The organism is Massilia sp. LC238 (assembly GCF_000735635.1).
GTDB classification, from domain to species: Bacteria; Pseudomonadota; Gammaproteobacteria; order Burkholderiales; family Burkholderiaceae_D; genus Telluria; species Telluria varians.
In genome coordinates this window covers 1-55,946 of the sequence record NZ_JNNN01000008.1, presented here as the reverse complement: position 1 = coordinate 55,946, position 55,946 = coordinate 1, and the positions used below count along the sequence as shown (strand labels likewise).

The window sequence follows — 55,946 nt, the reverse complement described above, 5'->3', positions numbered from 1 at the left end:
GCGCAGGCGAGCAGCCAGAAGATCGTCGCCAGCATCAGGAACAGACGCAGGCCTGCCGATTTGATGTAGTCCATCCAGATGTCACGGATGCCGACCCAGGCGTGGTAGAACAGGCCCAGGAAGGTCACCAGCGCGAATAGCTTGAACCACTGGCGGGCGAACAGGCCGGCCCAGCCTTCATACGTGAAATTCTGGCCGGTCAGGAAGGAGACCAGCAGGACGACCGTGAACACGGCCATGACGATGGCGGTGACGCGCTGCGCCAGCCAGTCCTTGACGCCGTAGTGGGCGCCGACAACGAGGCGGCGCGGTCCGATATTATTCTTGTTTGCCATGATTAAAACACTCCGAACAGTTTCAGGGCGACCAGCGCGGTCAGCACCAGGCTGATGATCAGCACCCAGCGCGCGGTCTTCTGTGCAGCATCCTTGTCCAGGGCCAGGTGGTTATCCATGAACAGGTGGCGCACGCCGGCGACGAAGTGGTGCAGGTAAGCCCAGGACAGGCCCAGAATGATGATTTTCGCGAACGGATTGCTCACGACGCCACGGAAGTGCTCGAACGAGATTTCCGACATCAGGCTTTCCTGCAGCAGGTACAGCAGGAACGGCAGGAACAGGAACAGACCGGCGCCGCTGACGCGGTGCAGGATCGACACGATGGCCGATGGCGGCATGCGATATTTACCTGTGATATCACCAATGCCAACGTTGCGGAACTCCGGCCGCCCTTTTTTTGCAGCTTCTCTCACGGCTTCGGACATGAAACACCTCCCTCTATGACGACAGTTTTTTAATGAACCCTTCATTTTCGCCGATTTTGTGACGGGGCACCAAGCATCCAGGGGTGGATAACCGGGGCATCCCTGCGGCGAACCGGGCACTGTTCGTCGCGTACGCAAAACCAACTTATTTTAATCGCTAGAAGCGATCGCTGCAGAGGGCCGCTTGGTCCGCCACAGTTGGCGCCGATTCTTAGGCGCCCCCACGGTCATCTCTTATGACAACTCGTTCTGGTAATGGTGGCGGGCCGTGGAATAAATTCCGCGCCGCAACTCCACCGGCTTGTCTCCGTAACTGAACGACACCCGGTCCGCGCACAGCAGCGGCGTGCCTTCCGGCACTTTCAGGTGCTCCGCGGCGGCCGCATCCGCCGCCACCGCGCGGATCTTCTCGGTCGCCCGGATCATGCGAGTGCCGAATTCGGACTCGAACAGTCCGTACATCGGCCCCTTGTACTCCATCAGGCGCTCCGCCGTCAGGCCCTTGAACAGCTGGCCCGGCAACCACAGCTCTTCCAGGATGGTCGGCACCCCGTCGAAGGACTGCACGCGCTTGATGTAGACCACGGCGTCGCCCGACTTCAGCTCGAGCAGGCGCGCGACCTCGGCCGTGGCGCGGATGCGCAGCACGGCGATGAAGCGGCTCTCGGGATGGTGGGGAACGCCCTCGTCGGGCATCAGGCGCAGGAAGCGGAAGTGGGCGCGCTCCTCGGCATGGGTGGCGACAAAGGTGCCCTTGCCCTGGCGGCGCACCACCAGGTTCTCGGCCGCCAGCTCGTCGATGGCCTTGCGCACCGTGCCCTGGCTGACCTTGAAGCGCCCCGCCAGCTCGACTTCGCTCGGCATCAACTCGCCCGGCTTCCACTCGCCCGACTGCAAACTTTGCGTGATCAGGGCCTTGATCTGCTGGTACAGCGGGCGGAACGACGGCGATGCGTCACTGCCTGGCGCATCGCTGCTGTTGGACTGGAGGGGATTCATAGACCACGATTTCACCACAAAACACCCCCCTACGTCCAGTATATGACTCGCAAGACATGTGTCTTATATAAGACATATGATATGAATTGACAGATAGAACAGTCGAGGCATAAACTCGTGGCCGGCCTGGACCTCCGCGCCTGCCTTCGACCATGCGCGCGATATCCTATTGACACGGTGCGCTTTTGGTATCATTGCAGTTTCCCCAAATTCGCACCCTCGGCTCGACCGTTTTCATTCCCTTTTTGGAGATTCATCATGGCTAAAACCCCAATGCGCGTCGCCGTTACCGGCGCGGCCGGCCAGATCGGCTATTCCCTGCTGTTCCGCATCGCCAACGGCGACATGCTGGGCAAGGACCAGCCGGTCATCCTGCAGCTGCTCGAGATCGACAACGAGAAGGCACAGAAGGCGCTCAAGGGCGTCATGATGGAAATCGACGACTGCGCATTCCCGCTGCTGGCCGGCATGACCGCCCACGCCGATCCGATGACCGCCTTCAAGGACGCCGACGTGGCCCTGCTGGTCGGCGCCCGCCCGCGCGGCCCGGGCATGGAGCGCAAGGACCTGCTGGAAGCCAACGCCCAGATCTTCACCGTGCAGGGCAAGGCCCTGGACGCCGTCGCTTCGCGCGACGTGAAAGTGCTGGTGGTCGGCAACCCGGCCAACACCAACGCCTACATCGCCATGAAGTCGGCCCCGAACCTGCCGGCCAAGAACTTCACCGCCATGCTGCGCCTGGACCACAACCGCGCCCTGTCGCAGGTTGCCGCCAAGCTGAACAAGCCGGTCGGCTCGATCGAGAAGATGGTCGTGTGGGGCAACCACTCGCCGACCATGTACGCCGACTACCGTTTCGCCACCGCTGACGGCGCATCGGTCAAGGAAGCGATCAACGACGACGTCTGGAACCGCGACACCTTCCTGCCGACCGTCGGCAAGCGCGGCGCCGCCATCATCGACGCCCGCGGCGCATCGTCAGCTGCTTCGGCCGCCAACGCAGCGATCGACCACGTGCGCGACTGGGTGCTGGGCACCAACGGCAAGTGGACCACCATGGGCATCCCGTCGGACGGTTCGTACGGCATCCCGGAAGGCACCATGTTCGGCTTCCCGGTTACCACCGAAAACGGCGAATACACCATCGTCCAGGGCCTGGACATCGACGCCTTCTCGCAGGAACGCATCAACCTGACGCTGAAAGAGCTCGAAGAAGAGAAAGCCGGCGTCGCTCACCTGCTCGCCTAAGCAAGAAAAACGGCGTGGCCATCCGGCCGCGCCAACCGTGCCATGCCGGCCCGCCGGCATGGCCGAATCGTTTCAAGACATACCATGCATCCTTCCGAGGTTTTATTCCAGGGCAAACGCCAGCCGCTCCTCCTCCCCGCCTGCGATCACTACGCCGGCTCGGAGAAGCTGATGCGCAAATCGATGGCCCTGCAACAAGAGCTTGGGCCGGTCTTCGACATCACCTTCGACTGCGAAGATGGCGCCGTCGCGGGTAGCGAAGCGGCGCACGCCACGCTGGTGGCGAGCCTCGTCAACAGCAGCGACAACCGTTTCAACCGCATCGGCGTGCGCCTGCACGACACCGGCAGCGCACACTTCGCCAACGACGTCGCCACCATCGTCGGCAGCGCGGCCGAGCGCCTCGCCTACGTGGTGCTGCCCAAGGTCGAAAGCGCCGACGAGGTGATCCGCGCCATCGACCTGATCAACGAACATGCCGTCAAGGCCGGCCGCAACGATCTTCCCGTGCACGTGCTGATCGAGACCCATTGCGCCCTGCGCGAAGCCTACGACATCGCCGCCCTGCCCCAGGTCGAGTGCCTGTCCTTCGGCATCATGGATTTCGTCTCGGCCCACTACGGCGCAGTGCCGGCCAGCGCCATGCGCACGCCCGGCCAGTTCACGCACCCGCTGGTGGTGCGCGCCAAGCTGGAAATGGTGGCGGCCTGCCATGCGCACGGCAAGGTGGCCTCGCACAATGTCACCACCGATATCAAGGACAGCGCGGTGGTCGCCAACGACGCCCAGCGCGCCGGCGCCGAATTCGGCTTCACCCGGATGTGGAGCATCCATCCGGACCAGATCAAGCCGATCCTGAAGGCTTTCACCCCGCGCCTGTCGGAAGTGAACGAAGCCACCAATATCTTGACCGAGGCCATGGCGGCGCAATGGGGGCCGATCGCGCAACACGGCCGCTTGCACGACCGCGCGAGCTACCGATATTATTGGACCGTGTTGCAGCGCGCAAAACTGGCTGGCCTGGCGTTGCCGGAAGCCGCTGCGGCAATCGTCAACCTCACGGATTCCAACTAATGGCCACCCTCCTCTCCCGCATCCTTGCCGCCGGCGCATTCGCGTTCGCGGCCGCCGGCATCTGCACCAGCGCAGCCGCCGCCCCCGAAAAACACCCGAAGGCCGAAAAGGTCCTGAAGGCCAAGGCGAAGGCCAAGCCGGCGTCGAAGGCTAAAAAAGCCGCCGTCGCCGCTGGAGCAGCCGGCGCTGCTGCCGCTGCCGCCGCCCCGGTCTATGGCGCCGATGTCATCGACGAACCGGACATCACCGACACGGTCGTTACCGACTATGCTTGCGAGCTCGGCAACAAGATCACGATCTACACGAACGCGACGGACAATGCGCACATCGCCCTGCGCTGGAAGAAGCGCCTGCACCGCCTGAGCCGCGTGGGCACCACCACCGGCGCGCAGCGCTTCGAGAACCCGCACTGGGGCCTGATCTGGATCGGCATCCCGGCCAAGGGCATGCTGCTGGACTCGAAGCTGAACCGCCAGCTGGCCAACGAATGCAAGAACGCCGAGCAGGCGGCCCCGGTGGTCGCGGCGCTGCCTGCCGAAAAGAATGGCTGATCCGCGGCTGAACCCCGTCGGATCACCTGTATAGCAGTACCGGAATAACAACATATCCCCACTGAAGGAGAGATTATGTCTCGCAACACCCTGAACACGCTGAAGGAATTCCCGGTCGGCGCCGGCCAGAACGGCCAGTACTACTCGCTGCCGGCACTGGGCGAAGCCCTCGGTGTGAACCTGTCGCGCCTGCCGGTGTCGATCCGTATCGTCCTCGAGTCCGTCCTGCGTAACTGCGACGGCAAGAAGGTCACCGAAGAGCACATCAAGCAGCTGGCCAACTGGGGCCCGACCGCCGAGCGCACCGAAGAGATCCCCTTCGTCGTGGCCCGCGTCGTGCTGCAGGACTTCACCGGCGTGCCGCTGCTGGCCGACCTGGCCGCGATGCGCAACGTCGCCGCCAAGACCGGCGCCGATCCGAAGAAGATCGAGCCGCTGGTGCCGGTCGACCTGGTGGTCGACCACTCGGTCACCATCGACCACTTCCGTGAGCCGGGCGCGCTGGACCTGAACATGAAGCTGGAATTCCAGCGCAACAACGAGCGCTACCAGTTCATGAAGTGGGGCATGCAGGCCTTCGACACCTTCGGCGTCGTGCCGCCGGGCTTCGGCATCGTCCACCAGGTCAACCTGGAATACCTGGCGCGCGGCGTCATGAAGCAAGGCGACGTGTTCTACCCGGACACCCTGGTGGGCACCGACTCGCACACCACCATGATCAACGGCGTCGGCGTGGTCGGCTGGGGCGTGGGCGGCATCGAAGCCGAGGCAGGCATGCTGGGCCAGCCGGTCTACTTCCTGACCCCGGACGTCATCGGCGTCAACCTGACCGGCAAGCTGCGCGAAGGCTGCACCGCGACCGACCTGGTGCTGACCATCACCGAACTGCTGCGTAAAGAAAAAGTCGTCGGCAAGTTCGTCGAGTTCTTCGGCGCCGGCACCCGCTCGCTGTCGACCACCGACCGCGCCACCATCGCCAACATGGCCCCGGAATACGGCGCGACCATGGGCTTCTTCCCGGTGGACGAAGCGACTGTCGACTACTTCCGCGGCACCGGCCGTACCGAAGAAGAACTGGCTGCATTCGAAGGCTACTTCAAGGCCCAGGGCATGTTCGGCATCCCGCAAGCCGGCGAGATCGACTACACCCGCGTGCTGGAACTCGACCTGTCGACCGTCACCCCGTCGCTGGCCGGCCCGAAGCGCCCGCAAGACCGTATCGAACTGGGTCACGTGAAAAACACCTTCACCGAACTGTTCAGCAAGCCGACCACCCAGAACGGCTTCAACAAGTCGCCGGACGAGCTGCACAAGGTCTACGAGACCACCAACGGCGTGCGCGTGAAGAACGGCGACGTCCTGATCGCCGCGATCACCTCGTGCACCAACACCTCGAACCCGAGCGTGCTGCTGGCTGCCGGCCTGCTGGCCAAGAAGGCGGTCGAGCGCGGCCTGACCGTGGCGCCGCACATCAAGTCCTCGCTGGCTCCTGGCTCGCGCGTGGTCACCGAGTACCTGACCGCCGCCGGCCTGCTGCCTTACCTGGACAAGCTGGGCTTCGGCGTGACCGCCTACGGCTGCACCACCTGCATCGGTAACGCCGGCGACCTGACCCCGGAACTGAACGCCGCGATCGTCGAGAACGACATCGTCGCCTCGGCCGTCCTGTCGGGCAACCGCAACTTCGAAGCACGTATCCACCCGAACATCCGTTCGAACTTCCTGGCCTCGCCGCCGCTGGTCGTCGCCTACGCGATCGCCGGCAACATGACCCGCGACCTGATGAGCGAGCCGCTGGGCAAGGACCAGAACGGCGTCGACGTCTACCTGGGCGACGTGTGGCCGACTTCGCAGGAAGTGGGCGAACTGATGCGCTTCGCGATGAACTCGGACGTCTTCCGCAAGAACTACGCCGACGTGAAGGGCAACCCGGGCGAACTGTGGCAGCGCGTGTCGTCGACCGAAGGCCAGGTCTACAACTGGCCTGAGTCGACTTACATCGCCGAGCCGCCGTTCTTCAGCGACTTCGAGATGACCCCGAAGGCAGCCGCCACCGGCATCCAGGGCGCGCGCGCACTGGGCGTGTTCGGCGACTCGATCACCACCGACCACATCTCCCCGGCCGGTTCGATCAAGGAAGACGGCCCGGCAGGCAAGTGGCTGAAGGACCATGGCGTCCTGAAGGCCGACTTCAACTCCTACGGCTCGCGCCGCGGCAACCACGAGATCATGATGCGCGGCACCTTCGCCAACGTGCGTATCAAGAACAAGATGATCCCGCCGAAGGCGGACGGTTCGGCGGTCGAAGGCGGCATCACCATCCACCAGCCGTCGGGCGAACAGCTGTCGATCTACGACGCAGCGATGAAGTACATCGCCGAAGGCACCCCGACCATGATCTTCGGCGGCGAAGAGTACGGCACCGGCTCGTCGCGCGACTGGGCAGCCAAGGGCACCCAGCTGCTGGGCGTGAAGGCCGTGATCTGCCGTTCGTTCGAGCGTATCCACCGCTCGAACCTGGTGGGCATGGGCGTGCTGCCGCTGCAGTTCATCGGCAACGACAGCGTCGAGTCGCTGGGCATCACCGGCAAGGAAACCTACGACCTGAAGGGCCTGGAAGGCGAGATCAAGCCGCAACAACTGGCGACCCTGGTGATCCACCGCGAAGGCGGCGAATCGCAGGAAGTCCAAGTGCTGCTGCGTATCGACACCCCGATCGAAGTCGACTACTACAAGCATGGCGGCATCCTGCCGTTCGTGCTGCGCCAGCTGCTGGCTGCGTAATTGACGGGCCCGCGCCAGCGGGCTGCTGACAAAAAAAGGCCGGAGCCCGCACGGGTTCCGGCCTTTTGTCCGTCAAAAGCGGTTCACGTTTACAATGCTGAACCGATTTTTTTTGCAGTCAATATGCCGAACCCCATCGTTTTTCATTCGAGCAAGGCTTTCCCCGGCAAGATCGCCACTGTCGCCCTCTTCGTCTTGTGCTTCCTGTGTGCGAGCGCGCGCGCGCAGCCGCAGCCGGTGCGCGTCGGCCTCGATGCCGAATTCGGACTGGACAACAGCACCTCGGCCCAGGCCGTCGAGCTGGGCATGCGCACCGCCATCGCCGAGATCAACCGGGCCGGCGGCGTATTGAAAGGCAGGCCGATCGAGCTGGTCACCAAGGATCACCGCTCGATCCCGGCGCGCGGCATCCGCAATATCGAGGAATTCGCCCGCATGCCGGACCTGGTCGCCGTGTTCGGCGGCCGCTTCAGTCCCGTCATCATCGAAGAACTGCCGACCCTGAAAGCGACCAAGACCCTGTTCATGGCGACATGGTCCTCGGCCGACGGGATCATCGACAACGGCATGAAGCCGAATTACGTCTACCGCCTGTCGCTGCGCGACAGCCTGGCCATGCCCAAGCTGCTGCAGACAGCCCACAAGCGCGGCTTGCGCAAGGTCGGGCTGCTGCTGACCAACACCTCCTGGGGACGGAGCAACCTGGCTGCCGCCGAAAAGTTTGCCGAAGCAAACAAGGACATCAAGATCGTGCAGACCGCCTGGTACAACTGGCGCGACCAGACCCTGGTGGCCAAGTACAACGCCCTGCGCAGCGCCGGCGCCCAGGTGGTGGTGCTGGTCGCCAACGACGACGAGGCGGCCGTGCTGGTGCGCGAAGTGGCCGCGCTGCCCAAGGCCGAACGCGTGCCGATCCTGAGCCACTGGGGCGTCACCGGGGGCGAGTTCGTGCGGCAGGCGGGACCTGCCCTGAACCACGTCGACTTTTCCGTTATCCAGACCTTCTCCTTCTTCAAGGCCGACCCGAAGCAGCTCGAGCGCTTCATGCGCAACGCCGCCACCGTCTCGAAGGTGCGCAGGATCGAGGACATCCAGGGGCCGGTGGGCGTGGCCCACGCCTACGACCTGATGCACATCCTGGCCAAGGCGATCGACCAGGCCGGCAGTACCGACAGGAAGGCCGTGCGCGACGCCCTGGAAAAGCTGCGCCCCTATCGCGGCCTGGTGAAGAACTATGCCCCGCCGTTCACCCCGACCCGCCATGAGGCGCTGAGCGCGCGCGAACTCCTCATCGCACGCTACCGTGCGGACGGCGTGATCGTGCCGACCGACGACTGATGATGGCGCTGTGGTCGACGTCCCGCACTGCGAGCCTGACGCAGCGTTTTGCCTTCGCCTCCGCGATTCTGGCCGGCGTGGCCGTGCTGATGGTGGCGGCGGCCTCGTTCTGGCTGGTCAATCGCCAGCATGATGCCGCGGTCGCGCTGCTGCAACAGCGCGAAGCGGCGTTCAACGCAAGAAGCGTCGGCAATACCCTCAGGACCCTGGTCACCCGCATGGGCGAAGTGGCGGACAGCCCCATCCTGGCGACCGGCCTGGTCGACAGCGCGGGCAAGGAAACCTACCTGGCGCCCTTCCTCGGCGGCCTGCGCCAGATCGCGGGCATACCGATCCAGGTCATGTTCACCGATTTCGAAGGCAAGATGGTGGCCGGCAATGGCCTCGAGCGCTTCGACCAGGAGCAGCTGGCCTGGCTGCGCGACCGCATCGACCGCGGCATCGACCAGGCGGCCATTTTCGTGCAGCCGCAAGGCGCGGAGCTGGTCGGCGTCAGCCTGCTGCGCTATTCGCGCACCAATACCCCCGAGGGCGCCCTGGTCTACAAGGTCCGGATGCAGGACCTGCACCCGAACCCTTCGTCGACCTTGACCTGGAAGGGCCAGGCCGCGGCGGCGCCGACGGAGCACATCCTGGAGGTGCCGGTGACGGTGCCGGCCCAGCTTGCTCACCTGGGCCTGAAGCTGCGCGTGGACGCCTCCGGGCTCGACGACATTCTGGAGGAGTCCTCGTCCCAGTACGGCCTGATCGGCTCAATCGCCGCGCTGATCGCCCTCGGGGTGTTCCTGCTGGGCTCGCGCCTGTCCCTCGGCCTGACCCAGGACCTGCGCAAGCTCGAGCGCTTTGCCGGCAGGTTCGGCGAAGAAGGCATTACCGAGCACCGCGCCGAACTGGCGGGCAGCAGCGAAACGGTCACCCTGGCGCGCTCGATCAACCAGATGCTCGACCGCCTCCATGAACAGCAGGAGCACCTGCAACAGGAGCATCGGCGCAAGGACGAGTTCCTGGCCATGCTGGCGCACGAACTGCGCAATCCGCTCGCGCCGATCAGCAGCGCCGCCCAGCTCCTGCGCATGCTGTTCGCGGGCGAACCCCGGGTCAGGCAGGCGAGCGAAGTCATCTCCCGCCAGGTGACCCACATGACCCACCTGGTCGACGACCTGCTGGACGTGTCGCGCGTCACGCGTGGCCTGGCCACGATCGACCAGACCGTGGTGGAGCTCGGCGACGTGCTGCGCGAAGCGGTCGAGCAGGTCACACCGGTGATCAACGCCCGCGGGCACCGCCTGACGCTGGACGGTTCACCCGACCCGCTGCTGGTCTGCGGCGACCGCACCCGCCTGATCCAGGTCGCGGCCAACCTGCTCAGCAACGCCGCCAAATACACGCCCGAGGGTGGCCAGTTGCGCGTCTCGCTGCGCCGGCACGAGGGGAGCGCGGTCCTCGAGGTGCAGGACAACGGGATCGGCATCGGGCCGGAGCTGCTGCCGGTCGTGTTCGACCTGTTCACCCAGGGCCAGCGCACGCCCGACCGTGCGCAGGGCGGGCTCGGCCTCGGCCTGGCGCTGGTGAAGAAGCTGGTCGAGCTGCACGGCGGCGCGGTCGAGGCCCGCAGCGGCGGCGCCGACCAGGGCAGCACCTTCATCGTTCGCCTGCCGCTGCTGCCGGCCGCTCAAGGCACCGCCAGCGCGACCGCCACCGCGATTGCGGCAGGCTCGGCCACCGGGCAGTCGCGCCGCATCCTGGTGGTGGACGACAACGTCGACGCCGCCAACACCCTCGCCCTGCTGCTCCAGAGCGCCGGGCACGTGGTCACGGCCGAGCATTCGGCGCGGGCGGGACTGGCGGCGGCCGGGAACGAGGACTTTGACGTCATCCTGCTCGATATCGGCTTGCCGGACATGAGCGGGCACGAGTTGGCCCAGGCACTGCGGCGGCAAGCGCGCAGCGCCGGCGCCCTGCTTGTCGCCGTCAGCGGCTACGGCCAGGAGCAGGATCGCCGCATGTCGCTGCAGGCCGGCTTCGCTGCCCACCTGGTCAAGCCCGTCGTTGCGGAAGAACTGCTCGCGACCATCGCCGGCGCCAGGGGGAGGCCGACGGCGCACCCATCGTCGAAGTAAAAGGTATCGCCCCATCGCCCCGTAAGGACTGCCAGGCAAAGCCTGAGCGGTGCGCGAGGCAATGGCAAGGGAATCGTACTAGCCTGTCGCCGTCATGAACCACCGGGAGAGTCCCATGAACGAGCGAAAGCTGATTGGCGTGAGCTTCTGCATCACGTATGTCGTGTTGACCGCCGCCTGCTTTGCCCTTGTGCGGTTTGGCGTCGTCACGAACTGCTACGCGCAGGCGTATGTCCTCGAGCTTCCGATCTGGATCCAGCTCGCCATCGCGAAAGCGATCGGCCTGTACCCTGTGCTGCAAGAGCTGAGCGCACTGACGCATTGGGGCGTCCCCTACGCGATCGTGTATGTCGGCTCGCTCTACCCCCTGTATCGGCTCGGCTGCTGGGTCGCGCGCATCGACGAAGAAGCACTGGCAAGCGAAGAAGCCTCACGTCCGCGCCCCCATCCAGAGCTTGAGAAGAACTGCGAGCGGCGCGCTGAAGAAATTTATTGAAACAAGCGTTCTGTACGTCCACGCACCGAGGGAATGGGCGAGCAGGAGGATGATGGCTTATCGGGAAAGCAGACAGCACGCAGGTCTGCCCCCTCATTCCAAGCGGAGGCCAACATGCTCTATACCATTGCAATCATCCTTCTCGTTCTGTGGGTGCTCGGCATGGTTACTTCGGTAGCCGGCGGACTGGTTCACCTTCTTCTCGTCGCCGCCGCCGTCATCATCCTGATTCGCCTGTTCACCGGCAGAAAAGTGCTCTGACGGGTGACATCGTAAGATGACTAAGCGCCTAACAAAACCCCGAGGGCAAGGCGCATCGTCGAAGGCAGTACGCTAGTACGGCGAGACGATGCAACGCAGCCATCGGGGGAATTGTTAGGCGCGCTAAGCCGGAATCCGCTGGGGTTCCGGCCATCCCTACATCTCCGCCCACATCCTGAGCAGGTTGTGATAGTGCCCCGTGATGCCGACGACGGCCTCGGTCTCGCCATGCGCCGCCCGCAGCTTCTGGATGTTGGTGTCCAGCTCGAACAGCATGGCCCGCTTCGCATCGTCGCGCACCATGCTCTGGGTCCAGAGGAAGGACGCCACCCGCTCCCCGCGCGTCACCGGCAGCACCTGGTGCACGCTCCCTGACGGATACACGATGGCGTCGCCCGCCGGCAGCTTCACTTCGTGCGTGCCGTAGGCATCGACCACCACCAGCTCGCCGCCCTCGTAATCGTCCGGGTCGCTCAGGAACACCGTGGTCGACACGTCCGCGCGCAGCGGCGGCAAGCCGCCGCGCTGGGGCCGGATCGCCCCGTCCACGTGCAGGCCGTAGTGCTCTCCCCCGCCGTAGGCGTTGAAGTAAGGCGCCAGGATCCGCAAGGGCAGCACGCTTGAAAAGAACAGCGGATTGTTCATGAGCGCCTGGCTCACCGCCTGCCCCAGCTCCACCGCCAAGGGCGAGCCTTCCTTGAGCTGGCGGTTGCGCTTGACCTGGGCGCCTTGCGGGCCAACGCTTTCCCGTCCGTCCACCCATTCCGGCGCCCCGTGCAAGCGGGCGCGGATGGCGGCGACCTGTTCGCGCTGGAGCACGCCCGGGATGTGGAGCATCATGGTTCGAATCCTCGTTGAAAGAAAAAAGCCCTCCCGATCATATCAGGAGGGCGAAGTCCGGTTGCCCGGCGGGGGTGGTACTCGGTATCAGAACTTGAGGTTGGCCGTCAGGGTGGCCGAGCGGCCCGGGCCCACGCCGGCGTAGTGCGGCGACGAGACGCGGTCGAAGTACAGCTTGTCCGTCAGGTTCTGGATGTTCAGCTGGAAGGATACGTTCGGGTTCAGCACGTAGGTCGCCATCGCGTCGAAGCGGGTATAGCTCGGCGAATACTTGGTGTTGTTGACGTTGGCGAACTGGCGGTCCACGAAGTTGGCGCCGCCGCCGATCGTCAGGACGCGGCTCACCGCATAGGTGGTCCACAGCGAGGCGCTGTGCTTCGGCGTGGTCGGGAAGGCGTTGCCGTTGAACGGCGACGGGGTCCAGACCGGGTTCGCGGTCGTGCCGGTGTTGGCGAAGCCGTTGTCGGCAACGATGCCGTCCAGGTAGGTGTAGCCGCCGAACACGGTCCAGGCGTTGGTGATGCGGCCCGACAGGCCGAACTCGACGCCCTTCATCTCCTTGCGGCCCACGTTCTGGCTGGTGCCGTCCGGTGCGGTGACGCGGGCATTGTCCATGTCGTTCTTGAACACCGCGGCGCTCACCGACAGGCGGCCGCCCGGCAGCACTTCCCACTTGGTGCCCAGCTCGATGCTGCGGCTGGTCTGCGGCTGCAGGTTCTGGACCGCCACGCTCAGGGCATCGAGGCCGTCGCCGCCGTCATTGCCCGGCGGGGTGGCCGAGGTCGCCCACGACAGGTAGATGCTGCCGTTCGCCTTCGGCTTGTATACCAGGCCGGCCTGGTAGGTATCGAAGCTCGATTCGACGCGGGCACGGGTGGCCGCGCCGCCGGCGGCAGCGGGCGAGGTATGGAGGGAGCTCGAGAAGTCGTCCCAGCGCGCGCCCAGGTTCAGCAGCCACTGCGGGCTGAACTCGATGGTGTCGAAGCCGTACACGGCGCGGGTGCGGGTCACGACGTCGGTCCTGGCCGGCGACACGCTGCGGGTGGTCAGCCACGGGTCGTACGGGTTTGGGTTGACCAGGGTGGTGCAGTTGTACAGGGTGGCGGCGCCTGCGGTCGGGCAGTTGAAGTTGCCAGTGAGCGGGTTGTTGGTGCCCGGGGTGAACACGTAAGTGCCGCGGTCGGTGTTCTCGCGCGAGAACTCGACGCCAACGTTGAAGCTGTGCTTGATACCGGCGGTGGCGAAGTTGCCTGTCAGGCTGGTCGCGTTGGCCAGGGTGCGGGTGTCGACCAGGCGGGTGTTGGCGCGGCGCCAGACGGTGCCGTAGCGGACGGTGTTGCCCTTCGAGTCGTCCGGCTGGGTGTAGACGTAGTCCTGGCCGGTCTTGCCCCAGCGGGTGACGTTGCGGATCGCGAGGTTCGGGCTGAACTCGTGGCGCAGGTCGACGGTGGCGACGTCGGTCTCGGTGTCGCGGAAGTCGCGGTTCTTCAGGCCGTAGAAGGCTTCGCGATCGACCGTGAACGGAGTGCCGCCGCCGTTCCTGGCGACGTCCGGGCCGCTGGTGACCGGGTTGTTGAACGGGATGCCGGTATCCGGAATCTCGCTGCTCTGCATGTGGTAGTAGCTCAGGATCGCGCGGGTCGGGCCGTTCAGGCCGAAGGTGACGGTGGGCGCAATGCCCCAGCGCTCGCCTCCCACGACGTCGCGGCCGGCGACGTCGTTATTGTGGACCATGGCGTTCAGGCGAAAGCCCGTGTTCTCGCCGATGACGCGGTTGATGTCGGCGGTGGCGCGGCCGTACTTGTCGCTGCCCAGGCCCACGGTGGCGTTGCTGAAGTTGCTGTCCTTGGCGGTCTTGGTGACGATGTTGATGCCGCCGCCGGCCGAGGAACGGCCGCCGAGCGCCGAGTTCGGGCCCTTGACCACTTCGACCTGCTCGATCGCGAAGATCTCGCGCGACTGCGAGCCGGAATCGCGCACGCCGTCGATATAGGTGTCGGTCTGGGCGTTGTAGCCGCGGATGAACAGGTTGTCGCCCACCGGGTTGCCGCCTTCGGAGGCGCCGATGGTGATGCCCGGGACGGTGCGCAGCGCGTCGGTGAGCGACACGGCGCCGGTCTGCGAAATGGTTTCCGAGGTCACGACGGTGACCGACTTCGGGGTGTCGAGCAGCGGCGCGGTGAACTTGTCCGAGCTCGATTTTGCCGGGCCCTGCACGGCGCGGTCGTGGCCGCCGGTCACCAGGACCTTCGGCAGGGTGGCGTCCGCCGCCAGTTCCGGCGCAGCCTCAGGGCTGGCGTGCACGGCCAGCGGCATGGCCAGCGTGGCGAGCACGGCCAGGGCCGGAGCCGACATGGCGGGAGCGGAAGGACGGGATTGTTTCTTGCTCTTGATGAAGGTGTTGCTTGCCTGCGAAGTGATCGTGGTCATGTTATTTTTTGGTCAAGGAAGGCACCAGGCCTTAAAGCAAACGTTAATGAGAACGATTCGCATTATCCTTTCCATTTGAGATTTTTGCAAGCAGCGCGTTTCCTTTCCCGAACCGGCCTTGTGTTCATGGCATGTGGCCGAATCAACTACAATACCGGAGATATGGGTTTATCATGACCTTGACCATTATTTGAAAAGAGAGACCCCTAGCGCCATGCGTCGTCCTTCCAAAGATTCAACCCCTAAACTCTCCGCCGAAAGCCAGCGTCTCGTCAGCATTGCGCAAGCCATCATGCAGGCCGCCAGCCGCGTTGAAGAACGGACCTGGGAGCACCAACTGGACACGCAACTGCAGAAGCTGCTCAAGACCAACCACCAGGACAGCATCGATGCCGCGCTGAACGCCCTGTTCAAGGACGATCTCGCCTCCTACGACGTGCTGATGGATGCGGTCGAGGCCGTGAGCGAATCGGCCAGCATGGTCGAGCAGCAGGACGGCGGCGACGTCACCTGGCAGGCCCTGCTGGTGGCCGCGCCGGTGCTCGCCTGGACCCGCTTCAACATCGCCTCGGGCAACATCCCGGCCGAGATGCTGAGCACGCTGCAGGCGCACTTCTCGGCCCACCTGCTGGCCGAAGGCACCCGCATCGCGATGGCGCCCACGCTGTACTCGATCGACCAGCTGCCGCGCACCCATGCCGAGACCTATGCGCTGACGCACAAGCTGGCCGCCGCCGCGCACAAGGGCGGCACGGTCAAGCCGGCCGCGCGCGTGGAAGAAACCGCGCCCTTCCTGGCCGACACCCGCTACCTGCTGGTGGCGATCGTCGCACCGCAGGGCGCGCCGATGTTCCGCTGGCAGGAGCCGCAGCACCATATCGGTTTCGCCGAGGAGCGCAACCGCGCGCTGGAACAATGGCGCACCCAGGGCACGGCCAACATCGCGCGCCTGCTGCCGGGCTGCGGCGTCGAGCTGCTGCTGCCGGAAGCCTATTACGTGGCCTGCCGCGAAGCCGACAAGCTGATCCGTCCGATCTCGATCCGCGCCGCTGTCCACTACCTGACCCACACGCTGGGCGTGGAGCCTTCGGACCTGCGCGCCGTGGTCGCCGGCTTCGGCGAGGAGTCGGCCGACATCCAGATCGACGAATACCGCGTCTCCTTCACCATGCGCCAGGACAGCGACGTCATGTACGGCATCGTCTGGCCGCTGTACGGCCAGGAAGACGAGAATGGCACGCCGATGGAAGGCCCGTTCGCCACCGGCCCTGCCCCGCTGACCCCGATCAACGAGATCGTGGCCCACCTGAACGAGGCCGGCATCGCCCACATCAAGCGCATCAACGAGCGCTACCCCGCCGAATACTGCGACGACTGCGGCGGCCCGCTGTTCGCCGACCCGACGGGCGAGCTGGTGCATGCCGAGATGCCGGAAGATACGCCGCCGGGGAGCGAGCACTTCCACTGAGTAGGCTTGATCAGTAACCGTAGGGTGGGCGGGTTTTCCCGCCCACGCGGTGATAGTTAGCGGCAAGATCATCCGGCGCGAAAGCGGGGCCGACAACGATCACCGCGTGGGCGAGGAACTCGCCCACGCTACGAACAATAACCATACGGAGACTTCCTCGATGCCGCGCCCCGCCGTCCGCCTCGCCCTCGCCGCCCTCGCCCTCTGCACCGCCAGCCTTGCCCTCGCCGCCCCGGCAAAATCCCTGCAGCAAGCGCGCAGCACCAGCATCAAGTCCAAGTTCAACTACCTGAGCTTCCTGCCGAAGTCGTATTCGAGCAAGGGCGACAAGGTCCCCCTGATCGTCTTCCTGCACGGTTCCGGCGAGCGCGGCACCGACCTGAACAAGGTAAAGGCCTGGGGCCCGCCGGCCATCGTCGAGAAGGACCCGGACTTTCCCTTCATGGTCGTCTCGCCGCAGGTGGCGGAGGGCGAATGGTGGGATTCCTACCGTCTGAAGTCGATGCTCGACGACGTTCTCAAGCGCTACAACGTCGACCCCAAGCGGGTCTACCTGACCGGCATCAGCATGGGCGGCTACGGCGCCTGGGATTTTGCCTCGCGCTATCCGGACTACTTCGCCGCTGTGGCCCCGATCTGCGGCGGCGGCATCCCGCGCCTGGCCGGGCGGCTGAAGGACATTCCGGTCTGGGCCTTCCACGGCCTGAAGGACGACGCGGTGCCGGAGCAGGAATCGGCGCGCATGGTAGAGGCGCTCGAGGCCCAGGGCGGCAAGGTGAAGTACACGGTGCTGCCGGAAGCCGGCCACATCGAGGCATGGGTGCATGCCTACGGCGAGGCCGGGCTGTTCGAGTGGTTCGCGCAGCAGCGCCGGCCGTGATGGCGGCAACCCTGGCCGGGCTGCGGGCGCAGCCCGGCGAAGGGATCAGCGCGGCAGGCTGGCGATGACCTTGCTGGCGAAGTCGGCCGGGTTGCCGGCATGCCAGCGCCACACGATCACCAGGTCGTGGTCGGGCGACACGACGATGGTATTGCTGCCCGCGCCCAGTGCGGCATAGGCATTCGCCGGCAGGCCCGGCAGGTTCTTGCCCTTGGTATTCAGCCACCACAGGTAGCCGTAGTCCGGACCATGCGCGCTTGGCGTCAGGGCTTCCTTCACGTAGGACGCCGGCAGCACCTGCTTGCCCTGCCACTCGCCGCCGCGCAGCCACAGGTAGCCGAAGCGCGCCATGTCCCAGGAATTGATCCACATGCCGCCGCCCCAGCGCGTACCGCCGCTGACAGAAGCTACCTGCTTGCCGTTCAGTTCGACATAGCTGTTATGGTAGGGCACCCACTTCCAGCTGTTGGAGGCGCCGATCGGGTCCATCACCCCCTGCTTGAACACCTGCGGCACCGACTGGTCGAACACGCGCAGCAGCGACAAGGCGAAGCGGTTGATGCGCACGTCGTTGTACTCGTAGAAGCTGCCCGGGGCCTGCAGGGCGCGCGGCTTGCGCTCGCCGGCGCCGAAGGCGTCCTTGCCGACGAAGTCGGCGTTCTTGCCCCACAGGCTGCCCTCCCACTCGCTTTCCTGCTGCAGGTGCTGCTTCCAGGTGACTTGCGCATTGCGGCCCAATGCATAACCGCCGTCGGTTACACGCTTGCCCACCGGTTCGTCGAGCGCGATGCGTCCGTCGCGCACGGCGACGCCGGCAACCGTTGCCAGCATGCTCTTGGCCACCGAATAGGTCGGGTCCACAAACTGCGTGTCGCCGAATTCGGCGACCACATAGCCCTTGTAGATCACCAGCCCGTTGGTGCGGGCGCGCTCGGTCGGCATCGAGCCGAGGCGGGTCCCGAAAGTGGCGTCCTGGTCCGAGAAATCCACTGCGCGGGTGGTCTCGCGCGATTGCGCGAACTGCACGGCGGCGGCCAGGGCCTTGGCGTCGATGCCGAGTTCGGCGGGCGACTTGCGGGACCACTCGCCGGCGGGCGGGAAATAGCTTGCGCTTGCAGAGTTTGTTGCTGTTGCGGCGCAACCGGCGAGCGCCGGCAGCAGCGCGGCGAGGCCCAAGACGAGCACGCCGCGACGTGAAACACGAATCATGGATGAGTCCACTGTGAATATGGAAAACGGATCAGGCTGGAGTTGTAGTAGCGCTTGTCGCCGCTGACCTCCTGGCCGATCCAGTCGGGCCTGTCGAACACCGTGTCCTCGGAGGGCAGCTCGATCTCGGCCACCACCAGGCCGGCGTTCTCGCCCAGGAATTCGTCGATTTCCCAGGTGAAGCCGGCGTGCTCGATGCGGCGCCGGTATTTTTCGACGAGCGGGCGCTCGCACAGGGTGTCGAGCAGCTCCTGCGCCTCAGGCAGGGGAATCGGATATTCCCACTCGCCGCGGCGCACGCCGCTGCCCTTGCTCTTGATGGTGAGCGCTCCTGTCTCGCCCTCGATGCGCACGCGCACCGTGCGCTCCGGGTCGGAGCACAGGTAGCCCTGGCGCAGCAGCACGGGCTCCCCGAGCTGGCGCCAGCCATCGCCGCTGGGCAGGAACTTGCGTTCGATCTCGACGCCCATGGCCTGCCTTCAGTCCAGCGTCTGCAGGATCGGCGTCAGGATCGCCGCGCCCAGCGCCGCACTGCGCGCGCCGTTCCAGCCGGTGTGCGGGTCGGGCAGGTTGGCGTTGTCCTTGAAAGGCATTTCCAGGGTCAGCGACAGGCACTTGAAGGTGTGGCCGATGTACTTCGAGGCCAGGGTCAGCAGTTCTTCGTTGTACTTGCTGGCCGCGTAGCCGTAGACGTTCTGGAAGTCCGGGCTGGCCGCCATGTAGCGCTGGATGAAGGCGTTCTGCTCGTCCAGGCGCTCCGGAGTGAAGTCGGCCAGCATCTCGCTGCCCGCCACGAAGTTGTACGGCAACGCCTCGTCGCCGTGGATGTCGAAGAACATGTCGACGCCCGTTTCGTGGATCTTGTTCTTCACGCACAGCACTTCCGGGCTGCGCTCGGGCGAAGGCGTCATCCATTCGCGGTTGAGGTTGGCGCCGGCCGCATTGGTGCGCAGGTTGCCGCGTACCGAGCCGTCCGGGTTCATGTTCGGCACGATGTAGAACACGGCGCGCTGCAGCAGTTTGCGCGACACCGGGTTGGCATTGTCCAGCAGCGCATCCATCATGCCTTCCACGAACCATTCGGCCATGGTCTCGCCCGGGTGCTGGCGCGCGATCACCCAGATCTTCTTTTCCGCCTGCGGATTGCCGATCACGACCAGGTTCATGTCGCGGCCGTCGATCGTGGTGCCGATGTCGTGCACGCGCGCGATCGGGTTCTCCGCCACTTCGCCCAGCAGGCGCAGGTGGCGCTCCCAGGTGTAGGGCTCGAAGTAGGCGTAGTAGATGCTGTCGAGTTCCGGCGTGTGGTTGATCGTCATCACCTGGCCGTCGAAACTGGTCGGCACGCGGAACCAGTTCTCGGTGTCGTAGCTGGCGGCGACCTGGTAGTCCTCGAAGCCCTTCGGGTAGGTGGCCTGGCCGGCGTTCAGGAAGCGGATCGCGCAGGCCTGGCCGCGCGCGCCCTGCAGGCGGAAGTGGAACCACTGGTGGATGTCGGCGTGCGAATCCGCGCGCAGGTTCAGGTCGATTGCCTTGGGGCCGTCGGCGCGCACGACCTCGATGGCGCCGGAGTCGAAGGCCTGGCTGATTTTGATGGGCATGGCGAATCCTCTTTGTCCGTTCAAAGAAGCGCATCATACTGCAGGGATGCGTGCAGCGATGCGCCACGTGAGGCGAGCGGACGAGGCCCGGCGCTGCCGTGCCCTGCCCGGCTGCGCCGGTGGTCTACCGTAGCGCGATTACTGCGCGTCGAGGTCGATCAGGTCCTTGCTGTACATCAGCATGATCTGACGCATCAGTTCGACGTTGCTGCGGTCCAGCACCACGGTCAGGTCTTCCTTGGCGTTCGACGCAAAGTTCATGCGCAGCGTGCCGGGCAATTCCTTGCACTGCACGAACTCGGCGCGCGGGGTGTAGGGATGATCCCAGTCCTGCTGGCTCACCGGCGCGCAAGGGGGAGGCGGTACCAGGTTCGGGTCACGATTGACCGGCAGGTGCTTGAGCAGCCAGAACACGATGGTTGCCGGCACATAGAGCTGGACGTCGCTGGCGCCCTTGCAGGCAAACTTGACCAGCAACAGGTTGCCGACGCGATCGCAGGACATGGCCATGCTCTTGACTTGACGAATTACCGCAGGTTTCACGACGATATTCCTAGGGAAAAGGTTGAAAAAGGCGCAGCGATTCTACCGCATCCCATTGCCGTGTCACAAACAAAACGGGGAGCTCGCGCTCCCCGTATCCGTTCTGCCACTGGCTCCCGCCTTGCGGGAGCCGTGACATCACTCTTTCGACCCGCGGCCGCCGCCCTGCGAGTTGCGGCCGCCTTTTGCGGAGGCTGCACGCGACGGGCCACCCGAGCCGGCATTGGCCGACTGACGGTTGCCGTGGCTCATGCTACCGGCACGGCGGGCTTCTTCCGAGGTGAACTCGTGGGCCGTACCCTTGGCGTGGGCGGCCTTGCCGCCCTGGCTGGCGATTTCGCGCTGGCGGGCCGGATCCATCGAAGCGAAACCGCGGTTGCGGGTGCCGCTGCTCTGGCTGTTGCCGCCCTGATTGCTGCCTTGCTTGTTACCTTGATTGCTTGAGGCCATGATGATCTTCTCCCTTGTACGCTTTATGAACCGCCGCGTCCTGCGGCAGGCTGTTGCCGGGCAAACTCGAAGCCCGATGAGTGACCGGCGAAATCATCTTAGGTAGCACTGATGAATGCTGGTATAGGACGCTTTCAGATGACTTTGTAGGAATTCACGCGACAGAAAATGCATTAATGAAAATGTACTTCCAGTAGTCAACAAGCCCTTCAGTATCCGTCCTACACAGCCCCCCTACCCCTTCCTATACTGTATTAGCGTGAACGCGCGCATCATAGCGCTACAAGACGGCGTGCGTGCGCCGCACCGACACAGCGAAAGGAGTCGATATGGACGCGAACCAACGTAGCGAGGTCAATAACCAGACCAATAACGGCGCGAACGAAAAATGGACACCCGGCGCCAAGGGCAATACCACCAGCGGCCCCTTGGACCATACCTATCCGCAGGGTCCGGGCCAGCAGGGGACCATCCGCGGCGAGAACGAAATGCATCCTGACCAGGACCCGTCGCATATGGACCGGCAGGAAGTGGCTGCCGAAGACGGCGGCCGCGCCGACTACGAGACCACCCTGCCCCATGCCGTCCCGGACGACCTGCCGGGCGGCTCGATGCAGAGCCAGCAGACCGGCGGCTCGGGCCCGCAACAAGGCATCACCGACAGCCACCAGCGCCAGATGGAACAGCGCTCCGGCGCCTGGGGGCTGCTGGAGCAGCCGGTCGGCCACCGCGACAAGCATTCCGGCACCGACCTGCGCGCCCACCCGGCCAACCAGCAGGGCCACAGCCAGGATGTGCATGCAATGAATCCCCACGATCCGGCCCAGCCTAGCGCGGCCCGGCCCGAACTGCAGGGCGGCTCGCTCGGACGCCACCACGGCGTCGCGCCCGGAACCTACCAGTCCCAGGGCACGACCGCCGAAGTCGGCTACGGCAACCGGCAAAGCGCGGCGGGCAAGGTCGAAGGCACCGGCATGGCGGTCGGGCCGCATCCCGTGAACCAGCAAAGGAGCAAGGAATGAACCAGCAAAACGACCAGAACCGGCAATCGAGCACCGACCGCAACGGTTCGCAGACCGGACCGGCGGGCAGCGAAGGCAAGGCCGAGCCGCACAAGTCGAACGACGTGAGCGGCGGCCTGCCGCGCAGCCCCGGCAACAGCGGCCCGCGCACCGAGGACGAGGCCTGGAAGCCGGGCCAGAGCGTGAAGGCGGAAAAGAACCCGGTGCATGAATCGAACGACGTCGCCGGCGGGCTGCCCAAGAGCCCGGCCGGTGCGAACCGCCTGGCGGGCGACCGCAAGATGGACGACGACACCGGTTTTTCGCGCCAGTAAGCTGCCATCGGGGGCGGCCCTGCCGCCCCCCTCCCTCCGCTGGCCCCATCCGGGCCGAACATTGATGCACCTCCAAGCCGCAAGATCCTGACGGAACCCGTCCGTTCCCGCTCGACTCCAACCGCACTCGACACGTCTCGTTGTCCGCCGAATTTATTGGGCAGCGGTGACGGTGCACGTGCAACGAGAGTACGCGGAGACGAATCATGACGGAAGACGCAACGCTCGCGGTTTCGGTGGTGGTGCCCGCCTGTGGCCGCATGGACCTGCTCGACCGCTGCCTGGACGCGCTGATGCGCCAGCAGTTCGATCCGCACCAGGTCGAAATCATCGTCGTCGACGATGAGCCCAACCACAACACCCTGCACCTGGTCGCCGGCTGGCGCACCCGCACGCTCGAGCGCGGCCCGCGCCTGTCCTACGTCGCCAACCCGGGGCCGGTCGGTCCGGCATCGAGCCGCAACCGCGGCTGGCGCGCCGCGCGCGCGCCCATCGTTGCCTTCACGACCGACGACGCAGTGCCGGAACCGGGCTGGCTAGCCGAGGGCCTGGCGGCCTTCCGCGACGACGCCGACGTGGTCTGCGGACGCATCCAGACCCCGGTTCCGGCCCGTCCGACCGAATACCAGCGCAGTGCCCACGGGCACGAGGCCGCCGACTTCACCAGCGCCAGCTGCTTCTTCCGCAAGACCGCGCTCGAGCGGCTCGACGGCTTCGACGAGCGCTTCAGCGTGCCGCGCGGCAGCGATGCGGACATGTATTTCCGCCTGCTGGAACACGGCGTGACCATCGTGCGCGCGCCGCGCGCCCTGGTGGTCCATCCGGTCCGCCCGGCGCCCTGGGGCGCGAGCCTGCTGCAGATCCGCCATGCGGTGTTCGACGCCCTGCTCTACAAGAAGCATCCGGCCCTGTACCGCCAGAAAGTCGAGGCGCGCCCGCGCTGGGACCACTACGCGATCGTCGGCGTGCTGCTGCTCGCCGTGGCCGGGCTGCTGGCCGGCCTGCCGCTGCTGGCCGGCCTGGCCTTCGCGGGGTGGCTGCTGCTCACCGGCCGCCTGTGCGCACACCGGCTGCGCGGCGTCGCGCACACGCCGGCGCACGTGGCCGACATCGTCATCACCTCGGCGCTGCTGCCGCCGCTGGCCGTGTTCTGGCGCCTGGCCGGCGCGGTGCGCTACCGCGTCCGTTTCGCCTGAGGCCGCCATGCGCAGACTGAAGGTCCTCACCTGGCACACCCACGGCAGCTACCTGCACTACCTGTCGCACGCGCCGCACGATTTCTACGTCCTGTCCAAACCGGGCTGTCCACCCGGCTATGGCGGCCGTTGCGGCAGCATGCCCTGGCGCGACAACGTGCACGACCTCCCGGTCGAGCACGCGCGCCACCACGAATTCGACTGCATCCTGTTCCAGGACGATCACCAGTGGGAGAAAGACCAGTACGAGTACCTGGCGCCGGCACAGCGGGCGCTGCCGCGCATCTACCTCGAACACGATCCGCCGCTGGCCCACCCCACCAACACACGCCATCCCGTCGACGATCCGGGCGTGCTGCTGGTGCACGTCACCCCGTTCAACGCCCTCATGTGGGACAGCGGGCGCACGCCCGTGCGCGTGATCGAGCATGGCGTGCCGGCGCCCCACGAGCTGCACTACAGCGGCGAGCTGGCGCGCGGCCTGGTGGTCACCAACCACCTGGCACGGCGCGGCCGGCGCATGGGGCCCGACCTGTTCCTGCAAGCGCGCCGGACGGTGCCGCTCGACCTGGTCGGCATGGCCGCACAGGAACTCGGCGGGCTCGGTGAAATCGAGCACGCCCAGCTGCCCGCCTTCATGGCGCGCTACCGCTTCCTGTTCAGCCCGATCCGCTATTCGAGCCTGGGCCTGGGCGTCATCGAGGCCATGATGGCCGGGCTCCCGGTAGTCAGCTTCGCCACCGCCGAAATGGCCACCGTCATCGAGAACGGCGTGTCCGGCTACACGGCGACCTCGCTGGAACCGCTGCTCGGGCACATGCAGGCCTTGCTCGACGATCCGGGACTGGCCCGCCACCTCGGTGAAGGCGCCCGCCGTACCGCACGCGACCGTTTTTCGATCGGCCGCTTCAGCAGCGACTGGGATGCCGCGCTGCGCCACGTCACCGGCCTGGGCACGGCCCGGCAGGAGCATGTATGAAACTCGATGAAGTCCAGGCCGCGGCGAACGTGGCAGCAATGGCAGCGGCGCAGGCAGCGGCGGCCGAGGCGGCGATGCAGGTGGACGGACACCCGCTCACCCCGCCCTCCCTGGCCGCGGGCGGCGCCGGTGCACGCCGCATCGCCATCATCAGCGACCACGCGTCGCCGCTGGCCGCACCCGGCAGCGTCGACTGCGGCGGCCAGAACGTCTACGTGGCCCAGCTCGCACGCGAACTGGCGCGCGCCGGGCACCTGGTCGACGTGTTCACGCGCCGCGACGCCCCCGAGCAGCGCCAGGTGGTGCACTGGCTGGAAAACATCCGCGTCATCCACGTGCCGGCCGGGCCGCCGCGCTACGTGCCGAAGGAACAGCTGCTGCCGCACATCGATGCATTCTCGCGCTACGTCACGCGCTTCGCACGGCGCCAGCCGGCCGCCTACGACATCGCGCACGCCAACTTCTTCATGTCGGGCATGGTCGCCCAGCACCTGAAGGCGGCGCTCGGACTACCTTTCGTCATCACCTTCCATGCGCTGGGCAGGGTCCGGCGCCTGGCGCAGGGCACGGCCGACGCCTTCCCCACGGAGCGCATGCGCATCGAAGCCGCGCTGATGCGCGCGGCCGACCGCATCATCGCCGAATGCCCGCAAGACCGCTACGACATGGAAAGGCTCTACGGCGCGCCGCTCTCGCGCATCGCCATCACGCCCTGCGGCTTCGCGCCCGACGAACTGTGGCCGGTGCCGATGCTTGAAGCGCGCGCCCGCCTGGGCCTCGACGAAGGCCGCTTCATCGTGCTCCAGTTAGGGCGCATGGTGCCGCGCAAGGGCGTCGACACCGTCATCCAGGGGGTGGCCATGCTGCGCTACCGCTACGGCGTCGACGCGCAGCTGCTGGTGGTGGGCGGCGACATCAGCGGCCAGGTCGGCGCCAGCAGTGGCGACGGCCTCGAGCTGGCGCGCCTGCACAGCGTGGCGGCCGACCTCGGCATCGCGACACACGTACGCTTCACGGGCCAGCAGCCGCGCGCCGTGCTGCGCGACTACTACAGCGCCGCCAACGTCTTCGCCAGCACGCCCTGGTACGAACCCTTCGGCATCACCCCGGTCGAGGCGATGGCCTGTGCCCGTCCCGTGATCGGCGCCGAGGTGGGCGGCATCAAGAGCACCGTCAACGACAGCGTGACCGGCTTCCTGATTCCCTCGCGCGACCCGGCGGCGCTAGCCGACCGCCTGGCGCGCCTGCACCGCCATCCCGAGCTGGCGCGCGCGATGGGCGAGGCCGGGCGCCGCCGCGCCTGCGAACACTACACCTGGCGCCACGTCGCCACCCAGCTGGCCGCCATCTACGCCGACGTGCTCGATGCCACCCGGCCCGCGGCCGAGGCCGCAGCCTATCCCAACTAAGTCACCCTGAGGAGCCCATGAGTAACTCGACGCAGCAGCATCCTTCCCTGCAAGGCAAGGTCGTACTGGTGACCGGGGCCGCCAGCGGCCTGGGCGCCGCCATGGCACGCCGCCTGGCGGCATCCGGCGCCAGCATCTTCGGGGTCGACCGGCAGGCCGCGCGCCTGGCCGACAACATGGCGCAGCTGCGCGAACTGGGCGTGCAGGCGCACGCCCTGGGCGTCGACATCGCCGACCCGACAGTGGCGCCGCGCGTGGTGGAGCATGCCGTCGACGTGCTGGGCCGCCTCGACATCCTCGTCAACAATGCCGGCACCGACGTCACCCTGCCGATCGCGGAACTCGCGGACCAGGACTGGCTGCGCGTAGTGGGCACCAACCTGACGGCGCCCTTCCTGCTGTCCAAGTACGCGGCCGGCGCCATGCGCCGCCACGGCGGCGGCCACATCGTCAACATCGCCTCCACCGCCGCCAAGCGCGCCTGGCCCAACGCCAGCGCCTACCACGCCAGCAAATGGGGCCTGCTGGGCCTGTCGCACGCCCTGCACGCCGAACTGCGGCCGGAAAACATCCGCGTCACCGCCGTGATCGCCGGCGGCATGCGCACGCCCTTCCTGCTCGACCGTTTTCCCGACCTCGATGCCGACAGCCTGCAAGACCCGGCCGACGTCGCCGAGGCCATCCATTCCGTGCTGGTGCTGCCGCCCGCCACGGTGGTCGCCGAACTCACCGTCCTGCCGCTGCGCGAAACCTCCTGGCCATGAAAGCGATCTTCCTCGACAAGGACGGCACCCTGGTCGAAGACCTGCCCTATAACATCGAGCCGCGCCGGATCCAGCTGGTGAGCGGCGCCGGCGCCGCCCTGCGGCTGCTGGCCCGGCTCGACTACCGCTTCTTCGTCGTGACCAACCAGTCCGGCATCGCGCACGGCTGCTTCGGCGAAGACGCCATGGGACCGGTCGCCGACCGCCTGGCCGACCTGCTGTTCCGCGAGAACCTGTCGCTGGACGGCTTCTATTACTGCCCCCACCACCCGCTGGGCACCGTCGGCAGCTACGCCATGGTGTGCGCCTGCCGCAAGCCCTCGCCCGGCATGCTCATCAAGGCAGCGCACGACCACGACATCAACCTGCGCGAATCCTGGATGATCGGCGACATCCTGCACGACGTCGAAGCCGGCAACCGCGCCGGCTGCCGAACGCTCCTGATCGACAACGGCAATGAGACCGAATGGCGGCTCGGCCCGCGCCGCGTGCCTACCCGGATGGCGCCCGACCTGTATGCGGCGGCCGTGCTGATCGCCTCGCACGAGGAGGCGCGGCTGTGAGACTGGTACACGAGGAGGCGCCCGTCAACGCCCAGTCGCCACGACCCTGGCAGGCCGCACGGCGCATCCTGTGCGTCCGGCTCGATTCGCTGGGCGACGTACTCATGTGCACGCCGGCGATCCGGGCCCTGCGCCAATCCCTGCCGGGCTGCCACCTGACCCTGCTCAGCTCCCCGTCGGGCGTGGCGGCGGCACCTTACATCCCCGAGCTCGACGCTGCGATCAGTTTTCGCGCCCCATGGATGAAGCACGACCACGCCATTGGTGCGCAAGCGCTGCAGGAATGCGCCTCAAAGCTCGCTGCCCAGCACTTCGATGCCGCCGTCATGTTTACGTCGTACTCGCAAAGCCCCTGCCGGCCGCGATGCTGTGCCAGCTGGCCGGCGTTCCCTTGCGCCTGGCCTCCTGTCGCGAAAACCCTTACCAGCTGCTCACCCACTGGGTGCCGGAGCGCGAGCGCGAACGGGCGACCCGCCACGAAGTGCAGCGCCAGCTCGACCTGGTCGCCGATGTCGGCTGCGCGACTTCCGACACCGCGCTGTCCTTCGCCGTCGCGGCGGCGGACGCCTCGCGCATCAATACCATGCTCGAGGAAGCAGCGGTCGATCCGACCGCGCCCTACCTGGTGCTGCATGCGGGAGCCAGCGCCGCCTCGCGCCGCTATCCCGTCCGCCACTGGCTGGTCTTGATCGGCATGCTGCGCAGGCAGTTCAGCCACAAGCTCATCCTCACAGGCGACGGCAGCGACGTCGAGGCGCTGCGCCCGCTGACCGAGGGCTGGCGCAGCCCTGCGCATTCCCTGATCGGCAAGCTCGGACTGGGGGAACTGGGGGCACTGATCCGCGGCGCAAGCCTGCTCATCACCGGCAACACCGGGCCGGCCCACATCGCGGCCGCCGTCGGCACGCCGCTGGTCGACCTGTATGCCTTGACCAATCCCCAGCACACCCCGTGGCGCGTGGCGCACCGCCTGCTGTTTCATGATGTCAGCTGCCGCAACTGCCTGCGCAGCAGCTGCCCGCAGAGCCACCATGCCTGCCTGGATCTACTTGCGCCGCGCACCGTGCTGGAGGCCGCCGTGGAGCTGCTGGCGGCCGCCCCGAACAGGCCCGCGCGCACGGACGACGCGGCCCTTGCCTTCGCCTAGCGGAGGCCGTATTGACGTGGGCCGTATGCGAAAGCGCAAAAAACTGAGCACAAACCTATTACAAAAACTCAAGTATTTGGACGAGCTCTGATATAATTTCAGAGTTCGTCGGGGCGTAGCGCAGCCTGGTAGCGTACCTGCATGGGGTGCAGGGGGTCGGAGGTTCGAATCCTCTCGCCCCGACCAACAAATCAATGAGTAGGGCCAACCATCGGTTGGCCTTTTGCTTTTCCGCGTCAGCCATGCGCTCTCACGAAGCATGGCGCTGCCGATTCCCGCCATCCCTTGATCGTCAAGCCGAACTCGTTCGGTCAACAGCCCATGCTATGCTTGAGCTCGAAATGCATTGCCGCATTCAGCGAGACTCAACTACGCATCGAGGAAAGATATGAAAGACGTCAAAGTAGATGTTCGCGTCAACGTCACCGTCGACCCTACAAGCGTTCTTCTTGTGCTAGCAACGGCAACCATGGGCTTGTTCTTCTACAAGCAAAACAAGCAGCAGAAGTCGCTACCGAACGCATCCTGATGATGTAATGGATGCGCCCGCCCTGGCACTAATGTGAGCTAGCGGCGTGGCGGCTGAGCTTGTGTGCGTTTGTACTGGTGCGCCTGCCGTGTCCATGACCCGGCAAACTTCGTTAGTAGCTCCAGGTCATAGAACGCATAGTCAACTGGCATGCTCTGCCGTGATACGCTGATTTCAAAAGCCGGAGGCTGGACGGGGGCATCTGGCATGAACGACGTCGACGTGTAATAGATGAGCCATCGTTTTGGGTAGTCGGCTCGCGGCAACTCTGCCCCGGATGTCAGGGGGACCCAATCCGCGCTCAAGACCCCGCGCCCGCAAGAAGTCTTGCCGGACTCGATCATAAACGTATCGCCGGGTCTCAGTTTCCCTTTGAATGCGCGCTCAACGCGAAACCTGGCGCGCTCTACGACGGATGGAAAATGGGGGAATGTCTTATCTGAGACCGATACATTTCTGACGTCGCTGACAAGCGCAACGACCACAAATTCCGCATTGTCGAAATTAGACTTCACGCGCTTTGGCGAGTCTTCCCAAAACTCGGGTGCAACTGGCCCGCAGGCCATGACGCCAGACGACGCAGAGCAGGACAGGACAGCAGCAAAAATGAAAGGTCGCATCATCGGACTCCTCGCGCTTGCGGATGAGGATGAGATTCAATAATCGTCCAAGGTCCACTCACGATCACCGTGGGCCTGCCTATTTCCACTCGCCCCTCAGTTCAAGCACCTGCTGCTGCAAATACTCCGGCGACGCCGCCTCCGGCGCCACCGGCTGCCCCACCGCCAGCGCCAGCTTCGAACGGATGCCTCGCGCGAACGAGCGCTCGAACACGTTCGACGGATCGCGCGTGAACACGCTGCCCCACAGCCCGCGCAGCGCCATCGGGATCACCGGCACCTTGCTGCGCTCGACGATCTTGGCGATCCCGCTGCGGAACTCGTTGATTTCGCCGGTGTGGGTCAGCTTCCCTTCCGGGAAGATGCACACTAGCTCGCCCTGGTGCAGCGCTTCGGCGATGTCGACAAAGGCGCGCTCCATCATGAAGGGGTCTTCCTTGGCCGGCGCAATCGGGATCGCCTTGGCCGCGCGGAAGATCCAGCGCAGGAAAGGCGTCCTGAAGATGCGGTGGTCCATCACGAAGCGGATCGGGCGCGGGCTGGCGGCGCCGATGACGAGCGCGTCGACATAGCTCACGTGGTTGCAGACCAGCACCGCCGGGCCCTGCGCGGGAATGCGGTCGGCGTCGATGGTGCGCACGCGGTAGCCGGTGTGAATCAGGAGCCAGGCCAGGAAGCGCATCAGGAATTCCGGCACCAGCGAGAAGATGTACACCGCCACGCAGGCGTTCAGCAGCGCCGTCACCAGGAACATCTCGGGAATCGTGAAGCCCTGCCCCAGCAGCACGATGGCCAGGCCGGCGGCGGCCACCATGAACAGCGCATTCAGGATGTTCATGCCGGCGATGGTGCGCGAGACGTGCTTCTGGTCGCAGCGGGTCTGGATCAGGGCGAACAGCGGAACGATGAACAGGCCGCCGAACACGCCGATCAGCACCAGGTCGAGCATGATGCGCCATGCGCCTGGCAGGCCGAGCAGCGTGAGGGCGCCCACGGTCGCGGCGCCGTTGAGCTCGGCATAGGCCACGCTCGCGAAATACAGGTCGATGCCGAACACCGACAGGCCGATCGAGCCGAACGGCACCAGGCCGATCTCTACCTTGCGGCCCGACAGCTTTTCGCACAGTAGCGAGCCGGCGCCGATCCCGAGCGAGAACACGGTCAGGAGCAGCATGATCACGCTGTGGTCGCCGTGCAGGTAATCCTTGGCGTACAGCGGGAACTGCGACAGCACCAGCGCGCCGTAGAACCAGAACCAGGAATTGCCCAGCATCGACAGGAACACGGTGCGGTTCTGGCTCGAGAACTTCAGGTTGCGGATCGATTCGGCGAAGGGGTTGCGGCTGATTTTCAGCTCAGGCACCGGGGCCGGCGAGGGCGGAATGCGCCAGCTGGCGGCCAGGCCCAGCACTGCGCACAGCAGCGTGCCGCCGGCGACCAGTTCGATGCCCCAGGGTTTCACCCCGACCAGCAGCGTGCCCGCGACCTCGCCCAGCAGGATGCCGACAAAGGTCCCCATCTCGATCACGCCATTGCCGCCCACCAGTTCGTCGGACTTCAGGTGCTGCGGCAGGTAGGCGTACTTGACCGGACCGAACAGGGTCGAGTGCAGGCCCATGCCGACCACGGCGGCGATCAGGACCCATAGCGTATGGGTCAGCCAGCCGATGCCGGCCACCAGCATGATGGCGATTTCCAGCAGCTTGACGAACCTGGCCATGCGCCCCTTGTCGAACTTGTCGGCGATCTGGCCGGAGGTCGCCGAGAACAGCACGAAAGGCAGGATGAACAGGCCGGCGATCAGGTTGTTCAGCATGCCCGGGTCGGCCGTGGTCCAGTTCGCCGTGTCGAAGGTCAGCGCAACCAGCAGTGCGGTCTTGAACAGGTTGTCGTTGAAGGCGCCAAAGAACTGGGTCCAGAAGAAGGGGCCGAAGCGGCGCTGGGTCAGCAGGGAAAACTGGCTCGGTTGGCTCATGCGGGTTGGCTCGTGAACATTGGAAGACGTAATCTACAACAGCTCACCAGGTGGATTACCCTGTTTTATTGTTGCGTTGCCGATATTAATTCCTAAAGTGTCGGCTGGCGATACCGGATGGGTAAAAAGCATAGACCGCCGAACGGTTCAAGCGGCACGCCATGTCAACCCGAGGCATTGATAAACTTGATTGAAACGTCTCAAGCACTCGTACATACAACACGATTGTGCAGCGCAGCGCAGGTAGAATCCGCGGATGACTTCTTCCGACTTCCTCCTCCGCTACGCCAGCGTGACAACCGCGCTGTTCGACCACATCGAACACGACATGCTGGCCCTGTCCTGTGCCTTCATCGACGATGACGACACTGCGCCACCAGCCTGGCAGGATGCCCTGCCCCCGCATGCGATGCAGCCGCTCGGCCTACCCCAGACCTAAGAACCTATAGGTTCAAAGGGCTGGGCAAAAAAAATGATTCGATTCTGCAAGCAATGCCGCAAAATCGAATCATGTTGCAGCCGTCAGTTGGCGGCGGCATCCCTCCTCAGGCCAGGGTTTCCAGGCGAATACGCGTGACCTTGCCGATCACCGCCGGCAGCTTCTCGATCTTCTCGATCGCCGCGATGATGTTCTTCTCGCGGGTCTGGTGGGTCAGCAGGATGATGTCGAGGTTGACCTGGTCGCCCGGCTCCTTCTGCAGCACCGCGTCGATCGAGATGCCGGCATCGGCCAGGATGCGGGTCAGGTCGGCCATCACGCCGAGCTGGTCCTTCACATACACACGCAGGTAGTAGCTGGTGGTGATCTCGGCCATCGGCACGATGGCGACGTCGGTCATCTCGTTCGGCTGGAAGGCCAGGTGCGGCACGCGGCAGTACGGATCGACGGTGGCCAGGCGGGTCACGTCGACCAGGTCGGCAATTACCGCCGAGGCAGTCGGCTCGGAACCCGCGCCCTTGCCGTAGTACAGCGAAGCGCCGACCGCGTCGGCCTGCACCAGCACCGCGTTCATCGCGCCTTCCACGTTGGCGATCAGGCGCGCCGCCGGGATCAGGGTCGGGTGCACGCGCAGCTCGATGCCTTCGCCGCCGTTTTCCCCTTCGATATGGGTGCGGCGCGCGATGCCCAGCAGCTTGATGCGGTAGCCGAGCTGTTCGGCGTAGCGGATGTCGCGCGCCTGCAGCTGGCTGATGCCCTCGATGTAGGCCTTGTCGAACTGCACCGGGATGCCGAAGGCGATCGCCGACATGATGGTCAGCTTGTGCGCCGCGTCCACGCCCTCGATGTCGAAGGTCGGGTCGGCCTCGGCATAGCCCAGCTCCTGGGCCTGCTTGAGCACGGTGGCGAAATCCAGCCCCTTCTCGCGCATTTCCGAGAGGATGAAATTGGTGGTGCCGTTGATGATGCCGGCCACCGATTCGATACGGTTGGCGGTCAGGCCCTCGCGCAGCGCCTTGATGATCGGCACGCCGCCGGCGACCGCCGCCTCGAAGGCCACCATCACGCCCTTTTCCTGGGCCGCGGCAAAGATTTCGTTGCCGTGCAGGGCCAGCAGCGCCTTGTTCGCGGTCACTACGTGCTTGCCGTTGGCGATTGCCTTGAGCACCAGTTCACGCGGCAAGTCGTAGCCACCGATCAACTCGACAACGATGTCGATGTCCGGGTGGTTCACCACGGCGAAGGGGTCGCCGACGACTTCCACGCCGGCGCCGACGATCCCGCGCGCCTTCTCCAGGTTGCGCGCCGCCACCATCGTAATCTCAATACCGCGGCCGGCGCGGCGGCGGATATCCTCCTGGTTGCGTTGAAGAACGTTGAAGGTGCCGGCGCCGACGGTGCCGATGCCCAGGAGGCCTACTTTGATGGGTTTCATGATCTCGTATCTCGTTAAGTTCAACCTGAGGGTTTAGAGGGTGTGAAAAAACGGCCAGGGCAAGGCGCCGAGTCGAAGACAGTACGATAGTACGGCGAGACGAGGCAACGCAGCCATGGACGAATTTTTCACACCCTCAGCGCGCATGGCGCCGTCGGTAGCCGTCGAGGAAGCGCGCAATGCGTCCGCAGGCATCCGTCAGGTCGTCGGAATTGGGCAGGAACACCAGCCGGAAATGGTCCGGGGCGATCCAGTTGAAGCCGGTGCCTTGCACCAGCAGCACTTTTTCCTCGGACAGCAGTTCGCAGATGAACTGCTGGTCGTCCGCGATCGGGTACATCTTCGGGTCGAGGCGTGGGAACATGTACAGCGCCGCTTTTGGCTTGACGCAGGACACGCCCGGAATATCGGTGAGCAGCTTGTGCGCGAGGTCGCGCTGTTTCAGCAGGCGCCCGCCGGGGCCGACCAGGTCGGCAATGCTTTGATAACCGCCGAGGGCCGTCTGGATCGCGAACTGGCCCGGCGCGTTGGCGCACAGGCGCATCGAGGCCAGCATGTTCAGGCCCTCGATATAGCCCCTGGCGTGGCGCTTGTCGCCGGAGACTACCATCCAGCCGGCGCGGTAGCCGCAGGAGCGGTAGTTCTTCGACAGGCCGTTCAGGGTCAGGAACAGCACGTCGTCGGCCAGCGAGGCGATCGAGACATGCTCCGCGCCGTCGTACAGGGTCTTGTCGTAGATCTCGTCGGCGTAGATGATCAGGCCGTGCTGGCGCGCCAGTTCGACGATCTCGAGCAGCACCTCGCGGTGGTACAGGGCGCCGGTCGGGTTGTTCGGGTTGATGACCACGATCGCGCGCGTGTTCGGCGTGATCTTGCGGCGCATGTCCTCGATGTCGGGCAGCCAGCCGGCCTGCTCGTCGCACACGTAGTGCACCGGGTTGCCGCCGGCCAGGCTCACCGCCGCGGTCCACAAGGGGTAATCGGGCGCCGGCACCAGCACTTCGTCGCCGTTGTTCAGCAGGCCCTGCATGGCCATCACGATCAGTTCCGACGCGCCATTACCCAGGTAGATGTCATCGATGCCGACACCCTCGATGTTCTTGCTTTGGGTATAGTGCATCACCGCCTTGCGCGGCGCGAACATGCCCTTGGAGTCGGTGTAGCCGGCCGCGCCGTGCATGTTGCGGATCATGTCGTGCACGATCTCGTCGGGCGGATCGAAGCCGAACACGGCCAGGTTGCCGATGTTCAGCTTGATGATCTTCTGGCCGTCGTCTTCCATCTCGCGGGCCTTTTCCAGGGCCGGGCCGCGGATTTCGTAGCAGACGTCGTCCAGCTTGTTCGATTTCAGGATCGGTCGCAAAGTGTCCCCTGTGAGCTAGGTCTCGCGCCTGCACATTTGTTGCAGTGCGAAAAATACCCATTCTGCCGAAAGCGCCCGATTTAAGCAACCTCACCCCTTCCCGGCCGAATAAAATCCTGCCGAATGGCTTCTGGAAGATCGCAGCTTGCCGTCCACCCTTCCGGCGTGCGGGGCGGCCCGGCTCTCCGGTTACAATGGATGTTTCGATGTCATTGCCATCCGCGCTACGATGAAGCTCCATTCCGACAATACCCAGCAGTACCAGACCGTCACCGGTTATGACGCCAGCGGTGTCGAGATCAACGCCCAGCGTTTCAACTTCAGCCTGACCGTCCTGCCGGAAGTGCCGCCGCGTCCCTGGAACGTGACCCGTTTCGAAGACCTGACGCCCGCCCATTTCGAGGAAATCGCCAAGGATGCCCCGGACGTCGTGGTGCTCGGCACCGGCGAGCGCCAGCGTTTCATCCACCCGAAACTGGTGGCCAGCCTGTCGAGCATGCACGTCGGCGTGGACTGCATGGACAACCAGGCCGCCTGCCGCACCTATAACGTGCTGATGGGCGAAGGCCGCAAGGTCACGCTGGCCCTCATCATCGGCAGCGGCGTCTGAGCCCCCCCGCCCTGCCGCGCCGGATTCTCGCCGCGCCCTGCCGCGCGGTGTGCCTGCGCTCGTGCCATCCCCTAACCCACACCAAGCCATCATCAACATGAACGCATCGGCTTTCGCCTTCATCATCACCGGCGTCATCCTGAACGCCGCCGCCCAGCTGCTGCTCAAGGCCGGCACCAACGCCCTCGGCGGCGCCATCCACCTCACCCGCGACAACTGGTTCATGACCGGCCTCAAGGTGGCCACCCAGTGGCCGATCGTGATCGGCATGCTGTGCTACGGCGTATCGCTGGTGGTCTGGATCCTGGGCCTGTCGCGCACCGACGTCACGGTCGCCTATCCGATGCTCTCGCTCGGCTACGTGATCGGCGCGGTGGGCGCCTGGATGTTCCTGGGTGAAGTCATCTCGCCGCAGCGCATGCTGGCGCTCGCGGTGATCGTGCTGGGCGTGGTGCTGCTGGCGCGCAGCTAAATATTTCCGTTTTGCATCTTGAAGAAATGAAAACGCCCGCTATATTGCGGGGTGAAACCTGCATTGTCGACGTCAATACGGACTAGCAAGGCGCGGCCGCGCCGATTATCATTCCGGTATCCGCTGCCCTGCAGGGACCCGGCGCCAGTGCGCCATGACACCAGGAGAATCCCGTGGCCGAGAGCCAAACCGCCGCTACCATCGACAACTTTTCCGCCCCCATGACGGGAGGCCAGACCTTCGAGCTGGCTGGTCGTCCGGCAAAGTATACCGTGCTGTACTTCTATCCGAAGGACAACACGCCGGGCTGCACCACCGAGAGCATCGCCTTCCGCGAGGCCTATCCGGAGTTCCAGGCCGCGCATGCCGAGATCTACGGCATCAGCCGCGATTCCCTGCGCTCGCACGAAAACTTCAAGGGCAAGCTGGGCCTGCCCTTCGAACTGATCTCGGATCCGGAAGAAGCGGTCTGCGCGCAGTTCGGTGTCATGAAGATGAAAAACATGTACGGCAAACAAGTGCGCGGCATTGAGCGCAGTACGTTTATCATTGACGCTCAAGGCCGATTGGTGAAAGAATGGCGTGGCGTGAAAGTCAACGACCACGTGGCCGAAGTGCTGGAATTTCTGAAGAGCCAGCCTTGAAAACGGATGGCTCCAGCAACCCAGTTACCGATAACTTTGCTGGACATTGCCACCTATTTTGAGTCACCGCGTATCTCATCAGCATTATTCTTCCCGCTGCTGCCGGACCGGCATCCTCCGGCTGCAGCCCTCAAGCTGGCATCGCCAGCCACAGCACCATCCCCAAGTAGCATCGTTTTCGTGCAGCGGCGCGCCCCGTGCTGCGCCCGCACGTCCTATTAAGTCCTTTTTCGAATCGAGAACCTGATGCCACTGCCAAAAATGCCAAACAAGCCAGCGACCATGCTGCTGGCAAAAGATTATCCCAAGGCCGAACCGGGCAAGTCGCCCGTGCGCCCGGCGTCCGCGACGGCCGACGCCGAACTCGAAGAATTGATCAGCGGCCAGGCCGTGCCGACGCCGAAGGCGACCCGGGCACGCAAGGCCAAGGCCGCCGCCGCCCCGGCCGCCAATGATGCCGCCCTTGCCGGCATTGCCGCGGGCACGACCGGCACCGCCCCCGTCGACGTCGTTAGCGCACCCGCCGCCGAAGCGCCTACCGGCGAAGCCCCGCTGGCCAAGGGCCCGGCGCGCAAGTCCAAGGACGGCGTCGGCGCACGCCTGCGCGAGCTCGATGCCGACCAGCCGCATCCGGCCAAGCACAAGCCGGTCGAAGTCAACGTCAAGTCGTCCACCAGCCGCAAGGCCGATCGCAGCGGCACCACCAAGGTCTTCGTGCTCGACACCAACGTCCTGATGCATGACCCGACCTCGCTGTTCCGCTTCGAGGAACACGACGTCTACCTGCCGATGATGACGCTCGAGGAGCTCGACAACCACAAGAAGGGCATGTCGGAAGTCGCGCGCAACGCCCGCCAGGTGGCGCGCACCCTCGACGCCCTGATCGCCAACGTCGACGACGACGCCATCGAGGCCGGCATCCCGCTGGCCAAGCTGGGCAACAAGGATGCCAGGGGGCGCCTGTACTTCCAGACCAACCTGGATTCCGCACCCCTGCCGGAAGGCCTGCCCGAGGGCAAGGCCGACAACCAGATCCTGGGCGTCGTCCGCGCACTCGAAGACCGGATGGACGGCCGCGCCATCGTGCTGGTGTCGAAAGACATCAACATGCGCATCAAGGCGCGTGCGCTGGGCCTGCCGGCCGAGGATTACTTCAACGACCATGTGCTGGAAGACACCGACCTGCTGTACTCGGGCATCGTCCAGCTGCCGGACGATTTCTGGAACAAGCACGGCAAGGACATGGAGTCCTGGCAGGAAAACAAGAACGGCAATTCGGCCACCTATTACCGCGTGACCGGTCCGGTGATCCCGACCTTGCTCGTGAACCAGTTCGTGTTCATCGAGCCGCGGGGCGGCGAAGCGCCCTTCTATGGCCAGGTAAAACAGATCAACGGCAAGACCGCCGTGTTCCAGACCCTGCGCGACTACAGCCACAACAAGAACAACGTGTGGGGCATCACGGCGCGCAACCGCGAGCAGAACTTCGCGCTCAACCTCCTGATGAACCCGGAGTGCGACTTCGTCACCCTGCTGGGACAGGCCGGTACCGGCAAGACCCTGCTGGCGCTGGCCGCGGGCCTGGCCCAGGTGCTGGAGACCAAGCAGTACAACGAGATCATCGTCACCCGCGTCACCGTGCCGGTGGGCGAGGACATCGGCTTCCTGCCTGGTACCGAGGAAGAGAAGATGTCGCCGTGGATGGGCGCTTTCGACGACAACCTCGAAGTGCTGATGAAGTCCGACAGCGACGGCGGCGACTGGGGCCGCGCCGCGACCCAGGACCTGATCCGTTCGCGCATCAAGATCAAGTCCCTGAACTTCATGCGCGGCCGTACTTTCGTGAACAAGTTCCTCATCATCGACGAGGCGCAGAACCTGACGCCGAAGCAGATGAAGACCCTGGTCACGCGCGCCGGTCCCGGCACCAAGATCCTGTGCCTCGGTAACATCGCCCAGATCGACACGCCTTACCTCACCGAGGGCTCGAGCGGCCTGACCTACGTGGTCGACCGCTTCAAGGGCTGGAGCCACAGCGGCCACGTCACCCTGGCGCGCGGCGAACGCTCGCGCCTGGCGGACCACGCCAGCGACGTGCTGTAAGCCGGTCCTCATCCATCGCCTGCCCGTTGAAGGCAGGCGGCATCCGGAACGCTCGCCACCTGGCGGGCGTTTTTCATTTCTACCGACTATTCACCACGCATGATCTTCCTGCTGAAACTCCTGCTCGTACCGATCCTGATCGCCCTCGTCACCCTGGCCGGCCGCCGCTGGGGGCCGGGCTTGGCCGGCTGGCTGTCCGCCTTTCCCATCGTCTCCGGCCCGATCCTGCTGGTGATCTCGCTCGAACAGGGTCCGGCCTTCGCCGCCAGCGCGGCCGGCAACACGCTGCTGGCGGTGCTGGCCATCCTGGTCTTCAGCGTCGCCTACGCGCGCTGCGCCCACCTCGGCATGCCGCGCGCCATGGTCGCCGCCCTGCTCGCCTACGGCGTGGCCGTGCTGGTGCTGCAGGCCCAGCCCGTCCAGCTGCCGCTGTGGGCCGGCTTCGCCGCCGTCGTGATTGCGCTCCTGGGGGCGCCGCGCCTGTTCGGTCCGGCGCCGGCGCCGGCCGCCGCCGTCAAACCCGCCAATGACCTGCCCTGGCGCATGCTGGCCGGCGCCCTGCTGTCGCTGAGCGTCAGCTACGCCGCCGCGAGCCTCGGGCCGCGCCTGTCCGGCCTGTTCGCGATGTTCCCGGTGATGAGCACGGTGCTGGTCGGCTTCTCGCACCGTGCCAACGGTCCGGGCTTCGCGGTGGCGCTGCTGCGCGGCATGGTCAACGGCTACTATGCCTTTGCCGTGTTCTGCCTGGTGCTGTCGCTGCTGCTGGGTTCGCAGCCGATCGGCCTGGCCTTCCTGCTGGCGACCGGCGCCGCACTGGTGGTGCAATTGGGCGTCAAATGGGGCATGCAGCGTCTTTGCGCGCCGCAGCGTGCCGGCGGCCAGAAGGCAGCATAGAATAGCCGCGTTCATCCACCGAGGAGAGTCCGATGCCGCACATGCTGTTGATCCATGAACCCGTCGGCCAGCGCGCCACCCGCAGCGAGGCCGAGGGGCGCGCCGTCTACGAGCGCATGCTGCGCTGGGGCGAAGACCTGCGCAGCCGCGGCCTGCTGCTGGGGGCGGAATCGCTGGCCTCGCAAGACAAGGCGGTGCGCGTGAGCGTCCCGGCCGGGGGCGCCGGACCGGGGAAGGCGCGCATCGTCGACGGGCCGTTCGCCGAGGCCAAGGAGATGGTCGGCGGCTTCTTCCTGGTCAATGTCGACACCCGCGAAGAAGCGATCGCGCTGGCGCAGCAGTGTCCAGCGGCGGAGTGGGCGACGGTGGAGGTGCGCGGCCTGGCGCCCTGCTTCGACCGCTAACTGCCAGCACGCAAAATTGGGTCCCGGCCTTCGCCGGGACGACATGCTACTTCTTCCACCAGCTCATGAGCCGTCATCCCGGCGCAGGCCGGGATCCAATTCCATATCGCAGTGACGAAAAATATTTCGGCCGTGATGTCGAAATTCCGGCGTCCCATTCGTCGTAGCAGATGGAAGCCCCCAACGCTTCCATCCCACGACAAGGAGACCACCATGCGTTTCATGATCATCGTCAAGGCCACCCCCGACACGGAAGCCGGCATCATGCCCGCCCAATCCCTGTTCGACGCCATGACCGCGTACAACCAGGAGCTGGCCCGCGCCGGCGTCCTGCTCGACGCCAACGGCCTGCGCCCCAGCCGCGACGGCTGGCGCATCCGCTACGACGAAGGGCGCCGGACCGTCACCGACGGTCCCTTCGCCGACACCAAGGAGCTGATCGCCGGCTACACCTTGATAGGGGTGCGCTCGCGCGAAGAGGCGATGGAATGGTCGCGCCGCTTTCCCAACCCGCACGGCGAGTTCGCCAATGCCGAGATCGAAGTCCGCCAGCTCTACGAGCCGGCCGACCTGCCCTCCTGACACTCCCCCCCCCACAAGGAAACGAGCATGAAAAAGCAGATCGCCATCACCCTCCCGGTCCGGGACCTCGAACGCAGCAAGGCCTTCTTCGCCGGACTGGGCTTCGGCTTCGACGAGCGCTTCAGCAGCCAGCACGGCGCCGGCATGATCGTGTCAGACGACATCACCGTGATGCTCGCCTCCGAAGACATCGCCCGGACCCTGTGCGCCAAGCCGCTAGCCGATCCGCGCAGCAGCAGGATCGCGCTCCTGTGCCTGTTCTGCGACAGCCGGGCCGAGGTCGACGCCGTCGCAAGCAAGGCCCTGGCCCTCGGCGCCACCCTGCCGGAGCCGGTGGAGGACCACGGCTTCATGTACCAGCACGGCTTCGAAGACCTGGACGGCCACATGTGGGCGCTGACCTATATCGAGAGCATGCCCGAGCAGCAGGCCGCCGCCTGAGCAGACAAGGAGAGCAGCATGAACAAGCAGATCTACGTGAACCTTCCAGTGAAGGACCTGGAGCGCAGCAAGGCCTTCTTCGGCGCGCTCGGTTTTTCATTCAACCCGCAGTTCACCGACCAGAACGCGGCCTGCATGATCGTCAGCGAGGACATCTACGTGATGCTGCTGACCGAGCCCTTCTTCCAGGGCTTCACCAACAAGCCGGTCGCCGATGCGCGCAAGTCGACCGAAGTGCTGCTGTGCCTGTCCTGTGACAGCCGCGCCGCCGTCGACGACATGGCCGCCAAGGCGAAAGCCGCCGGCGGCAGCTGGCCGAACCCGCCGAAGGACCACGGTTTCATGTACCAGCACGGCTTCGAAGACCTCGACGGCCACATGTGGGAGCTGGCGTATATGGAAGGCATGCCGGCGCAGGCGGAAGACGCGGCAGCGCAGATTTAATGGACGCCCAGGTCGAACGCAGCATCGCCGCCGTCTGGCGCATCGAATCGGCCAGGATCGTAGCGGTCCTGGCGCGCATGGTGCGCGACGTCGGCCTGGCCGAGGAGCTGGCCCAGGATGCGCTGGTGGCGGCCCTCGAGCACTGGCCGCGCCAGGGCATCCCGGACAATCCCGGCGCCTGGCTCACGACCACGGCCAAGCACGCCGCGCTCGACCGCCTGCGCCGCGACCGCCTGCTCCAGCAGAAGCTGGAGCAGATCGGCCTCGACCTCGAAGCCCAGGAGGCCTCCATCGTGCCGGATTTCGTGGACAGCCTCGATGCCGCCCGCAACGACGTGATAGGCGACGACCTGCTGCGCCTGATGTTCACGGCCTGCCACCCGGTGCTCTCGCTCGACGCCCGCCTGGCGCTCACGCTCAAGCTGCTGGGCGGCCTGTCCACCCAGGAGATCGCACGCGCCTTCCTGGTGCCGGAGGCCACCATGGCGCAGCGCATCGTACGCGCCAAGCGCAGCTTGGGCGAGGCGCGCGTCCCCTTCGAACTGCCGCCGCCGAACGAGCTGGGCGAACGCCTCGGCGCGGTGCTGGAAGCCGTCTACCTGATCTTCAACGAAGGCTATACCGCCACCGTGGGCGAGGACTGGATGCGCCCCGCCCTCGTGGACGAAGCCCTGCGCCTGGGCCGCATGCTGGCCGAACTGGCCCCTGGCGAGCCGGAGGCGCACGGCCTGGTCGCGCTGATGGAACTGCAGGCCTCGCGCATGGGAGCGCGCCTCGACGCCGAAGGGCGCCCGGTGCTGCTGCTCGAGCAGGACCGTTCGCGCTGGGACGGGGTGCTCGTGCGGCGCGGCCTGGCGGCGCTCGCGCGCGCCGCGCAGCTGGGCCTGGCGCGCGGCCCCTACCTGCTGCAGGCCGAGATCGCGGCCTGCCACGCCCGCGCCCGCGCTGCTCCAGAGACCGACTGGCGCGCAATCGCGGCGCTGTACGGCGAGCTGGCGCAGGTCCAGCCTTCTCCGGTGGTCGAACTGAACCGCGCGGTGGCCGTCGGCATGGCCGACGGTCCCGCCGCCGGCCTGGCGCTGGCCGACGCGCTGGCGCTTGGCGGCAAGCTGGCCGGCTACCACTGGCTGCCGAGCGTGCGCGCCGACCTGCTCGCCAAGCTGGGCCGGGTCGAGGAAGCGCGCCGCGAATTCGAACGCGCCGCCGCCATGACCGCCAACGGCCGCGAGCGCGAACTGCTGCTGGAACGCGCGCGCTCCCTGCGCTCCTGAATGGCGATGCGCGATTTGGGTCGGATTCAGCTCTTGCATGGTCTTTGAACCGGAAGCGGCCGTATGCATATGCATGCGGCAATTTTTTTCCAATAGTTAATTTCTTAGAAGTGTAGCTTCCTTACGCCCCGTGTATGTCCCAGGGTAGGGGGTTCAAAAAATGCGGATATCTGATGTCATGCGGAACAAAACCCTTATCATGCTCGGTATTCAAAAAACATAACAAGTTCGGCTGGGAGTCCCGATGAAATTCCGCTTCTGGGGGGTGCGTGGTTCGATACCGTCCCCCGGTCCACGCACGGCGCGCTACGGCGGCAACACCACCTGCATCGAAGTGCGCAGCCACGATGGCACCCTGATCATCCTGGACGGCGGCACCGGCCTGTTCCCGCTGGCCCAGCACCTGCTGGCGCGGCCGCAGGCGCCGGCGATCCAGGCCAACATCTTCATCACCCACAGCCACTGGGACCACATCCATGGCCTGCCCTTCTTCACGCCGCTGTTCATCAAGGGCAGCCGCGTGCGCCTGCACGGCGCCCACGACCCGGTGACCGGCAAGGGCATCGAGCACGTGATGGCGGTGCAGCTGCAGAACAGCTACTTCCCGGTCAGCGAAACACAGATGGGCGCCACCATCGAGTACCGTACCCTCGACATCGGCACGTCGGTCGCGGTCGGCGATGCGGTGGTCGGCAACGTCCTGATGAACCACCCGGTCACCAACCTCGGCTACCGCATCTCCTGCCATGGCCGCTCGCTGTTCTTCACCGGCGACCACGAACCCTGGCACAACCCCCATCCGCCGGGCGACCCGGCCTTCGACGCGTTCGAAGCGCACCTGGGCGAGCGCCAGCGCGCGACCGACGCCGCCATGGCCGGCGTGGACGCACTGATCGTCGACTGCTCCTACACCCGCGAGGAATACCCGTCCAAGGCCGGCTGGGGCCACGGCACTTTCGATGCCGCCATCGAGATGGCGCTGCGCGTGGGCGCGCGCGCCCTGTACTGCACCCACCACGAGCCGACCCGCGGCGACGACGAGCTCGAGGCGGCATTCGCCGCCGTGATGGCGCGCTACGGCGAGCGCCTGGGCGAGCTGCAGGTGCGGCTGGCCTTCGAAGGCCTGGAAGTCACGCTGTGATGCATGTCGGCCAGGACATCCCTGTATCCTGGCCTTGTACCGCTCACTCCTCGCCGCGGTTCGCCCCCCTCTCGACGAATACCGCCGCCGTGCGCGCCGGGATCGTGAAGCTGCCGTCGGCGTCGCCGTAGCCGGACGTCTTCACCACCGGGTCAGTCGAGCTGACCTGCACCTGGTGCAGCTTGAACTTGCGCCCCTTCAGCTCGGGGATCGCGATCGTCTTCGCCTCCTTGTCCACGTTGAACAGCACCGCCACGCTGCGGTAGCGCGCCTCCGGGTAGCGGACCGGCTTTTCCCCGTCGATGTGCATCACCACCAGGCCGGGCAACTGGTCCGGCCCGGTGTTGTAGAAGCGCAGGCGCTCTTCGACGTCCTTCGCACTGCGCAGGCGGAACAAAGCGCTGTCCGTGCGGATCCGGAGCAGGTCTTCAAACGCCTCCTTCGCCGCCAGGATCGCCCTGGTATCCGGCTTGATCAGCGGGTTTTCCAGCACCGGCGTCATCAGGCCCCAGTTGTCGCGGTTCTTGTCGCTCGATGGCAGGCCCACGCCGAAATTGTTCGACGCGTAGCTGTAGTCCAGGCGGTTGAACCAGTCGCCCGCGTTGTAGCTGTCGCGGTCGAGCGACTTGGAACGCAGCAGCTCCTGTCCCGCATGGATGAAGGGAATGCCCTGCGACAGCAGCACGATGGCCGCGCCCAGGTTCTGCACCCGCACCCGGTCCGCAAGCGAGGTCGATTGCGGCAGGCGGAAGGCGTTGATGTCGAACAGGGTCTGGTTGTCGTGCTTCTCGACGTAGTTGATGGTTTCGACCGGGCTGGCGGTGTAGCCGGCGCGCTGGCCGAAGTAGTCGATGTCGGCATTGCTGCGCAGCGAACCGAAACGGTCGACGAAACGGTAGTCGCGCAGGGTGCCCGACAGGCCCACGCGCACCAGGTCGGCCAGGCGCAGCGCATCGTCGCGCGACTGCCTTGCCAGGTGATTCGGGTCATACCAGACGCCGTTGATGAAGCCCTGCTGGCTAATCAGGTTCTCGCCGCCGTCGCAGCAGCCGCCACCGCGCACCGTGTCGCGCAGGCGGTCGTTGAATGAGCCGATGCCGGTGCCGAACAGGTTCGCCTGGCGCGCCGTCACGAAGCGCTGGTCATTGGCCACCGCGCCGAAGTTCCAGCCTTCGCCGTACAGGTAGATCTCGCGGCCGGCGGCCTGGTTGACGCGCGCCTGCAGTTCCTGCATCACGGCCAGCGGCGCAAACGTCATGATGTCGAAGCGGAAGCTGTCGACCTTGTACGCGCTGGCCCACAGGGCCACCGAGTCTGTCATCAGCTTGGCCATCATGGTGTGCTCGGCGGCGGTGTCGGCGCAGCAGCTGTCGTTCAGGTTGGCGCCCTTGTCGTTCAGGCGGTAGTAGTAGGTCGGCACGATCTTGTCGAGGGTCGACAGCTGGCCTTGCTGCGAGGCGCTGGTGTGGTTGTAGACCACGTCCATGGTGACCCGCAGGCCGGCCTCGTGCAGGCCCTGCACCATCTCGCGGAACTCGCGCACGCGCGCGGCACCGTCGTTGGCGTTCGATGCATAGCTGCCTTCCGGCGCGTTGTAGTGCACCGGATCGTAGCCCCAGTTGAAGCAGTCGGCATCGCGCACCGCCTCGATCGCGGCCTGCTGTGCTTCCGAGGCCGGGCCGGCATCCGGGATCACGGGCGACACGCAGCCGGCTTCGTTGACGCTGGCGATGTCGAACACGGGCAGCAGGTGCACGTGGCTCAGGCCCGCCTTCTGCAGCGACTGCAGGTGGCGCATGCCGCGCGAATTGCGCTCGGCAAAAGCCAGGTACTTGCCGCGGCGCGCCGCCGGCACCGAGTCGTCGTTCAGCGAGAAGTCGCGCACGTGCAGCTCGTAGATGGAGATGTCGGCCGGATGCGCGAGCGCCGGGATGCGGTGCTTGTCCCAGTTGCGCGGCTTGAGCTGCTCGCTGTCGAGGTTGGCGAGATAGCTGCGGGCGCTGTTGGCGTTCAGGCTCACCGAGTAGGGGTCGGTAACGGTATTCGTCACCAGCGTGTTGTCGGCCCAGCGCGACAGCACCTTGACGGTGTAGGTGTAGTAGGCGCGGTTGGTCCAGTCGGCGCTTGGGGCCGTGTAGCTCCAGACTCCGGTGGCGGCATCGAAGCGCATCGGCACCTGGCTGGCGGCGGGCGCGTTCGCGTCCGGATAGATGTCGAGCGCCACCGACTTGGCGGTCGGCGCCCACAGGCGGAAGGTGGGCACGCCGGCGCCGTTGAAGCTCACGCCGAGCCTGGTGTCGGCCGCGCGGGCGGCGAACACCTCGTCGAGCATGCCGGCGGTCTGCAGCGAGGTCACCTGCACCAGCTTGCCGCCAGCGTCGAACTGGGCGATCGCGAACTGGGCGCTGGCCAGGGCGGCGACCTTGGCCGCGTCTGGCGTCGACAGCGCCAGGCCGGTGCTGCCGGCCAGGTGCGGAAATTTCGCGCGCACCGCCTCCGGCAGCGGCGCCAGGCTCAGGTCCATGCTGCCGTCAAAGCCGGTGACGCCGGCGGCGCCCGAACCGAGGCCGCCGTTCGCCGCGTAGTACAGCTTGTAGCTGCCGCTGGCGGGCGCGCCCGGCCAGGCCAGGGTGCCGGCGGCCAGCCAGTGGGCGCCGGCCTGGGCCAGGCTGCCGTAGCTGGGCGCAGGCGGCGCGGTGTAGATGCTGCAGTCGCCCTCCAGCAGCCAGATCTCGTGGCCACGGCTACCCACGTCGGCGGGCAGCTGCGCGCCCTGGTCGGCGCCGCAGTTCTTGGTGCCGCTGCCGTCGGTGACGAGGAACCACAGGGCGGTCTTGCCTGGCGCCAGCGGAATGTCGACCCAGCCGCCGAAATCGTCGCTCTGGGTGAACATGAACCGGTCCGTGATCCAGGCCGAGCTCGGCCTAGCCGGGCCATCCCAGGAATACACGCCCCACTGGGCGGTATCGTTCTGGACGCGGCGGAAATGGATGCGGATGGTGCCGGGCGCGACCGGCGCGGCAGCGCTGGCGGCCGGCTGCTGGGCGAAGGCGCTGCTAGCTGGCAGGGCGATCCCGGCCATTGCAGCAAGCATCCCACAAGCAGCCAGGCTGACATGCAAGCGTGAAGTCAAACTACCTCTGTTGCGCATAATGTCCCCTTAATCGTTGTTTTTAAAAGCTGATTGCCTGGACCGCTTAGCCACAGGCGGCAGCAGTGGCAGACGCCACTGTGTAATATTACTACCAGCATTAGCAAAAATGTAAAGGAACACCGGGAATCTCGGAAGCCGCGTTCGAGCCCCGTCTCAAGATCGGCAGACTGCCGGAGTTGTCAATATGCCACATCGAATTTGACGAATTTGTTGCGGAAAATCTCATAAAGCCTTAATATCCACCGGGAAATTAACGTTGTTATTATTGAATCCGCGCTGTTTCCACGATTGGATACCCGATGATTGCCCGCACGTCCGCCGCGTTTGCCGTAATGATGCTGTTCAGTGCGGGCCAGGCCGCCGCCGTACCGCTCACTTCCACCGAAATGCTGCAGCAGTTCAACGTTGTCGTCAGCGGCAACCTGAACTCGACCTCGCACGTCGACGGCCGCACCTATGTGGGTGGCGATGTGAAGGGTGGCGCATATGTGCAGCACGCCGGCAGGACCCCCGCGTCGAACTATGCCGGCCTGACGGTGGGCGGCAACGTGAGCGGCAATGTGCACGTGAACGGCTTGGGGGCCGTCGTCGGCGGCAACTTCAAGAATGCCACCGTCAATTCCGGCGAAAGCCATGTCGGCGGCTCGGCGTCCAATTCCAGCTTCAACGGTAATGTCTATGTCGCCGGCGCCGCTTCCAACGTCAATTTCGGCCAGAAAATCCATGCCGCCAGCTATAGCGGCATCAACCTGAACGGCAAGGTACTGAACGCGACCACCAGCACGATGAACAGCACGCTGGAGGCCTCGACCTCTACCGATTTCTCGGCGCTGATGACAGGGCTGTCCTCGCAATTATCGGCGCTGCAGGCCACCCCGGGCACCTCGGTCATTTTCAGCAATAACGACCGCCAGGTCAGCTTTTACGGCATGCCGGTCGACGGCATGCTGGTGTTCGACCTGACCACGCTCGACAGCAAGATCTTCTCGTCCATTACCTCCGATCTCAGTTTTAACCTGAACGGCGCCAGCACGGTCATTTTCAACACCAACGACAGCATCCTAAACCTCAACGCCAACTTCGCCCAGCCCCAGAACCTGGCCAGCTCGCTGATCTGGAACTTCGCCGGCGCGAGCAGCGTCAGCGTCGGTCGCACCTTCGGCGGACAGGTGCTGGTAGCAAACGGGACGTTCAGCAACACCGGCGGCGCCAACGTCGAGGGGGGCGTATACGCCAAGAACCTGAATCAGGGTGGCGAAATTCACTTGCAGAAGTTCACCGGCTCGCTTCCTGCGGAGGTGCCGGAACCGGGAACCCTGGCCTTGCTGGCGGCCGGCGCGGGGATGATTGCCTTCACGGGTCGGCGGCGCAAGCTTCCGGGCCGCTGAAACAGGCGCCGGCAACTACTGCACGACAGGGCGCTCATCCCGCCCAGGCCCGGGCCAGCGGCGCCCGGCGCGCTGCGGGCGCCACCGGGCGCGAAAAAATAGAAGCCCTGCTCTTCGTCGCAGCCGAGGGTCTGCAGCAGCTGCATCTGGCGGCGGCTCTCGCTGCCCTCGGCCACTACCCGCATGCCCAGCGCGTGGGCTATCGCAATCATCGAGGCGATCAGGGTGTCGCCTTCCTGATGTTCGATGCGCAATCGGACTGGCTGGACTGGCGCGGCGAAATGTTGACCGAGACCGGCACCAGGGCTGCGCCGTGGCGCATCCAACTGGCCAGGCCGTTGCCAGCGCACCAGCGCTACGATGCTGGCGGCGCTGCCGGTCGCCAGATCCACCCGCGGCTGGTAATGCAGCACGAAGTGCTGCAGGTCGAGCGCCCGGCGCAGCTCCACTTCCGTCTCGAGCCGGGCACGGATGGCCGCGAAGCAGCGCGACTGGAAGAAGCAGAAGCCGTCCTTCCCTTCGGTCTTGACCGACTACATCGCGATGTCCGCATTCTTGAGCAGGGTCTCGGCATCCTCGCCGTGCTCGGGAACAGGCCGATCCCCCCCCGCGCGCGCCCGCGGGACGTAAAAAAGCCCGGACGGGCCGGGCTTTCCATGCAGCAGCGAAGGGGCGCTTCTTACATGATGTGGGTGCCGATCCACCAGGCGATCGCGGCCATGAAGGCCGAGGCCGGGATGGTGAAGATCCAGGCCCAGACGATGTTGCCCGCCACGCCCCAGCGCACCGCCGACATCTTCTGCGAGGCGCCCACGCCGACGATCGCGCCGGTGATGGTGTGGGTGGTCGAGACCGGGATGCCGAAGTAGCTCGACATCAGGAGGGTCATGGCGCCGCCGGTTTCCGCGCAGAAGCCGCCGACCGGCTTGAGCTTGGTAATCTTCTGGCCCATGGTCTTGACGATGCGCCAGCCGCCGAACAGCGTGCCGAAGGCGATCGCGGCATAGCAGGAGATGATGACCCAGGCCGGCGGATGGGTGTCGTTGACGCTGACGTAGCCGGCCGCGATCAGCAGCATCCAGATGATGCCCATGGTCTTCTGCGCGTCGTTGCCGCCGTGGCCCAGCGAGTAGGCCGCGGCCGAGGCCAGCTGCAGGCGGCGGAACCAGGTGTCGACCTTGCGCGGCGTCGACTTCACGAAGGTCCAGGACACGATCAGCATGATGATCGAGCCGAGCGCGAAGCCCAGCATCGGCGCGACCACGATGAAGGCCACGGTCTTGAGCAGGCCGCCGGAGATCAGCGAGCCGGTGCCTGCCTTCGCCACCGCCGCGCCCACCAGGCCGCCGATCAGCGCGTGCGAGGACGAGGACGGGATGCCGTAGTACCAGGTGATGATGTTCCAGGCGATCGCCCCGACCAGCGCACCGAAGATGACGTAATGGTCGACCACGTGCGGGTCGATGGTACCCTTGCCGATGGTCTGCGCCACCTTCATGTTGACCACGAAGATCGCGATGAAGTTGAAGAAGGCGGCCATCGCCACCGCGTGCTGGGGTTTCAGCACGCCGGTCGACACCACGGTGGCGATCGAGTTCGCCGAGTCGTGGAAGCCGTTCATGAAGTCGAACACCAGTGCCAGCAGCACCAGGAAGCCCAGCACGTAAATGCTGATGTTAATAGTTTCCATGTTTATTCTTGTTGTGCGTGTGCGCTGTGCACGTTACGCGTTCTCGACGATGATGCCTTCGACGATGTTCGCCACGTCTTCGCAGCGGTCGGTGACGGTTTCGAGGATCTCGTAGATCGCCTTCATCTTGATCAGGTTGCGCACGTCCGGCTCGTCGCGGAACAGCTTGGACATGGCGGCGCGCATCACGTGGTCGGCGTCCGATTCGAAGCGGTCGATCTCTTCGCAGATGGCGACGATCTTCTGGGCGTTGCCCATGTCGTGCAGCAGGGAGACGGCTTCCTGCACCTTCTTGCAGGCAGCCAGGCACAGTTCGGCCAGGCGCGCGGCTTCCGGGGTCACGGCGTGCAGGTCGTACAGCGAAACCGTCTGGGCCGCGTCTTCCATCATGTCGAGGATGTCGTCCATGCTGGTGATCAGCTTGTGGATGTCATCGCGGTCGAGCGGGGTGATGAAGGTCTTGTGCAGCAGGTCGACGCATTCGTAGGTGATCTTGTCTGCTTGTTTTTCGATGCTTTCGACGGCGTGGGTGCGGTTTTCCAGGTCGTCGAAGTTGGTCATCAGGCCAACCATTTCCTGCGCGCCCTTCACGCACAGGGCGGCGTGCTGGTTGAACAGGTCAAAAAACTTGCCCTCCTGGGGCATCAGGCGTCCAAACATATTATTCTCCGTTGTGAATCTCTTGGGACTTCGAGACCGCTGCCACGGCTGGCAGCGGCGAGGTGGTAAATCGCGGCTTATTGCTTCTTAATCGCCCTGATAGATGCTCAGGTTGCCGCTGTAGTTGCCGAACTTGGTGTAGGAGCCGATCCAGGTAAGGCGAATCGCCCCGATCGGGCCATTACGCTGCTTACCGATGATGATCTCGGCGGTTCCCTTATCGGGCGAGTCGGGATTGTAGACCTCGTCGCGATACAGGAAGATGATAACGTCGGCGTCCTGTTCGATAGCGCCCGATTCGCGCAGGTCGGACATGACGGGTCGTTTATTGGGTCGCTGTTCCAGCGAACGGTTCAGCTGGGACAGTGCGATGACGGGGCAATGCAGCTCTTTCGCCAGGCCTTTCAGGCTTCGCGAGATCTCGGAGATCTCGGCCGCGCGGTTGTCGCCCGGCTGGCTGCCCTGCATCAGCTGCAGGTAGTCGACGATGATCAGGCCCAGCTTGCCGCACTGGCGCGCCAGGCGTCGTGCCCGTGCGCGCATCTCGATCGGGTTCAGCGCCGGCGTCTCGTCGATGTAGAGCTGGGCGTCGTTCATCTTTTGAATGGCGTGCGTCAGGCGCGGCCAGTCTTCGTCGTTCAGGCGGCCGGTACGCAGGCGGTGCTGGTCGAGCTGGCCCACCGAGCCGAGCATACGCATGGCCAGCTGGGCGCCGCCCATTTCCATGGAGAAAACAGCTACCGGCAGGCCGGCTTCGATCGCGACGTTCTCGCCGATGTTGACCGAGAACGCGGTCTTGCCCATCGAGGGACGGCCGGCGACGATGATCAGGTCGCCCGGCTGCAGGCCGGAGGTCATGCGGTCGAGGTCGATGAAGCCGGTCGGCACGCCGGTGATCTCGCCCTGGTTCTCGCGCGAGTACAGCTCGTCGATGCGCTCGACCACTTGCGTGAGCAGCGGCTGGATCGGGTTCCAGCCCTGCTGGCCGCGGGCGCCGGTTTCGGCGATGGCGAAGATCTTTGATTCGGCCTCGTCAAGCATCTGCTTGACTTCCTTGCCCTGCGGGTTGAAGGCGTTGCCCGAGATTTCGTCGGCGACGGTGATCAGGTTGCGCAGGATGCCGCGGTCGCGCACGATCTCGGCGTAGCGGCGGATGTTGGCCGCCGACGGCGTGTTCTGCGCCATCGCGTTCAGGTACTGCAGGCCGCCCACCTCCTCGGCCTTGCCCAGCATGTTGCAGGCTTCGTAGACCGTGATCACGTCCGCCGGCTTGCCGGCGTTGATCAGGCGGATCATCTGTTCGAAGATGATGCGGTGGTCGTAGCGGTAGAAATCCTCTGCGTGCATGAAGTCGGCAATGCGGTCCCAGGCGGCGTTATCGCGCAGCAGGCCGCCGATGACGGACTGTTCTGCTTCGATGGAATGCGGCGGGATGCGCAGGGAATCGACTTGCGGATCGGATGGGGAATTCATGGCGGGCATTATACCGTTTCCGGTCACACGGCTGAAATAATTGGCGAGTTTCCAGGAATAAAAAAAGCCGGGAGAACCCGGCTTTTTTCATTTATACAACAGCAGCTTAGGCAGCTTCGCCAACCACCGAGATGGTGATTTCCGAAACCACGTCGGTGTGCAGCGCGACGGAGACCGGGAATTCGCCGGTGGTCTTCAGCGGACCGGTCGGCATGCGAACCTGCGACTTCTCGACCGGGAAACCTTGCTTGCTCAGGGCTTCGGCGATGTCGAAGTTGGTGACCGAACCGAACAGACGGCCGTCCACGCCCGCCTTCTGGGCGATGGTGACGGTCATGCCGCTCAGCTTGTCGCCTTGCGCCTGGGCTGCCGACAGCTTTTCAGCTGCTGCTTTTTCCAGTTCGGCGCGCTTGGTTTCGAACTCGGCCACGGCGGCCTGGGTGGCGCGGCGTGCCATTTTTTGCGGGATCAGGAAGTTACGTGCGTAACCGTCCTTGACTTTGACGACGTCGCCCAGGTTACCGACGTTGACGACTTTTTCGAGCAGAATAACTTGCATATTTTTTCTCCAGGATATCTAGCTGACGTGCCGCGATTTAAGCGTTGTGCAGGTCGGTGTACGGCAGCAGCGCGAGGTAGCGTGCGCGCTTGATGGCGGTGTCGACCTGGCGCTGGTAGTGCGCCTTGGTACCGGTCAGACGTGCCGGCATGATCTTGCCGTTTTCCTGGACGAAGTCCTTCAGGGTGTCGACGTCCTTGTAGTCCACCTGTTCCACGCCTGCGGCGGTGAAGCGGCAGAACTTCTTGCGCTTGAACAGCGGGTTCTGCTGCTTGCGCTTCATTTTTTCTTTAGCTTTGTTTTTGTCGAACTTTTTACCGAATGCCATTTTGAGGCTCCTGTATCTGTAATCTAAATAGGCCGAGTACGGTTACGCGGCACTGAAATCAATGATGTGAAACACCAAGGCTTTGCTGTTGCGGTTTTTCCTTGCGAGGAATCCTTCGAAGCGGTAGGCGGCACCGAGTTCGGCGCTTTCCAGCCTGCCTGAAATCTCGCCCGCGCCGAGCGCAGGGATTTCAAACGCGACCTGCCTTGTCACTCCGGCCTCGACCTGCTGCGAATCGTGCATCAGGATCGCGCCCACGATGGGGACGCCGGCCGGGGTGAAACGCAGTACGTCTCGCTCCGCGATGGTCGCGATGAGCTGGAACCGGTTCACTGCGTTCTACGAATTCCCGAGAAAAACTTAGGCAGCGGCGGCCGGAGCAGCGGCTGCTGCTTCTGCGCGGTGGCTCTTGGCTGCGTCTTCGCGCTGGACCGACTTCATCATCGGCGACGGTGCGGTTTCGGCCTTCTTCATCTTGACGGTCAGGTGACGCAGGACGGCATCGTTGAACTTGAATGCGGTTTCCAGCTCGACCAGGGTCTCGTTGTCGCACTCGATGTTCATGCAGATGTAGTGAGCCTTCGGCAGCTTCTGGATCTGGTAAGCCATCTGGCGACGGCCCCAGTCTTCCACGCGATGGATGTTACCGCCACGGCTGGTCACCGTGGTCTTGTAACGCTCGATCATCGCCGGAACTTGTTCGCTCTGGTCCGGGTGGACGATAAAAACGATTTCATAATGACGCATGCAACACTCCTTGAGGACGTTTAAACAAATGCCCACCTCGGCGTCAAGACGAGTGTGGGAAGGGAAAGCCTTCGATTATAGCCTGAAAAACCGGCGGATGGGAATCCATGGCATGGCCCAGCCCGGCAGATGGCGGCGAAAAGCAGGCATCGGCGCCACGAATACGGACGCACTGCACAAATTTTTTACAGTTTTCCTGTGTTTGCCCTTGCGCATATCAGAATACTGTACAAAAATACAGTCTGCTCTTACAACTAATGCCGTACAACACCCATGCTCAAGCTCACTGCAAGGCAAGAACAGATCCTTAACCTGATCAAGGAAGCGATCGAAAACACCGGCTTCCCGCCGACCCGCGCCGAAATCGCGGCCGAGCTGGGTTTCAAGTCGGCCAACGCGGCCGAAGAACACCTGCAGGCCCTGGCGCGCAAGGGCGCCATCGAGATTTCGCCGGGCACCTCGCGCGGCATCCGCCTGGTCGGCGCGTCCGTCGAACAGGTCCCGATGGTGCCTGCCGCCCTCATGATGTCGCTGCCGCTGGTCGGCCGCGTGGCCGCCGGTTCGCCGATCCTGGCCCAGGAACACGTCGAAGCCACCTACTCCGTCGACGCCGCCATGTTCTCGGCGCGCCCCGACTTCCTGCTGAAGGTCAAGGGCTGGTCGATGCGCGATGCCGGCATCTGCGACGGCGACTTCCTGGCCGTCAAGAAGATCGACAGCGCCAAGAACGGCCAGATCGTGGTGGCCCGCCTCGGCGAAGAAGTCACGGTCAAGCGCTACCGCAAGACCGGCAACCTGGTCGAGCTGCTGCCGGAGAATCCGGACTTCAAGGTGATCCAGGTGAACCCGGAAGACGAGTTCGCGCTGGAGGGCCTGGCCGTCGGCCTGATGCGCAGCTGGCACTAAGCCTGCGCCCACCAAGCTGCCGGCTTGCCCGGCGGCTTATTGAATTTTCTTGTCCGCCCAGTGGGAATCCTTCTTGGCGGATTTCACCATCTGGTTGTGCTCGGTCACATAGGCATCGGTCGCCGAGCGCCATGCGGCGTAGTCCGCCAGCACCAGCTTCGAACCCACCTTCGCTTCCTCGGTCAGGTTTTCCTGCAGCTGGGCCAGGTAAGCATTCGATTTCTCCATCTCCTCCTTGTTCATCAGCTTCTGGATGTCGCTCGGGACGCGCTTGGTCAGCGGCAGCGACGCGTTCAGGTTGGTGACGTACTTGTTGTAGCACTCCTGCCACGTCTGCACGGCCGCGCTGATACGATCGATGTCGGCATTGACCTTCGACATCGCGGGAATACGCGGCGCGGTGCAGCGGAACTCGCCCGACTTCAGGTCCTCGCCGTCGTAGCCCTTGATCCAGTAATCGATGTCCTTGCGGCGCTTGACGCGCTGCTCGATCAGTTCGAGCGAGTCGATCGCGACCTTGTTACCCTTGGCGGCGGATCTCTTGAACAGATCGACGGCCCTGGCTTCGTCGACCTCCCCTGCTTCGCCGTAGAAATACATCTGGCCCAGCGCCTGCTGCGCGGCCGGATTGCCGGCATTGGCCAGCTTGGTGTAGATTTTCATCGCGCCCGCGTAGTCCTTCTTCTCGAACAGGGCATTGGCGTCTTCCAGCTCGCCGGCAAAGGCGGCGCCGCACAGCAGCAGGGATGCAAGGAACAGCTTGGTCTTCATGGGCAGATGGCTGAGGTAAAAGGAAATCCCATGATAGCGGCAATGTACCGCTCTGCTCAACCGCTGAAACAAAACGGCGCCAGTGGCGCCGTTTTGAAGGAGTGCGCAGGTTTCCCGTAGGGTGGGCGGCTCCACCTGAGGCGTCGGAGAATCCGCGTAATGACTGCCGCCCACGCGTTCAACTCTCCGTAGCACAGAGAGGTGCTCACCTGCGGCCTGAACGCGTGGGCGGCGGTGGCGCTATCGACTGATCTGCCAGTCCGGTATAGCCGCCCACCCTGTAAAGGCAAAGTTGAAATGTCCGCTTCTGGCAAAGTTGAAATGTCTGCTTTTTTGCCCGGGTTAGCGGGAGCTGGCGCGCTTTTGAGCGGACATCTTCTTGGCTGCCATGACGCCGGTTGACACCACGGTCTGAGGTTGGTCTCCACGACACGGACGTGTACGCCGGCGTGCC

At 65.1% G+C, this 55,946-nt stretch carries 56 protein-coding genes, 1 tRNA gene and 1 pseudogene (1 of these 58 running past the window's edge); 34 read left to right on the top strand and 24 right to left on the bottom strand.

All coding sequences use genetic code 11. The features are described 5' to 3' along the window. The 3 genes from sdhD to FG94_RS02505 form a co-directional block, all read right to left on the bottom strand. Nucleotides 1–335, bottom strand: the 5' portion of a protein-coding gene (sdhD, locus tag FG94_RS02515; protein WP_036206619.1) for a succinate dehydrogenase, hydrophobic membrane anchor protein. Its footprint begins 34 nt before the window's first position; the window shows 335 of its 369 coding nt (coding positions 1–335); its start codon is at nt 333–335; the stop codon falls past the left edge of the window. 2 nt (nt 336–337) lie between these two features. After that, a complete protein-coding gene (sdhC, locus tag FG94_RS02510; RefSeq protein WP_027866792.1) occupies nt 338–751 on the bottom strand; it encodes a succinate dehydrogenase, cytochrome b556 subunit in 414 nt (137 codons plus the stop codon). A 246-nt stretch (nt 752–997) separates the two neighbouring features. Then, entirely contained in the window at nt 998–1,762 is a 765-nt protein-coding gene (locus tag FG94_RS02505; RefSeq protein ID WP_036206616.1) for a GntR family transcriptional regulator, read from the bottom strand. A 258-nt stretch (nt 1,763–2,020) separates the two neighbouring features. Between FG94_RS02505 and FG94_RS02500 the strand changes: the two genes are divergently transcribed. From FG94_RS02500 to FG94_RS27050, 8 genes are all read left to right on the top strand, one after another. Then, a complete protein-coding gene (locus FG94_RS02500; protein WP_036206613.1) occupies nt 2,021–3,010 on the top strand; it encodes a malate dehydrogenase in 990 nt (329 codons plus the stop codon). A gap of 84 nt (nt 3,011–3,094) precedes the next feature. Beyond that, nucleotides 3,095–4,084, top strand: coding sequence for a CoA ester lyase (locus FG94_RS02495; RefSeq protein ID WP_036206610.1), 990 nt, complete (start codon nt 3,095–3,097; stop codon nt 4,082–4,084). Then, on the top strand, nt 4,084–4,635 hold the full coding sequence (locus FG94_RS02490) for a hypothetical protein (RefSeq protein ID WP_036206607.1): 552 nt from the start codon (nt 4,084–4,086) through the stop codon (nt 4,633–4,635). The genes FG94_RS02495 and FG94_RS02490 overlap by 1 nt, the downstream gene beginning before the upstream one ends. A gap of 75 nt (nt 4,636–4,710) precedes the next feature. Continuing rightward, nucleotides 4,711–7,419 carry an aconitate hydratase AcnA gene (gene acnA / locus FG94_RS02485; RefSeq protein WP_036206604.1) on the top strand — a complete coding sequence of 903 codons (2,709 nt, stop codon included), beginning with the start codon at nt 4,711–4,713 and terminating at the stop codon, nt 7,417–7,419. Between the two features lie 123 nt (nt 7,420–7,542). After that, a complete protein-coding gene (locus FG94_RS02480; protein ID WP_200879934.1) occupies nt 7,543–8,757 on the top strand; it encodes an ABC transporter substrate-binding protein in 1,215 nt (404 codons plus the stop codon). Then, a complete protein-coding gene (locus FG94_RS25760; RefSeq protein WP_051996044.1) occupies nt 8,757–10,877 on the top strand; it encodes an ATP-binding protein in 2,121 nt (706 codons plus the stop codon). The genes FG94_RS02480 and FG94_RS25760 overlap by 1 nt, the downstream gene beginning before the upstream one ends. A 115-nt stretch (nt 10,878–10,992) precedes the next feature. After that, nucleotides 10,993–11,373 (top strand): hypothetical protein, encoded by a 381-nt coding sequence (locus FG94_RS02470; protein ID WP_152570816.1) that lies wholly within the window; start codon nt 10,993–10,995, stop codon nt 11,371–11,373. A 114-nt stretch (nt 11,374–11,487) separates the two neighbouring features. Next, nucleotides 11,488–11,634 carry a lmo0937 family membrane protein gene (locus tag FG94_RS27050; RefSeq protein WP_152570815.1) on the top strand — a complete coding sequence of 49 codons (147 nt, stop codon included), beginning with the start codon at nt 11,488–11,490 and terminating at the stop codon, nt 11,632–11,634. A 156-nt stretch (nt 11,635–11,790) separates the two neighbouring features. On the opposite strand, the gene FG94_RS02460 is transcribed toward FG94_RS27050, so the two are convergent. Then, nucleotides 11,791–12,474, bottom strand: a complete 684-nt coding sequence (locus FG94_RS02460; protein WP_036206595.1) for a Fe2+-dependent dioxygenase — start codon at nt 12,472–12,474, stop codon at nt 11,791–11,793. 87 nt (nt 12,475–12,561) lie between these two features. Further along, nucleotides 12,562–14,904 carry a TonB-dependent siderophore receptor gene (locus tag FG94_RS02455; protein ID WP_036206593.1) on the bottom strand — a complete coding sequence of 781 codons (2,343 nt, stop codon included), beginning with the start codon at nt 14,902–14,904 and terminating at the stop codon, nt 12,562–12,564. 214 nt (nt 14,905–15,118) lie between these two features. Here FG94_RS02455 and FG94_RS02450 point away from each other — a divergent pair, with 214 nt between their 5' ends. Both FG94_RS02450 and FG94_RS02445 read left to right on the top strand, forming a co-directional pair. Further along, nucleotides 15,119–16,372, top strand: a complete 1,254-nt coding sequence (locus FG94_RS02450) for a DUF2863 family protein (RefSeq protein WP_027866784.1) — start codon at nt 15,119–15,121, stop codon at nt 16,370–16,372. A gap of 160 nt (nt 16,373–16,532) precedes the next feature. Continuing rightward, nucleotides 16,533–17,252 (top strand): prolyl oligopeptidase family serine peptidase, encoded by a 720-nt coding sequence (locus tag FG94_RS02445; RefSeq protein WP_081925737.1) that lies wholly within the window; start codon nt 16,533–16,535, stop codon nt 17,250–17,252. Nucleotides 17,253–17,297: 45 nt separating this feature from the next. On the opposite strand, the gene FG94_RS02440 is transcribed toward FG94_RS02445, so the two are convergent. From FG94_RS02440 to FG94_RS02420, 5 genes are all read right to left on the bottom strand, one after another. After that, nucleotides 17,298–18,461, bottom strand: coding sequence for a serine hydrolase (locus FG94_RS02440; protein ID WP_036206591.1), 1,164 nt, complete (start codon nt 18,459–18,461; stop codon nt 17,298–17,300). Beyond that, nucleotides 18,458–18,931, bottom strand: coding sequence for a CYTH domain-containing protein (locus FG94_RS02435; protein WP_036206589.1), 474 nt, complete (start codon nt 18,929–18,931; stop codon nt 18,458–18,460). The genes FG94_RS02440 and FG94_RS02435 overlap by 4 nt, the downstream gene beginning before the upstream one ends. A gap of 9 nt (nt 18,932–18,940) precedes the next feature. Beyond that, on the bottom strand, nt 18,941–20,062 hold the full coding sequence (locus FG94_RS02430) for a M14-type cytosolic carboxypeptidase (protein ID WP_036206587.1): 1,122 nt from the start codon (nt 20,060–20,062) through the stop codon (nt 18,941–18,943). 138 nt (nt 20,063–20,200) lie between these two features. Next, nucleotides 20,201–20,566: a hypothetical protein gene (locus FG94_RS02425; protein WP_051996052.1), complete on the bottom strand. Its 366-nt coding sequence runs from the start codon at nt 20,564–20,566 to the stop codon at nt 20,201–20,203. A gap of 177 nt (nt 20,567–20,743) precedes the next feature. Further along, on the bottom strand, nt 20,744–21,055 hold the full coding sequence (locus FG94_RS02420; protein ID WP_036206582.1) for a KGG domain-containing protein: 312 nt from the start codon (nt 21,053–21,055) through the stop codon (nt 20,744–20,746). Between the two features lie 329 nt (nt 21,056–21,384). On the opposite strand from FG94_RS02420, the gene FG94_RS02415 reads away from it, so the two are divergent. The 10 genes from FG94_RS02415 (at nt 21,385) to FG94_RS27585 (ending at nt 28,978) form a co-directional block, all read left to right on the top strand. Next, nucleotides 21,385–22,077, top strand: a complete 693-nt coding sequence (locus FG94_RS02415) for a hypothetical protein (RefSeq protein WP_036206580.1) — start codon at nt 21,385–21,387, stop codon at nt 22,075–22,077. Beyond that, nucleotides 22,074–22,391: a hypothetical protein gene (locus tag FG94_RS02410; RefSeq protein ID WP_036206578.1), complete on the top strand. Its 318-nt coding sequence runs from the start codon at nt 22,074–22,076 to the stop codon at nt 22,389–22,391. Before FG94_RS02415 ends, FG94_RS02410 begins: the two co-directional genes overlap by 4 nt. A 206-nt stretch (nt 22,392–22,597) precedes the next feature. Then, nucleotides 22,598–23,587 (top strand): glycosyltransferase family 2 protein, encoded by a 990-nt coding sequence (locus tag FG94_RS02405; protein ID WP_036206575.1) that lies wholly within the window; start codon nt 22,598–22,600, stop codon nt 23,585–23,587. Between the two features lie 7 nt (nt 23,588–23,594). Then, entirely contained in the window at nt 23,595–24,566 is a 972-nt protein-coding gene (locus FG94_RS02400) for a glycosyltransferase family 4 protein (protein ID WP_036206573.1), read from the top strand. Further along, the gene (locus FG94_RS02395) at nt 24,563–25,975 is read left to right on the top strand and encodes a glycosyltransferase (RefSeq protein WP_229445828.1); all 1,413 of its coding nucleotides are present in this window, start codon (nt 24,563–24,565) and stop codon (nt 25,973–25,975) included. Before FG94_RS02400 ends, FG94_RS02395 begins: the two co-directional genes overlap by 4 nt. A 17-nt stretch (nt 25,976–25,992) precedes the next feature. Next, entirely contained in the window at nt 25,993–26,739 is a 747-nt protein-coding gene (locus FG94_RS02390; RefSeq protein ID WP_036206570.1) for an SDR family oxidoreductase, read from the top strand. Beyond that, entirely contained in the window at nt 26,736–27,302 is a 567-nt protein-coding gene (locus FG94_RS02385) for an HAD-IIIA family hydrolase (RefSeq protein ID WP_036206567.1), read from the top strand. The genes FG94_RS02390 and FG94_RS02385 overlap by 4 nt, the downstream gene beginning before the upstream one ends. A gap of 364 nt (nt 27,303–27,666) precedes the next feature. Next, on the top strand, nt 27,667–28,449 hold the full coding sequence (locus FG94_RS28025; RefSeq protein ID WP_229445827.1) for a glycosyltransferase family 9 protein: 783 nt from the start codon (nt 27,667–27,669) through the stop codon (nt 28,447–28,449). A 109-nt stretch (nt 28,450–28,558) separates the two neighbouring features. Continuing rightward, nucleotides 28,559–28,635: transfer RNA gene (locus tag FG94_RS02375), tRNA-Pro, on the top strand. Nucleotides 28,636–28,837: 202 nt separating this feature from the next. After that, the gene (locus FG94_RS27585) at nt 28,838–28,978 is read left to right on the top strand and encodes a hypothetical protein (protein WP_161783930.1); all 141 of its coding nucleotides are present in this window, start codon (nt 28,838–28,840) and stop codon (nt 28,976–28,978) included. 38 nt (nt 28,979–29,016) lie between these two features. Here the strand turns inward: FG94_RS27585 and FG94_RS27045 are convergent, their stop codons facing one another. Then, nucleotides 29,017–29,601, bottom strand: coding sequence for a hypothetical protein (locus FG94_RS27045; RefSeq protein WP_152570814.1), 585 nt, complete (start codon nt 29,599–29,601; stop codon nt 29,017–29,019). Nucleotides 29,602–29,677: 76 nt separating this feature from the next. After that, nucleotides 29,678–31,573: an MFS transporter gene (locus FG94_RS02370; RefSeq protein ID WP_036206563.1), complete on the bottom strand. Its 1,896-nt coding sequence runs from the start codon at nt 31,571–31,573 to the stop codon at nt 29,678–29,680. A 256-nt stretch (nt 31,574–31,829) separates the two neighbouring features. Here FG94_RS02370 and FG94_RS27790 point away from each other — a divergent pair, with 256 nt between their 5' ends. Further along, a complete protein-coding gene (locus FG94_RS27790) occupies nt 31,830–32,012 on the top strand; it encodes a hypothetical protein (protein WP_036206560.1) in 183 nt (60 codons plus the stop codon). Nucleotides 32,013–32,118: 106 nt separating this feature from the next. Here FG94_RS27790 and FG94_RS02360 read toward each other — a convergent pair whose 3' ends face one another. Both FG94_RS02360 and FG94_RS02355 read right to left on the bottom strand, forming a co-directional pair. Beyond that, nucleotides 32,119–33,447 (bottom strand): homoserine dehydrogenase, encoded by a 1,329-nt coding sequence (locus FG94_RS02360; protein ID WP_036206557.1) that lies wholly within the window; start codon nt 33,445–33,447, stop codon nt 32,119–32,121. A gap of 136 nt (nt 33,448–33,583) precedes the next feature. Beyond that, on the bottom strand, nt 33,584–34,810 hold the full coding sequence (locus FG94_RS02355) for a pyridoxal phosphate-dependent aminotransferase (RefSeq protein ID WP_036206554.1): 1,227 nt from the start codon (nt 34,808–34,810) through the stop codon (nt 33,584–33,586). Nucleotides 34,811–35,039: 229 nt separating this feature from the next. Here FG94_RS02355 and FG94_RS02350 point away from each other — a divergent pair, with 229 nt between their 5' ends. From FG94_RS02350 to FG94_RS02300, 11 genes are all read left to right on the top strand, one after another. Further along, the gene (locus tag FG94_RS02350) at nt 35,040–35,420 is read left to right on the top strand and encodes an Mth938-like domain-containing protein (RefSeq protein WP_036206552.1); all 381 of its coding nucleotides are present in this window, start codon (nt 35,040–35,042) and stop codon (nt 35,418–35,420) included. 97 nt (nt 35,421–35,517) lie between these two features. Continuing rightward, the gene (locus FG94_RS02345; protein ID WP_036206549.1) at nt 35,518–35,892 is read left to right on the top strand and encodes an SMR family transporter; all 375 of its coding nucleotides are present in this window, start codon (nt 35,518–35,520) and stop codon (nt 35,890–35,892) included. 173 nt (nt 35,893–36,065) lie between these two features. Next, complete coding sequence (locus tag FG94_RS02340) at nt 36,066–36,536, top strand: peroxiredoxin (protein ID WP_081925735.1); 471 nt, start codon at nt 36,066–36,068, stop codon at nt 36,534–36,536. A 246-nt stretch (nt 36,537–36,782) separates the two neighbouring features. Next, a complete protein-coding gene (locus tag FG94_RS02335; RefSeq protein WP_036206547.1) occupies nt 36,783–38,639 on the top strand; it encodes a PhoH family protein in 1,857 nt (618 codons plus the stop codon). A gap of 99 nt (nt 38,640–38,738) precedes the next feature. Then, nucleotides 38,739–39,533 carry a hypothetical protein gene (locus tag FG94_RS02330; protein ID WP_051996042.1) on the top strand — a complete coding sequence of 265 codons (795 nt, stop codon included), beginning with the start codon at nt 38,739–38,741 and terminating at the stop codon, nt 39,531–39,533. Nucleotides 39,534–39,565: 32 nt separating this feature from the next. Continuing rightward, nucleotides 39,566–39,937, top strand: a complete 372-nt coding sequence (locus FG94_RS02325) for a YciI family protein (RefSeq protein WP_036206545.1) — start codon at nt 39,566–39,568, stop codon at nt 39,935–39,937. Nucleotides 39,938–40,150: 213 nt separating this feature from the next. Beyond that, complete coding sequence (locus FG94_RS02320; protein ID WP_036206542.1) at nt 40,151–40,519, top strand: YciI family protein; 369 nt, start codon at nt 40,151–40,153, stop codon at nt 40,517–40,519. A 27-nt stretch (nt 40,520–40,546) separates the two neighbouring features. Then, nucleotides 40,547–40,960, top strand: a complete 414-nt coding sequence (locus FG94_RS02315; protein WP_036206540.1) for a VOC family protein — start codon at nt 40,547–40,549, stop codon at nt 40,958–40,960. 18 nt (nt 40,961–40,978) lie between these two features. Then, nucleotides 40,979–41,404: a VOC family protein gene (locus FG94_RS02310; RefSeq protein WP_036206538.1), complete on the top strand. Its 426-nt coding sequence runs from the start codon at nt 40,979–40,981 to the stop codon at nt 41,402–41,404. Then, nucleotides 41,404–42,675: an RNA polymerase sigma factor gene (locus FG94_RS02305; RefSeq protein WP_036206536.1), complete on the top strand. Its 1,272-nt coding sequence runs from the start codon at nt 41,404–41,406 to the stop codon at nt 42,673–42,675. Before FG94_RS02310 ends, FG94_RS02305 begins: the two co-directional genes overlap by 1 nt. A 244-nt stretch (nt 42,676–42,919) precedes the next feature. Further along, nucleotides 42,920–43,816 carry an MBL fold metallo-hydrolase gene (locus tag FG94_RS02300; RefSeq protein ID WP_036206533.1) on the top strand — a complete coding sequence of 299 codons (897 nt, stop codon included), beginning with the start codon at nt 42,920–42,922 and terminating at the stop codon, nt 43,814–43,816. Nucleotides 43,817–43,859: 43 nt separating this feature from the next. Here the strand turns inward: FG94_RS02300 and pulA are convergent, their stop codons facing one another. After that, a complete protein-coding gene (gene pulA, locus FG94_RS02295; protein ID WP_229445826.1) occupies nt 43,860–46,910 on the bottom strand; it encodes a pullulanase-type alpha-1,6-glucosidase in 3,051 nt (1,016 codons plus the stop codon). Between the two features lie 359 nt (nt 46,911–47,269). Between pulA and FG94_RS28020 the strand changes: the two genes are divergently transcribed. After that, nucleotides 47,270–48,358: a collagen-binding domain-containing protein gene (locus tag FG94_RS28020; protein WP_229445825.1), complete on the top strand. Its 1,089-nt coding sequence runs from the start codon at nt 47,270–47,272 to the stop codon at nt 48,356–48,358. Between the two features lie 98 nt (nt 48,359–48,456). On the opposite strand, the pseudogene FG94_RS28375 reads toward FG94_RS28020, so the two are convergent. From FG94_RS28375 to rpsF, 8 genes and pseudogenes are all read right to left on the bottom strand, one after another. Then, nucleotides 48,457–48,708: pseudogene (locus FG94_RS28375) on the bottom strand (EAL domain-containing protein); the annotation flags it as partial. Between the two features lie 329 nt (nt 48,709–49,037). Continuing rightward, nucleotides 49,038–50,048: an inorganic phosphate transporter gene (locus FG94_RS02285; protein ID WP_036206528.1), complete on the bottom strand. Its 1,011-nt coding sequence runs from the start codon at nt 50,046–50,048 to the stop codon at nt 49,038–49,040. 33 nt (nt 50,049–50,081) lie between these two features. Continuing rightward, the gene (locus FG94_RS02280; protein WP_036206524.1) at nt 50,082–50,708 is read right to left on the bottom strand and encodes a DUF47 domain-containing protein; all 627 of its coding nucleotides are present in this window, start codon (nt 50,706–50,708) and stop codon (nt 50,082–50,084) included. An 87-nt stretch (nt 50,709–50,795) separates the two neighbouring features. After that, nucleotides 50,796–52,181: a replicative DNA helicase gene (locus FG94_RS02275; RefSeq protein ID WP_036206630.1), complete on the bottom strand. Its 1,386-nt coding sequence runs from the start codon at nt 52,179–52,181 to the stop codon at nt 50,796–50,798. Nucleotides 52,182–52,287: 106 nt separating this feature from the next. Further along, nucleotides 52,288–52,740, bottom strand: coding sequence for a 50S ribosomal protein L9 (gene rplI, locus FG94_RS02270; protein WP_036206522.1), 453 nt, complete (start codon nt 52,738–52,740; stop codon nt 52,288–52,290). A 37-nt stretch (nt 52,741–52,777) separates the two neighbouring features. Further along, nucleotides 52,778–53,068, bottom strand: a complete 291-nt coding sequence (gene rpsR / locus FG94_RS02265; RefSeq protein ID WP_027866749.1) for a 30S ribosomal protein S18 — start codon at nt 53,066–53,068, stop codon at nt 52,778–52,780. Nucleotides 53,069–53,110: 42 nt separating this feature from the next. Beyond that, nucleotides 53,111–53,401 (bottom strand): primosomal replication protein N, encoded by a 291-nt coding sequence (gene priB / locus FG94_RS02260; protein WP_036206519.1) that lies wholly within the window; start codon nt 53,399–53,401, stop codon nt 53,111–53,113. A 27-nt stretch (nt 53,402–53,428) separates the two neighbouring features. Continuing rightward, on the bottom strand, nt 53,429–53,815 hold the full coding sequence (gene rpsF, locus FG94_RS02255) for a 30S ribosomal protein S6 (RefSeq protein ID WP_020656856.1): 387 nt from the start codon (nt 53,813–53,815) through the stop codon (nt 53,429–53,431). Nucleotides 53,816–54,088: 273 nt separating this feature from the next. Here rpsF and lexA point away from each other — a divergent pair, with 273 nt between their 5' ends. Then, a complete protein-coding gene (lexA, locus tag FG94_RS02250; protein ID WP_027866747.1) occupies nt 54,089–54,721 on the top strand; it encodes a transcriptional repressor LexA in 633 nt (210 codons plus the stop codon). Between the two features lie 36 nt (nt 54,722–54,757). Here the strand turns inward: lexA and FG94_RS02245 are convergent, their stop codons facing one another. Then, nucleotides 54,758–55,492, bottom strand: a complete 735-nt coding sequence (locus tag FG94_RS02245) for a tetratricopeptide repeat protein (RefSeq protein WP_036206515.1) — start codon at nt 55,490–55,492, stop codon at nt 54,758–54,760. Nucleotides 55,493–55,946: the final 454 nt, after the last annotated feature.

Bases quoted from the DNA above. Each gene is read 5' to 3' on its own strand.
- FG94_RS02505 (WP_036206616.1), bottom strand. From the start codon at position 1,762: ATGAATCCCCTCCAGTCCAACAGCAGCGATGCGCCAGGCAGTGACGCA.
- FG94_RS02500 (WP_036206613.1), top strand. From the start codon at position 2,021: ATGGCTAAAACCCCAATGCGCGTCGCCGTTACCGGCGCGGCCGGCCAG.
- FG94_RS02495 (WP_036206610.1), top strand. From the start codon at position 3,095: ATGCATCCTTCCGAGGTTTTATTCCAGGGCAAACGCCAGCCGCTCCTC.
- FG94_RS02490 (WP_036206607.1), top strand. From the start codon at position 4,084: ATGGCCACCCTCCTCTCCCGCATCCTTGCCGCCGGCGCATTCGCGTTC.
- acnA (WP_036206604.1), top strand. From the start codon at position 4,711: ATGTCTCGCAACACCCTGAACACGCTGAAGGAATTCCCGGTCGGCGCC.
- FG94_RS02480 (WP_200879934.1), top strand. From the start codon at position 7,543: ATGCCGAACCCCATCGTTTTTCATTCGAGCAAGGCTTTCCCCGGCAAG.
- FG94_RS25760 (WP_051996044.1), top strand. From the start codon at position 8,757: ATGATGGCGCTGTGGTCGACGTCCCGCACTGCGAGCCTGACGCAGCGT.
- FG94_RS02470 (WP_152570816.1), top strand. From the start codon at position 10,993: ATGAACGAGCGAAAGCTGATTGGCGTGAGCTTCTGCATCACGTATGTC.
- FG94_RS27050 (WP_152570815.1), top strand. From the start codon at position 11,488: ATGCTCTATACCATTGCAATCATCCTTCTCGTTCTGTGGGTGCTCGGC.
- FG94_RS02460 (WP_036206595.1), bottom strand. From the start codon at position 12,474: ATGATGCTCCACATCCCGGGCGTGCTCCAGCGCGAACAGGTCGCCGCC.
- FG94_RS02455 (WP_036206593.1), bottom strand. From the start codon at position 14,904: ATGACCACGATCACTTCGCAGGCAAGCAACACCTTCATCAAGAGCAAG.
- FG94_RS02450 (WP_027866784.1), top strand. From the start codon at position 15,119: ATGCGTCGTCCTTCCAAAGATTCAACCCCTAAACTCTCCGCCGAAAGC.
- FG94_RS02445 (WP_081925737.1), top strand. From the start codon at position 16,533: ATGCCGCGCCCCGCCGTCCGCCTCGCCCTCGCCGCCCTCGCCCTCTGC.
- FG94_RS02440 (WP_036206591.1), bottom strand. From the start codon at position 18,461: ATGATTCGTGTTTCACGTCGCGGCGTGCTCGTCTTGGGCCTCGCCGCG.
- FG94_RS02435 (WP_036206589.1), bottom strand. From the start codon at position 18,931: ATGGGCGTCGAGATCGAACGCAAGTTCCTGCCCAGCGGCGATGGCTGG.
- FG94_RS02430 (WP_036206587.1), bottom strand. From the start codon at position 20,062: ATGCCCATCAAAATCAGCCAGGCCTTCGACTCCGGCGCCATCGAGGTC.
- FG94_RS02425 (WP_051996052.1), bottom strand. From the start codon at position 20,566: ATGTCCTGCGATCGCGTCGGCAACCTGTTGCTGGTCAAGTTTGCCTGC.
- FG94_RS02420 (WP_036206582.1), bottom strand. From the start codon at position 21,055: ATGGCCTCAAGCAATCAAGGTAACAAGCAAGGCAGCAATCAGGGCGGC.
- FG94_RS02415 (WP_036206580.1), top strand. From the start codon at position 21,385: ATGGACGCGAACCAACGTAGCGAGGTCAATAACCAGACCAATAACGGC.
- FG94_RS02410 (WP_036206578.1), top strand. From the start codon at position 22,074: ATGAACCAGCAAAACGACCAGAACCGGCAATCGAGCACCGACCGCAAC.
- FG94_RS02405 (WP_036206575.1), top strand. From the start codon at position 22,598: ATGACGGAAGACGCAACGCTCGCGGTTTCGGTGGTGGTGCCCGCCTGT.
- FG94_RS02400 (WP_036206573.1), top strand. From the start codon at position 23,595: ATGCGCAGACTGAAGGTCCTCACCTGGCACACCCACGGCAGCTACCTG.
- FG94_RS02395 (WP_229445828.1), top strand. From the start codon at position 24,563: ATGAAACTCGATGAAGTCCAGGCCGCGGCGAACGTGGCAGCAATGGCA.
- FG94_RS02390 (WP_036206570.1), top strand. From the start codon at position 25,993: ATGAGTAACTCGACGCAGCAGCATCCTTCCCTGCAAGGCAAGGTCGTA.
- FG94_RS02385 (WP_036206567.1), top strand. From the start codon at position 26,736: ATGAAAGCGATCTTCCTCGACAAGGACGGCACCCTGGTCGAAGACCTG.
- FG94_RS28025 (WP_229445827.1), top strand. From the start codon at position 27,667: ATGCTGTGCCAGCTGGCCGGCGTTCCCTTGCGCCTGGCCTCCTGTCGC.
- FG94_RS27585 (WP_161783930.1), top strand. From the start codon at position 28,838: ATGAAAGACGTCAAAGTAGATGTTCGCGTCAACGTCACCGTCGACCCT.
- FG94_RS27045 (WP_152570814.1), bottom strand. From the start codon at position 29,601: ATGATGCGACCTTTCATTTTTGCTGCTGTCCTGTCCTGCTCTGCGTCG.
- FG94_RS02370 (WP_036206563.1), bottom strand. From the start codon at position 31,573: ATGAGCCAACCGAGCCAGTTTTCCCTGCTGACCCAGCGCCGCTTCGGC.
- FG94_RS27790 (WP_036206560.1), top strand. From the start codon at position 31,830: ATGACTTCTTCCGACTTCCTCCTCCGCTACGCCAGCGTGACAACCGCG.
- FG94_RS02360 (WP_036206557.1), bottom strand. From the start codon at position 33,447: ATGAAACCCATCAAAGTAGGCCTCCTGGGCATCGGCACCGTCGGCGCC.
- FG94_RS02350 (WP_036206552.1), top strand. From the start codon at position 35,040: ATGAAGCTCCATTCCGACAATACCCAGCAGTACCAGACCGTCACCGGT.
- FG94_RS02345 (WP_036206549.1), top strand. From the start codon at position 35,518: ATGAACGCATCGGCTTTCGCCTTCATCATCACCGGCGTCATCCTGAAC.
- FG94_RS02335 (WP_036206547.1), top strand. From the start codon at position 36,783: ATGCCACTGCCAAAAATGCCAAACAAGCCAGCGACCATGCTGCTGGCA.
- FG94_RS02330 (WP_051996042.1), top strand. From the start codon at position 38,739: ATGATCTTCCTGCTGAAACTCCTGCTCGTACCGATCCTGATCGCCCTC.
- FG94_RS02325 (WP_036206545.1), top strand. From the start codon at position 39,566: ATGCCGCACATGCTGTTGATCCATGAACCCGTCGGCCAGCGCGCCACC.
- FG94_RS02320 (WP_036206542.1), top strand. From the start codon at position 40,151: ATGCGTTTCATGATCATCGTCAAGGCCACCCCCGACACGGAAGCCGGC.
- FG94_RS02315 (WP_036206540.1), top strand. From the start codon at position 40,547: ATGAAAAAGCAGATCGCCATCACCCTCCCGGTCCGGGACCTCGAACGC.
- FG94_RS02310 (WP_036206538.1), top strand. From the start codon at position 40,979: ATGAACAAGCAGATCTACGTGAACCTTCCAGTGAAGGACCTGGAGCGC.
- FG94_RS02305 (WP_036206536.1), top strand. From the start codon at position 41,404: ATGGACGCCCAGGTCGAACGCAGCATCGCCGCCGTCTGGCGCATCGAA.
- FG94_RS02300 (WP_036206533.1), top strand. From the start codon at position 42,920: ATGAAATTCCGCTTCTGGGGGGTGCGTGGTTCGATACCGTCCCCCGGT.
- pulA (WP_229445826.1), bottom strand. From the start codon at position 46,910: ATGCTTGCTGCAATGGCCGGGATCGCCCTGCCAGCTAGCAGCGCCTTC.
- FG94_RS28020 (WP_229445825.1), top strand. From the start codon at position 47,270: ATGATTGCCCGCACGTCCGCCGCGTTTGCCGTAATGATGCTGTTCAGT.
- FG94_RS02285 (WP_036206528.1), bottom strand. From the start codon at position 50,048: ATGGAAACTATTAACATCAGCATTTACGTGCTGGGCTTCCTGGTGCTG.
- FG94_RS02280 (WP_036206524.1), bottom strand. From the start codon at position 50,708: ATGTTTGGACGCCTGATGCCCCAGGAGGGCAAGTTTTTTGACCTGTTC.
- FG94_RS02275 (WP_036206630.1), bottom strand. From the start codon at position 52,181: ATGAATTCCCCATCCGATCCGCAAGTCGATTCCCTGCGCATCCCGCCG.
- rplI (WP_036206522.1), bottom strand. From the start codon at position 52,740: ATGCAAGTTATTCTGCTCGAAAAAGTCGTCAACGTCGGTAACCTGGGC.
- rpsR (WP_027866749.1), bottom strand. From the start codon at position 53,068: ATGGCATTCGGTAAAAAGTTCGACAAAAACAAAGCTAAAGAAAAAATG.
- rpsF (WP_020656856.1), bottom strand. From the start codon at position 53,815: ATGCGTCATTATGAAATCGTTTTTATCGTCCACCCGGACCAGAGCGAA.
- lexA (WP_027866747.1), top strand. From the start codon at position 54,089: ATGCTCAAGCTCACTGCAAGGCAAGAACAGATCCTTAACCTGATCAAG.
- FG94_RS02245 (WP_036206515.1), bottom strand. From the start codon at position 55,492: ATGAAGACCAAGCTGTTCCTTGCATCCCTGCTGCTGTGCGGCGCCGCC.